This window comes from Devosia sp. (assembly GCF_017307495.1).
Taxonomy (GTDB): Bacteria; Pseudomonadota; Alphaproteobacteria; order Rhizobiales; family Devosiaceae; genus Devosia_A.
Genome location: NZ_JAFKHE010000022.1, coordinates 1 through 56,624, shown reverse-complemented (window position 1 = coordinate 56,624; position 56,624 = coordinate 1). Strand labels below are relative to the sequence as shown.

The following is a 56,624-nucleotide window of genomic DNA, read 5'->3' as shown; positions in this document are numbered from 1 at the left end:
ACGGGGTGCTGGAAAGCGTCGGGCTCGGCGCGGCCGACCCGGCCCGCAGCCTCGTCGTGCTGCGCGCCATCGACAAGCTCGATCGGCTGGGCACCGAGGGCGTGGCCGCCCTGCTCGGCGCCGGGCGCAAGGACGACAGTGGCGACTTCACCGAGGGCGCCCACCTCAACTCCGAGGAAATCGCCAAGGTGCTGCGCTACGTGCGCGCCGAAGATGCCGGCGACCCGCTGTTCGCGCGCCTGTCGGAACTGATCGAGGGCAATGCGCGCGGCACCGAGGGCGTGGCGGAGCTGCGCGCGATGGAGGCGCTGTTCATCGCCGCGGGCTACGGACCCGATCGTATTCGCATTGATTCCTCGGTCGTGCGCGGCCTCGAGTACTACACCGGGCCGGTGTTCGAGATCGAACTGACCTTCAGCGTCCAGAACGAGAAGGGGCAGGATGTGGTGTTCGGCTCGGTCGGCGGCGGGGGCCGCTACGACGGGCTGGTGTCGCGGTTCCGTTCGGAGCCGGTGCCGGCGACGGGGTTCTCGATCGGCGTTTCCCGCCTTGCCAATGCGCTGAAGCTGACGGGCAATCTGGGGGCGACGGAGCCGGTGGGACCGGTGGTTGTCCTCGTGATGGATAAGGAACAGGTCCCGCGCTACCAGGAGATCACTTCGCGACTTCGCAAGGCGGGTATCCGGGCCGAGATGTTCATGGGCAACACCAAGAATTTCGGCAAGCAGGTGGCCTATGCCGACAAGCGCAACGCCCCCGCCGTGATCATCGAAGGGTCGCAGGAGCGCGAGCAGGGCATCGTGCAGATCAAGGACCTGATCGCGGGCAAGGAAGCGGCCAAGGCGATCGCCGACAATGCCGAATACAAGGCGGCGCGGCCCGGCCAGTTCGAGTGCACCGACGCCGAGATCGTCGAGAAGATCTCGGCGCTGCCGGCGGTGGCCGCTTACCTCAGGGCGAATAAGTGAAGACAGCGTCGGAGCGATATGCCGCGCTGGTGCGGCTGGTCGAGTCGCGGACGGTGACCCGTGCGACGGTGCCGCTGCTGCTGCCGGCGGGCCCGTATTTCGACCTTGCGGGCGAGGAGTTCGGGCGCAACCTGCTGCTGACCACGACGAGCAACGGGCTGGAATACTGCCTGAGGCCGGATTTCACCCTGCCGATCGCGCAGCAGTACATCGAGGACGGCATGATCGGGGTGCCGTCGGCCTTCACCTATCTCGGCCCGATCTTCCGGCAGGAGCGCTCGACGCCGGTGGAGTTCGAACAGGCGGGGCTCGAACTGCTCGGCCAGCCGGACGCCGACAATGCGCTCGACCAGGTGCTGACCTTCGCGCGCTGGGCCCTCGCCATCTACGACATCACCTCGCCGAACGTGCGGCTCGGGGGCGTGGGGCTGTTCGAGGCCTTCCTCGAAGCGGCGGACGTGCCGCTGGCCTGGCGCAGCCGCATCCGGCACCGGTTCGGGCATCCGGAGGCGCTGGAGCGCCTGATGGAGCGCCTCGCCAATCCGGAAGAGAAGGTGGAGGGCCCTGCCCCGGACAGCCGCGACACGGTGATCGAGATCGTCACCGATGCCATGCTGTCGGGCGGCCTCAGCCTGATCGGCAGCCGCACGCCGGAAGAAATCGCCGACCGCTATCTCGAAAAGCAGGCGCTCGACGCCGCGCCCATCGCGCCCGAGACGGTGGCGCTGCTGCAGAACTACCTGTCGGTGGCCGAGAGCGCCGCGAGCGCGTTCGAGCGCATCTCGGACATGTGCCAGGAGGCCGGGTTCGACTTCGACGAACCGCTGTACCAGGTGCGCAACCATGCGGCGGCGCTGCAGGCGCTGTCGCCGGGCGCCGACGTGATCTTCGATGCGAGCTTCTCGCCGCGGCTCGACTACTATACCGGCATCGTGTTCGAGATGACCGGCACGGATGGCGAAGTGCTGGCTTCGGGCGGCGAATACGACCGCATGCTGGAGCGGCTGGGGGCGCCGGAGCCGGTGAAGGCGTCGGGCTGCGCGCTCTGGGTGGATCGGCTGGAGCGGGAGGCCTCGCAATGAACGGACTTCCGGGCGGACTGACCCTCGCGGTGCCCTCCAAGGGCCGCCTCGAGGAGCTGACGCGCAAGGCGTTCTCGACCTCGCGGCTCACCATTGCGCGGCCCGGCGGGGCGCGCAGCTATATCGGCTCGATCAAGAACCAGCCGCAGGTGACGGTGCGCTTCTATCCGGCGGCCGAGATCGCGCGCGAACTGATCCTGGGCGGCGTCGACATCGGCGTGACGGGATCGGACCTGATCCACGAGGCCTCCGAGAACGGCGAGGAGAACGTGCTGTTCGTGCGCGGGCTCGGGTTCGGCGAGGCCAATGTGGTGGTGGCGGTGCCGGACAGCTGGATCGACGTGCAGCAGATGAGCGACCTCGCCGACGTGGCCTCGGACTTCCGGGCCCGGCACGGGCGCTGGCTGCGGGTCGCGACAAAGTACGTGAACCTGACGCGCCGGCATTTCGCCAAGTACGGCATTGCCGAGTACCGGATCGTCGAGAGTGCCGGTTCCACCGAGGCCGCCCCGGCCGCCGGTTCGGCGGACCTGATCGTCGACATCACCTCGTCGGGCTCGACGCTTGCGGCCAACCAGCTGCGCGTGCTCGACGACGGGCTGATCATGCAGTCGGAAGCGAACCTGATCGTGTCGCGCACCGCCGACTGGACGCCGTTGCGCAAGGCGCAGCTGGAGGCGCTGCTGTCGATCATGGGCGGCGTGCCGCCGGGGATTTCCACCCTGCTTTGACGCTCGACCTGCTGACGCTTGTCGCCTTGGGCTTCGTCGGGTTGCTGGCGGGGTTCGTGGATGCCATTGCGGGCGGTGGCGGGCTGATCGCCCTGCCGGCGCTGCTGGCGGCGGGCATTCCGCCCGTCACCGCATTCGGCACCAACAAGGTGCAGTCGGTGGTGGGCACCGCCATCGCGGCGACCACGTACTGGCGCAAGGGCTTCGTCTCGCTCGAGGCGTTGAGCCTCGCCATCCCGCTCACATTCATCGGCGCCTTCCTCGGGGCGCTGTCGGTCAAGGCCGTGGATACGTCGTTGCTGTCGCTAGCCGTCCCGGTGGCGCTGATCGGCATCGCGCTCTATTTCGCCTTCGCGCCAAGGCTGACGGACGAGGACAGCCACGCGCGCCTCGCCTTCGCGACCTTCGCGCCGGTGATGGGGTTCGTCATCGGCTACTACGACGGCATTTTCGGTCCGGGCACCGGCTCGTTCCTGACGCTGGGCTTCGTCACCCTGTTCGGGCTGGGCGTCACGCGCGCCGCCGGACACACCAAGGTGCTGAACATGACCTCGAACCTGGGGGCGCTGGCGCTGTTCATCCCTTCGGGCGACGTGGTGTGGCCGGCGGCGGTCGCGATGATCGTCGGCCAGGTGGTCGGCGGCTATCTCGGGGCCCTGACCGGCATCCGGTTCGGGGCGAGGCTCATCCGCCCGCTGGTGGTGGTGGTGTCGATCCTGCTGGCGCTGCGCTTGCTGGTGTTCAGGTAGCGAGCGGCGGCAGCGATCACGGCCGCAGTTGCGGATGGGTCGCGAGGATGTTGCGGGCGATGGCGCGGAAGGCCTGCGCCTCGGGGCCGGCGGGCTCGGTGGCGACGACCGGACGGCCGGCGTCGGAGGTCTCGCGGATCGCCATGACCAGCGGGATTTCGCCGAGGAACGGGATGTCGAAGGTTTCCGCCGCGGCCCGGGCGCCGCCATGGCCGAAGATGTCGTAGCGCGTGCCGGTATCGGGGGCGACGAAGTAGCTCATGTTCTCGACGAGGCCGAGGATCGGCACGTCGGTGCGCAGCAGCATGTCCATTGCCTTCCTGGCGTCGATCAGTGCCAGGTCCTGCGGAGTCGAGACGATGACGGCGCCGAGCAGCGGCACCTGCTGGACCAGCGAGATCTGGATATCGCCGGTGCCGGGCGGCAGGTCGACGACGAGCACGTCGAGGCCGCCCCAGTCGCTTTCGCGCAAGAGCTGGCGGAGCGCGGACGTGGCCATGGGACCGCGCCAGACCACGGCCTGGTTGGGGGTCAGCATCGAGCCGATCGACATGGCCTTGAGGCCATAGGCCTCGTGCGGGGAAAAGATGCCGTCGTCGCGCACGGCCGGCTTGCCCTCGAGGCCGAGGAGCTTGGGGATCGAGGGGCCGTAGAGATCGGCATCGAGGATGCCGGTGCGCAGCCCTTCCGCGGCAAAACCGAGCGCGAGGTTCACCGCGACCGTCGACTTGCCGACGCCGCCCTTGCCCGAGCCGACCGCGATGATGTGGCGCACACCCGGAACCGCTTCACGCGGTGGCGGGCCGGGGCGGCCTTGCGCCTTGGCCTGGCCGGTCGCGGCCTGGGCGCGGTCGGAGGTGAGCGAGACCATGACCTTGCGGCCCTCGGCGACCCTGCTCGCGGCGGCCTGCGCAGCTTCGCGGGCCGGCCCGAACGCAGCCTCCATGCCGGGCGCGACGGAAATGGCGAAGGCCACGGCGCCGGTGGTGACGATGATCTCGCTCAGCCCTCCATAGCCCGAGAGCGAGCCGCCGCCGGGGATCTCGACGGCGCTCAGCGCGTTGCGGACGGCGGCGGCGATGAGTTCATTGGCCATGGGCTACTTGCGAATTGGGCCGAAGTCGTCGTCAGGATAGTGAATGGTCTCCTCACCGGGGCGACGAGCCCCAATGACGAGCAGTTCCACCGGCTCGGACGACATGTTCAGGATATGGTGGGCATTGGGTTCGCCGGCAACGAAGCCGACGAAATCCCAAGCCTTCATCGGGTGACTGCCATTATCATCGACCAGAGTTGCCTCCCCAGCGAGGACGACGACAAACTCATCCTCCGCCTGATGCCAATGGCGGGATGCTGTGCGCGCGCCCGGTGCAAGCGTTACGTGATTGACACCGAACTGGGTCAACCCCGCCGCCTTTGCCAGGCGTCTCTCGCCACGACCGCCGAACAAAGGCCCCTCGCCGAAGGTGAGGGGCAAATCCGCCAGGCGGCCGATGCGTGATTGCATCAGAGGATCGACTGTCCCGTGGCCTTCCAGTCCTTCACGAACTGCTCGAGGCCGGACTTGGTCAGCGGGTGGTCGGCGAGCTTGTAGATCACCGCCGGCGGGATGGTGGCGACGTCGGCGCCCGCGAGGGCGGCTTCGGTCACATGGTTGGCCGAGCGGATCGAGGCCGCGAGGATCTCGGTGGTGAAGGCGTAGTTGTCGTAGATCTGGCGGATGTCGCGGATGAGCTGCATGCCGTCGAGGTTGATGTCGTCGAGCCGGCCGATGAAGGGCGAGATGTAGGTCGCGCCGACCTTGGCGGCGAGCAGCGCCTGGTTGGGCGAGAAGCACAGCGTGACGTTGATCTTGATGCCTTCCTTGCTGAAGGTCTTGGTGGCCCGCAGGCCATCGATGGTCAGCGGCACCTTGACCACGACATTGTCGGCGATCTTGGCCAGCGTCCGGCCTTCGGCGATCATGCCCTCGTAGTCGGTCGCGGCCACTTCGGCAGAGACCGGGCCGGGCACGATCGAGCAGATTTCCTTGATCACTTCCTTGAAGTTCCGGCCCGACTTGGCGACGAGCGAGGGGTTCGTCGTCACCCCGTCCAGAAGGCCGGTTTCGTAGAGATCGCGGATATCCTTGATCTCGGCGGTATCGACGAAGAACTTCATTTTTCGTTCCCCTCCAAGAGGTCCTGTTTGTCTACTCAATAGGTAGTGGAAAATCGGCACGGAGCAAGGCCGCGCCGGGGTTCTTGATAGGCTTATCGCACGGCAGCGAGCAGTTTGTCGGCCAGCTCGCCGACCCGGTCCTCGGGGATGCCGGCGACGTTGATGCGGCTATCGTTGATCATATAGATCGCATCGTCGACCTTCAGTTTCGTGACGACGTCCTCAGGCAGGCCGAGCAGCGAGAACATGCCCGAGTGCTGGGCGATGAAGTCGAAATCCTTGGAATTCGAGCGCTGCCGGATGGCATCGGCGAGCTTGACGCGCAGGCGCTTCATGCGCTCGCGCATCTCTGTCAGCTCGGCTTCCCACTCGGCGCGCAGCTCCTTGTCCTCGAGGATGACGCGGACGACTTCGGCGCCATGGTCCGGGGTCTGGCTGATGGTGCCGCGGATGATGTTCTGCATCTGCGAGGAGACGACATCGGCGGTCTCGCTGTCCCTGGCGATGGCGATGGCGACGCCGGCGCGCTCGCGATAGAGGCCGAAGTTCTTGCTTGCCGAGAAGGCGACCATGCATTCGGGGAGGCTCGAGGCGACCTTGCGCACGCCATAGGCATCGGCCTCGAGCCCGTCGCCGAAGCCCAGATAGGCGAGATCGACCAGCGGGAAGGCACCGGTGCGCTTGAGGCTCTCGACTACCCTGTCCCACTGGACCGGCGTCAGGTTGGCGCCGGTCGGGTTGTGGCAGCAGCCGTGGAGCAGGACGATGTCGTTGCTGCCGAGGCCGTCGAGCACCTTCATCATGGCGTCGAAATCGACGCCGCGCGTGGTGGTGTCGAAGTACGGGTAATAGTGCACTTCCAGCCCGGCATTCTCGGCGAGCGGGATGTGGTTGGGCCAGGTCGGATCGGAAATGAAGATGCGCCCGCCCGGACGCGCCCGGCCGAGCACGTGCATGAGGATCATCAGCGCACCGGTGCCGCCGGCGCCGTTGACGGTGCGGATGCGCGACTTTTCGACGACGCCATCGAGCGCCAGATCGACGATGGCGGCGGAGAACTCCTTGTTGCCGACCACGCCCTTGTAGGTCTTGGTCTTGGCGGAATCGAGGATGCGCTGCTCGGCCTTCCTGACCGCCGACATGATCGGGGTATTGTTGCCCGGGTCTTTGTAGACGCCCACGCCCAGGTCGATCTTTCCGTTGCGGGGATCGGCGGCGTACTCGGCCATGAGCACGAAAATCTTGTCGAGCGTGGCCTTCTTGAGGGTCTCAAACATTCGCGGGGTTCCGGGGAGATTAGGCGGGGTGTTTATAGGCGGGATGAGCGGAATTGCAACGGGCGAAGCGCGGGGCTCTCGGTGGTCCTCCCCTGCGAAGCGGGGGAGGGGGACCAGCGAAGCTGGTGGAGGGGGCGAGGCTGGACTCGGTGCCCGGGGCCGCCCCCTCCACCGCCTTCGGCGGTCCCCCTCCCCAGTGCTCCGCACAGGGGAGGATCACCGAGAACTCAGCGTTTCAGCCCCTCGATCAATTGCGGCACGATCTCGAACAAATCCCCCACCAGCGCGATGTCGGCGATCTTCATCAGCGGGGCTTCGGGGTCCTTGTTGATGGCGATGATCTTCTTGGCGCCCTGGATGCCGGCGAGGTGCTGCAGGGCGCCGGAAATGCCGATGCCGATATAGAGGTCGGGGGCGATGATCTTGCCGGTCTGGCCGACCTGCCAGTCGTTCGGCGCGTAGCCGGCATCGACGGCGGCCCGGGTGGCACCGACGGCGGCGCCGAGGACGCGGGCGAGATCCTCGACCAGCGCGAACTTTTCGGCCGAGCCGAAGCTGACGCCGCCGGCGACGACGATCTGCGCGGTCGAGAGTTCAGGCAACTCGCTCTCGGTGCGGTGCGCGGCGATGAACTTTGCGACGGCGGCGACTGCGGGGTTCACCGCATGCACAGGGGCTTTGTTGCCACCGGCGGCCGGGCGGAAGGCCGAGGCGCGGATGGTGAGGAGGTGCTTGGCCTCGCCGGACGACACCGTCTCGATGGCGTTGCCGGCGTAGATCGGACGGTCGAAACGGGTGGGGCCATGGATGGCGATTACGTCGGTGACCGGCATCAGGTCGAGCTGGGCAGCGAGGCGCGGAATGGCGTCGCGGCCGGTCGAGGCAGAGGCCGCGACGATGTGGCTGTAGGGCTCGGCCAGTTCGGCGAGCAGCCTGGCCACGGCTTCGGCCGAGAGCGAGGCGAGCTCGGCGCTGTCGGCAACGAGAACCTTCTCGACGCCGGCAATCGTGGCGGCCTCGGCAGCGACGGCGGAGAGGCCCTGCCCGGCGACTAGCAGGTCGACCGGACCGAGCTTTTCGGCGGCGGCGACGATGCGTGCGGTGGACGCAGAGAGCTTGCCGAGATCATGCTCGGCGAGGACGAGGACAGCCATCAGCGCGCCTCCAGTTCGGAGAGTTCGGACCTGATGGCGCTTGCCAGCTCGGCCACCGAGGCGACGGTGCGGCCACCCGGCCGCTCGGCCGGCGGGCTGACCTTCTCGACCTTCAGGCGCGGCGTCACATCGACACCGAACGCGGCGACGGGGCGAACGGCGAGGGGCTTGCTCCGCGCCTTCATCACCATGGGCAGCGCAGCGTTGCGCGGGGTGTTGAGGCGCAGGTCGGCGGTGACGATGGCGGGGAGTGCTACGCCGATGGTCAAGCGCCCATAGTCCACTTCGCGAGTGACCTCGAGACCGCCGTCCACGACCTTGATCTCCGACGCGAAGGTCGCCTGCGGCCAGTCGAGCAGGCCGGCGAGCATCTGGCCGACCTGGTTGGAATCGTCGTCCACCGCCTGCTTGCCGAGCAGCACCAGGTCGGGCTTTTCCTCGGCCACGACGGCCTTCAGGAGCTTGGCGACAGCAAGGGTCTCCACGCGACCATCAGCCTCGATGAGCAGGCCGCGATGCGCGCCCATGGCGAGGGCAGTCAGGATCACGTCGGTCGACTGCTTGGGGCCGATCGAGACTACGACGATCTCGCTCGCGTGGCCGGCTTCGGCGAGCTGCACCGCGGCCTCGACGGCGTGCTTGTCGAACGGGTTCATCGACATGCGCACATTGTCGGTCTCGACGCCCGAACCATCCGGGCGGACCCGCACGCGCACGGCGTGGTCGACGACGCGCTTGACGGCAACGAGGATCTTCATCGGTTCCCTCCGCGATTGGCCGGTCTTTTGCAGATATGGCCGGGGCGAGCAAGTTCGGGCGGGGAATATCTGACTACGCCGAAGGCCTGAGGGAGAAAGGCGTGCCAACGGGTTGACGCCCCCTGCGCCGCCCCGGCACAGTGCGGCTTTACTGGACCCAGGTTACTCCATGCCCGTCATCAACCGCATCGCGGAATTCGCCGACGAAGTCGCCGAATGGCGCCGCGACTTCCATGCCCATCCCGAACTCGGCTACGACCTGCCGCGCACCTCCGGCCGGGTGGCCGAGCTGCTCAAGGGCTTCGGCGTCGACGAAATCCACACGGGCATCGCGCAGAGCGGCGTGGTCGGGGTGATCAACGGGCGCGGACCGGGCCGGACCATCGGGCTGCGCGCCGACATGGATGCGCTGCCGATCAACGAGCGCACCGGCGTGCCCTATGCCAGCCAGGTGGCGGGCCGCATGCATGCCTGCGGGCATGACGGCCACACGGCGATGCTGCTCGGCGCAGCCAGGTACCTCGCCGAGACGCGCAATTTCGACGGCAGGGCGATCCTGCTGTTCCAGCCGGCGGAGGAAGGCGGCGCCGGCGGCAAGGCCATGGTGGAGGCCGGCGTGATGGACACATTCGGCATCGAGGAAGTCTATGGCGTGCACAACATGCCGGGGCAGGCAGCCGGCAGCATTGCGCTGCGACCCGGTGCGCTGATGGCGGCGAGCGACGCGTTTGACATCGTGGTCGAGGGCAAGGGAGGTCACGCCGCCTGGCCGCAGAACACCATCGACCCGGTGATGATCAGCGCGCAACTGATCCTGGCGCTGCACACCATCGTGTCGCGCAATGTCGATCCGATCCAGTCGGCGGTGCTGAGCGTGACGATGCTGCACGGCGGCGAGGCGTTCAACATCATCCCGCGCTCGGTGAAGCTGACCGGGACGGTGCGCTCGCTCAACGACGAGGTGCGCGACCTGATGGAAACGCGACTGCGCACGGTGACCGAGGGCATCGTCGAGACGTTCGGCGGCAAGGCCGAGATCGACTACCGGCGCGGCTACCCGGTGACGATGAACGCCGAGGACCAGGCCGCCTATGCGGCGAGCGTGGCCGAGCAGGTGGCGGGCGCCGAGCGGGTGGACGCCAGTATCGACCCCAAGATGGGCGGCGAGGATTTCTCCTACATGCTGCAGGCCCGGCCGGGCGCCTATGCCTTCCTCGGCAACGGCAACAGCGGCGAGCTGCACTCGGACACCTACAACTTCAACGACGAAGTCATCCCGGTGGGGGTGAGCTACCTGGTGAAGCTGGTGGAGAACGCCCGGTAGGCTGGTGCGTGGGGCTCCCCTCACCCCAGCCCTCTCCCCGGAGGGGCGAGGGGGCGATGTGGCACTGCCGCTTAGTCTATCGTCCCCTCGCCCCTCCGGGGAGAGGGTCAGGGTGAGGGGCGCCAAGGGCACCATAACCTTCAAACCGCTTCCTTCCGCTGCCGCCCTGTCCGATAGTTGGCGTCCTGCCAATCGATTCCAGCCATGATTTCCTCCATCGCTGCCGGCACCATAGCCCGCCGCACCATCGTCACATTGCTGATCTCGGCGGCGGGCGGCGCGGTGGCGGCGCTGCTCGGGCTGCCGGCGGCGTGGCTGATGGGGGGCGCGCTGGCGGTGGCCGTGGCGGCGCTGGCGGGCGTGCCGGTCATGCTGCCCAACTGGCTGCGCGACACGGCGTTCGTGCTCACCGGCCTGTCGATGGGCGCGAGCGTCGCCCGCGATTCGCTGGCGCTGATGGTGCAGTGGCCGGTAACGCTGGCGGCGCTGGCGCTGGAGATGGTCCTGATCATCAGCCTCACCGGCCTGCTGCTGCGCAAGCTGTTCGGACTGGACCGCGGCACGGCCTACCTCAGCTCGTTCCCGGGACACCTGAGCTTCGTGATGTCGATCGCGGCGGCGGGGCTCGGTGACACGCGGCAGATCATCATCATCCAGGTGATCCGCATCCTGCTGCTCACCATCTGCGTGCCGATCGGCGCGATGTTCCTGCCGATCGGGCATTTCGAAGGCAGCGCGGGGCCGCCGATGGAACCGGCAACCCTGGTCTCGGTGGCGATCGCCTGCGGCGTCGTCGGCTTCATCTTCACGCGGCTGCGCATTCCGGCCGGCTATGCGCTCGGCGCCATGGCGACCTCGATCAGCGCCAAGTTCGCCGGGCTGTTCGAGGGGCAGATCCCGCCGCTGTTCCTCGTGGGGGTGTTCATCATGATCGGGGCGCTGATCGGCTCGCGCTTTTCCGGCATCACCATGGCCGAGTTCAGGAGGGCCGCGATCGGCGGGCTGGCCGGGACCGCCCTGACGGTGGCGATCGTGACCGTCATCGCCTTCGCCGTGCTGCCCTTCGTCGACATGCCGTTCGGGCAGATCTGGCTCGGGCTGTCGCCGGGGGCGCTCGAGGGCATGGGCGCGCTCGGCATCGCGCTCGGGTTCGACACGGCCTTCATCGCGGCGCACCATGTCGGCCGGCTGCTGCTGCTGACCTTCGCGATTCCCCTGGTGGCGATGCTGGTGCGCCAGAAGGAACTGCCGTAGCGCTGCCGCAATTGTCGAGGCAAGTGCCGGTACGGACACGGAGATTCCCCATGCTGCGCCCCCTGCCCCTGATTGCCATCCTTGTCGGCCTTGCGGCCACGCCGGCGCTGGCGCGGGAGAATTGCGAGCTCAACGACAACCGTCCGGGGCTGAAGATCGAGTTCGGCTTCTCGATCGGCGGCAAGCCGGGCGGCGACAGCTTCGATCCCGAGATCGCCAAGATCGAGCTGAGGAAGCGCGGCGTCGACGCCCGCTCGGTCAGCATGGCGTCGGACGGCTGCGTCGAGGCCTTCGTGCAGTACCCCGACGGCTCGTGGCACAGCGACTACTACGATCCGGATACCTGGCGGCGGGTGGATTAGCTCCCCTCCCCCTTGCGGGGAGGGACAGGGGTGGGGGTCCATCGGGGCTAGCCGCACCACCCCCTCCCTCAGTCCCTACTCTTAGGGGGAGGGAGGCGCAGAAGCCTCACCGCTTCCGCTTTCCCCCGAACGCCACCTTCATCTCGGCCGTGTCGAAGAACGCAAAGCCGTTGGCAGCGAGCCTCAGCTTGCTCTTCCGGCGCTCTGCACCGTGGGAGATTTCCAGCGGCTCCACCCCCTCACCCCCCGTCAGCGTCACGGTGACCGGCTCGGCCGAGAGGTTGAACAGGCAGGTCAGCGTCTCGTTGCTGGCTTTTGACGCAAGGCGACGGAAGGCGAGCAGCGGTTCGCCGACCTTGAGGAACTCGACGTCGCCGTCGGCCAGCACCGGGTGGGCGCGGCGGAAGGCCAGCGCCCTGCGGTAGAAGTTCAGCGTCGAGCCCGGGTCGGCATTCTGGGCGGCGACATTCAGCGCGGAATGGTTCGGCTTGACCGGCAGCCACGGCCTGGCGGTGGAGAAGCCGTTGGGCGCCTCGCCTTCCTCCCAGGGGATCGGGGTGCGGCAGCCGTCGCGGCCCTTGTATTCGGGCCAGAAGCGGATGCCGGGCGGATCGGTCAGTTCCTCGAACAGGATGTCGGCCTCGGGCAGGCCCAGTTCCTCGCCCTGGTAGAGGCAGACCGAGCCCTTGAAGCTCAGCAGCATCGCCGCCGCCTGGCGCGCAAGGTCGCCGGCATCGGCCGAGTACGGGGCCCAGCGCGACATATGGCGGATGACGTCATGGTTGGAGAAGGCCCAGCACGGCCAGCCGTTCGGCGCGCCGGCAAAGAACTTCTGCTGCCGCGAGCGGAAATGCTCAGCGGTGAACTCGGGGCCGAGCATGTCGAAGGTGTAGGCCATGTGCAGCTTGTCGCCGCCCGAGGTGTACTGCTCCATCAGCTGCAGGCCGCGATGGCTGTCGCCGATCTCGCCCACCGTGGTGGCGCCGGGATACTGGTCGAGCAGCTTTCGCACCCGCTTGAGGAACTCGAGGTTCTCGGGTTGGCTCTTGCTGAAGCGGTGCTCCTGCATGTCGTAGGGGTTGACGGCGTAGGGCAGGTGTTTCGGCCGCCTGGCCGGCGGATTGTTCCTGAGTTGTTTGTCGTGGAAGTAGTAGTTCACCGTGTCGAGGCGGAAGCCGTCAACGCCGCGCTCGAGCCAGAAGCGCATCACGTCGAGCAGCGCGTCCTGTACCTCCGGGTTGTGGAAGTTGAGGTCGGGCTGCTCGATCAGGAAATTGTGGAAGTAGTACTGGCCGCGCGACGGATTCCATTCCCAGGCGCGCCCGCCGAATACCGACGGCCAGTTGTTTGGGGGCGAGCCGTCCTTCTTGGGATCGGCCCAGACATACCAGTCGGCCTTGGCGTTGGTCCGGTTGAGCCGGCTCTCGCGGAACCAGGGATGCTGGTCGGACGAGTGCGACAGCACCTGGTCGATGATGACCTTGAGCCCCAGTGCATGGGCGCGCTTGATCAGGTCGTCGAAGTCCTCGAGGCTGCCGAACAGGCGGTCGACTTCCTTGTAGTCGGAAACGTCGTAGCCCATGTCCTTCTGCGGCGACTGGTTGATGGGGCTCAGCCAGATCGCGTCGACCCCGAGGCTGGCGATATGGTCGAGGCGCCGCATGATGCCGGCGAGATCGCCGACGCCATCGCCATTCGTGTCCTGAAACGAGCGCGGGTAGACCTGGTAGATCACCGCGCCACGCCACCAATCCGTCATCGAAGTCTCCGCCGAAGGGTTGGCCGCAGTGTCGCGACCGAAGCGCGGAAAGGCAATGGCGTTCGGGGCATGGCGGTTCCCCCGCCAATTGCGGCGCAGTCGGGTTCGGCGCTAACATTCCGCCCGGTGCGCGCACTGATGCTGGGGGAGCAGGATGCAGCAGATTGATATCAACTGGCTGGCCGTGATCGTCGCGGCCATCATCCGCATGGCGGTGGGCTTCGTCTGGTATTCTCCGCCCGTGCTGCTGAAGCCGTGGCAGGCGCTGACCGGCGTCACCCCCGAGACGATGCGGGCCGGGATGGGCAAGGCGATCGGCATCGACGTGATCGCGTCGCTGGTGATGGCCTTCATCCTGCTGCACGCGGTGACCTATGCCGGAGCGACCAACATCTTCACCGGCGCGGCGGTGGGCGCGCTCAACTGGCTCGGCTTCATGGCGACGCTGATGATCTCGCTGTGGGGCTACGAGAACCGCTCGCCCAAGCTGATCGCCATCAACCTGGGGAACAACCTCATCGCGCTGGTGCTGATGGGGGCGCTGCTGGCGGTGTGGAAGTAGAGAGCGGCATGTCCTTCATCCCGCCATCGGCGGTGGAGGCTTTCACCACACTCTCAGTCGTCATCCGCGGACTTGATCCGCGGACCCAGCGATATCGGCGGCATCGCATGGGTCCCCGGGTCAAGCCCGGGGATGACGACCGATGGGTTGGTTGGTACTGGCCCGAATAAGCACCGAAAGCTGGCGTTCAGCCCTCGTACGCCACCGAGGGGATCTGCGTGGCGAACTTGCCGCCCGAGCAGTCGATCGAGGCGCCGGTGATGTAGGCGGCAAGGTCCGAGGCGAGGAAGCAGATCAGGTTGGCGACGTCCTGCGGGTCACCCCAGCGGCGCAGCGTCAGGGTGTCGAGCAGGCGCTGCTGGCGGGCGTCGGGCAGGTTGGCGTAGCCGTTCATCTGGGTCGGGATCATGCCCGGCGAATAGGAGTTCACCGTGACGTTGAACGGTCCGAGTTCACCTGCGAGCACGCGGGTGAACTGCACCACGGCCGACTTGCTCGCGGCATAGGCGGCGCTGCCGATCGAGGGAATGATGGCAGCAAAGGACGCGGCGTTGATGATGCGGCCGGAGGCCTGGCGCTGCATGATCGGCGCCACCGCCTGGCACATCAGGAACAGGCCCTTGGTGTTGGTGTCGAAGTTCGCGTCCCACACCGCCTCGGGCAGCTTGTCGACGCGCGCGCCGGCCGCGACGCCGGCATTGTTGACGAGGATGTCGACGCGGCCGAACTGCTCTGCGATGGCGTTGACCGCCGCCGTGACCTGGGCCGCCTCGCGCACGTCGCAGAGCACGCGGGTGCCGGGCCAGCCGGCCTCGGTCCACTCGACCGCGGCATCGTCGAGCAGGTCCTGCTTGAAATCGAGGATGACGACCGTCGCGCCCTCGCGGGCCAGCGTACGGGCGATGACCCGGCCGATGCCGCGCCCGGCGCCGGTGACGATGGCCACCTTGTTGTTGAGATCGATCAGCACTGCAGTTCCTCCCCTACTACTGCCCCCTCCCCAGGGGGATCGTTCTTGTTCCACCAACGGTTCTGGCCGGTCTTACCCATCCATCACCGGGTCATCCCCGCGAAAGCGGGGACCTCCGTTCGCGATCGTGCCCCTTGCACCGAACAGAGGTTCCCGCTTGCGCGGGAATGACTCAGTGGGTGGGGCAAGCCAAGGCCGGTGCGCCGCCTCTCCTACGAGGCGCCGCCTTACCTAGACCACCGCGCTGAGCAGCGGTTCGCCGTCGAAATGGGCGACGAGGTTGGCGACGACGAGGTCGCCCATCTTGTCGCGCGTCTGGTGCGTGGCGCTGCCCTGATGGGGCGACAGCACGACGTTGTCGAGCTCCCAGAAGCCCGGATCCATCGCCGGCTCCTTCTCGAACACGTCGAGCGCCGCGCCACCGAGCTTCCAGCCCTTCAGCATCTCCAGCATTGCGGCCTCATCGACCAGCGTGCCACGCGCCACGTTGACGAGGTAGCCCTCGGGGCCCAGCGCCTCGAGCACTTCGCGATTGACGATCTGTTCGGTGCCCTTGCCGCCGGGGGCGATCAGCACCAGCCAGTCGCTGTCGCGCGCCATGTCGACGAGGTTGTCGTAGTAGATGTAGGGCTCGTCGGCCTGGCGCTTGCGGCCGTGATAGACGACGCGCATGCGCATGGCCTGGCAGCGCGTCGCGATCTCCTTGCCGATTCGGCCCAGCCCGAGGATGCCGACGGTCTTGCCGTTGAGCTCGGTCTGCAGGCGGTAGCCGACCTTGGCCCACTTGCCTTCGCGGACGAAACGGTCGGCCTGCGGGATGCGGCGGGCGAGCGCGATCATCAGCCCGATGGTCAGCTCGGCGACGGCGTCGTTGAGCACGTTGGGGGTGTTGGTGACGCGGATATTACGGTCCCTGGCGGCCTTGGTGTCGATCGAGTCGTAGCCGACGCCGAAATTGGCGATGATCTCGAGTTTGGGCAGCCGGTCCATCAGCGCCCCGTCGACGTTGCCGCCGGCGACGGCGCGCACCCGACCCTCGACTTCGGCGAGCAGCGCGTCCTTGTCCGCGGCCATGTGCAGCTTGTGCACGGTGAAGCGCTCGGCCAGCGCCTTCTCGCAGCGGTCGTGCAGCTTGTGTGTCTGGAGAATCTCTTCCGGCATGGGCCCCTTCCCTCGTTGGCGGGTGTTGTATGGTAGTTTGTCGCGAGGGTGAAGGCGACATTGGTGGGATGCAGCCGCCTCCCTCCCCCTTGAGGGGAGGGATCGAGGGAGGGGGTGGGGCGGTTGCGCCCGTAGTCCGCCGCACGACCCCCACCCCCAGCCCCTCCCCTCAGGGGGGAGGGGAGCCAGAAGAACCCCGCTTGTCGCCCTTCAACAAAAGTGTACCAATGGAAATCGAGTGGGATAGGCCGCAAGCCCTTGGGAGTTGATGTCCGCAACGCCGTTTGACGAGATGCACAATGCGGACGGTTCGATCCGCGACCCCTATCTCATTCTCGAGGAATGGCTGAAGGACCAGCCGCCGCAAGCCCTGGGGCTGATGTCGGCCGACGCCGAGAGCCTGTTCCGCCGGCTGGGCATCACCTTCGCGGTGTACGGCAGCAACGAGGGGACGGAAAAGCTCATCCCCTTCGACATCATCCCGCGCATCATCTCGGCGCTGGAGTGGCGCAGGCTCAGCAAAGGCATCGAACAGCGCGTGCGGGCGCTCAACGCCTTCCTCTACGACATCTACCACCGCCAGGAGATCCTGAAGGCCGGGCGGGTGCCGGAAAAGCTGATTCTCAACAACTCGGCGTTCTGCCCGGAAATGATGGGGCTCGATCCGGCGCGCGGGGTCTATTCGCACATCATCGGCGTCGACATCGTGCGCACCGGCCCGGACGACTTCTACGTGCTCGAGGACAACCTGCGCACGCCCTCGGGCGTCAGCTACATGCTCGAGAACCGCGAGGCCATGCTGCAGCTCGCGCCGGAACTGTTCCAGCGCTACAAGGTGGCGCCGGTCGAAACCTATCCCGAGACGCTCAGGCGCACGATGGAAAGCGTCGCGCCGGGCGGAATCCACGGCGCGCCCAATCTCGTGGTGCTGACGCCGGGCATCTACAACTCGGCCTATTTCGAGCACTCGTTCCTCGCCGACCAGATGGGCGCCATGCTGTGCGAGGGACAGGACCTGTTCGTCGAGGGCGGCAAGGTCTTCATGCGCACGACGACGGGGCCGGAACGGGTCGACGTGATCTACCGGCGCATCGACGACGACTTCCTCGACCCGCTGACCTTCCGGCCGGATTCGATGCTGGGCGTGCCCGGGCTGTTCGACGCCTACCGGGCCGGCAACGTGACGCTGGTCAATGCGCCCGGCACCGGCATCGCCGACGACAAGGCGGTCTATGTCTACGTGCCCGAGATCATCGAGTTCTACCTGGGCGAGAAGGCGCTGCTCAAGAACGTGCCGACCTACAACTGCACCAACGCCGACGAACGCGCCTATGTGCTCGAGCATCTCGAGGAGCTGGTGGTCAAGGAAGTGCACGGCTCGGGCGGCTACGGCATGCTGGTCGGCCCGGCCTCGACCAAGGCGCAGCGCGAGGAATTCCGGAAGAAGATCCTCGCCCGGCCCGACAACTACATCGTGCAGCCGACGCTGGCGCTTTCCACCTGCCCCACCTTCGTCGACCGCGGCATCGCGCCCCGCCACGTCGACCTCAGGCCCTACGTGCTGGTCGGCGACGACGTGCGCATCACCCCGGGCGGACTGACCCGCGTCGCCCTCAAGAAGGGCTCGCTGGTGGTGAACTCGTCGCAGGGCGGCGGCACCAAGGACACCTGGGTGCTGGAGGATTGAGGATGATGACCTTGCCCCGCCCCAGCGCCCGGAGTTCATCGCCTTCTCCCCTTGCGGGAGACGGTGCCCGAAGGGCGGATGAGGGGTCTGTCTCAGCCCTCGCCCTCGCTCGTCGTTTCACTCCGATCGCGCAGACTGCGTCTGCGAACCCCTCATCCGGCGCTGCGCGCCACCTTCTCCCGCAAGGGGAGAAGGGAGATCCGGTGGAGGTGGCGAGATGCTAGGCCGCACCGCGCAGAACCTCTTCTGGCTCAGCCGCTATATCGAGCGGGCCGAGAACATGGCGCGCATGTTCGAGGTCGGCTACCGGATGAGCCTCACCTCGCGGCGCGAGGGCGGCGCGTCCGAGCACCTGATCTCGATGATGCAGGCGGCCGAGGTCGATGAGGGCTTCGACGCCAAGTACAAGCTGGCCGACGTCAAGAGCGTCGCCGACTACATGATCTTCGACGAGGCCAACCCGTCGTCGGTGAAATCGTGCCTGCTGGCGGCGCGCACCAATGCGCGCTCGGTGCGCACCGCGCTCACCACCGAGATGTGGGAGTCGATCAACGCGGCCTGGCTCGAGTTCGCCGCCATCCGGCCGCGCGACATCTCCGGCGCCAAGCTCCAGGAACTGCTGTTCTGGATCAAGCAGGTGAGCCACCGCTATCGCGGCGCGCTGCTGTCGACGTTCCTGCGCGACGACGGCTATGCCTTCAGCCAGCTCGGCAACTTCGTCGAGCGGGCCGACAACACGGCCCGCATCCTCGACATGAAGTACTACGTGCTGCTGCCGCGGGCGACCATGGTTGGGGGCGAGGTCGACATCGCGCAATGGACGATGATCCTGCGCGCCGCCTCGGCGCATCGCAGCTACCGGCACGTCTATCACGACCGCTACAAGGCCTGGAACATCGCCGACTACCTGATCCTGAGGCCAGAAATGCCGCGCTCGCTGGCGTTCTGCGTCGACTGGATCAACCGGACGGTGCACATGCTCGAGGACATCTACGGCACGCGCACCGGGGCGCACGACGCCGTGGATGCAGTGGCCGAACTGCTCGAGGGCAACAGCGTCGACCGCATCTTCGAATACGGCCTGCACGAGTTCCTGACCGAGTTCATCAACTGCAACAACCGCATTACCGACGCCCTCGCCGAGAGCTACAACTTCTACTGATGCAGATCGCCATCCGACATCGACTGAGCCTCGCCATCGGCACCGGCATTGCCCGCGCCGTGCAGCACCTGCTGCTGACGCCGCGGACCGGGCCGACCCAGACGGTGCGCGAGTGGAGCATCGACATGCCCGGCTTCGAGGCGGCGGCGAGCTTCGTCGATGCGTTCGGCAACCGGGCCCACCTCGTCAGCCAGACGCGCCCCGAGGCGGAGCTGACGATCGCCGTCGCCGGCATCGTCGATACCATCGACCGCAACGGCGTCATCGGCCGGCTGCCGGGCGACATTCCCCCGGCCCTCTACCGGCGCCCGACGGCGCTGACCAAGCCGGTGGGCGCGATCACCGGCCGGTTCCGGACCGTGCCGAAGGACGGGCAGGACCGGATCGCGCTGCTGCACGCGCTGATGGCGCGGGTGTCCGAAGTCGTCGGCAATGGCGAGCAGGGCCAGGAGCAAGACGGACAGGGCCAGGCGAAGGCGGCGCGGCCGCCCGCGGCCGACTTCGCGCATGCCTTCATCGGCGCGGCGCGGGCGCTCGAGATTCCGGCGCGCTACGTGACCGGCTACGTGCTGGCCGATGACGGGCCGGCGACGTTCCACGCCTGGGCCGAGGCCTGGGACGACGGGCTCGGCTGGATCGGGTTCGACCCGGGCCTGGCGGTGTGTCCGACGGACCGGCACGTGCGGGTCGCGGTCGGGCTCGACGCGGTCTCGACCATCCCGGTACGCAGCGTGCCGGTGGTGGGCGAACCGCTGGTGCTGGCGATGAGCGTCGAGGCGGCGCAGTAGACCGCTCCCCTGCCCCCTGAGGGGAGGGGCTGGGGGTGGGGGTCCATCGGCGGCACACCGCACCACCCCCTCCCTCAATCCCTCCCCTCAAGGGGGAGGGAGGCGATGGCGTTACAGCCCCAGCAGGTACAGCCAGCCGCTCACGGTCAGCACGCTCAGCACGGTCGAGATCAGCACGGTATTGGTCGCCACGTTGACGCCGCGGTTGTAGTAGGTCGCGAACACATAGGCGTTGATGCCCGTCGGCATGGCGGCGAGCAGGATGCCGTAGCGGGCGAACTCATGGTCGACGTGCAGGACGTGGACCATCAGCACATAGGCGATGAGCGGCTGCACGATCAGCTTGAGCAGCGCCAGCGACAACGCCTGGGCCCAGTTCTCGCTGAGCCGGTAGTCGTTGAGCGCCCCGCCCAGGCCGAACAGGGCCGCCGGGGTCACGGCCGCCGCCATCATGGTGATGAAGGCCTCGACGGGCTCGACCAGCTCGAGCTTCATCAGGTTGGCCGCCGCGCCCAGCACGATGCCCCAGAGCAGCGGATTGGAGACGATGCGGACGGCGGCGACGCCCAGCGCCTTGTGCAGGGGCGCTCCGTCGCGGCGCACCAGCTCCATCACCAGCATGCCCAGCGTGATCAGCACCGAGGCGTGGAAGGCGATGATCGAGAACGCGGTGACCAGCGCATCGTGGCCATAGGCGCGCTGCATCACCGGGATGCCGATGAGCACGGTGTTGGTGAAGAATGCCGAAAAGCCCGAGGTAACGCTCTCGCCCGGCCGATTCCTGAACACCTTGGCGGCGATGAAGATGCCGAGCACGAACACCGTGAGCGCGCCGACATAGAACGGCCCGATGACGTTCCAGCGGAAGGCGGTGGAGAAGTCCGCCGTCGCCAGGGCGTTGAACAGCAGGCAGGGCGTGGCGAAGTTGTTGACGAACAGCACCAGGCCGCGCACGCCCTCGGACGGGAATAGGCGGAAGCGCACGGCCAGGTTGCCCAGCGCCATCAGCGCGAAGACGGGCAGCACGACGTTGAGGATGGCGAGCATGGGCGGGCCGGGCGGAGAGACTGACCTGCTAGTGCACGGCTTGGCCCGCATGGTCAATGACCGCGCGCCGCGGCTGGACGCAGCCCCTTGGTTCGCGCAAGCTTTCCGGCACAATATGACGTTGATCCGGGCGTGCTTTCTCTCCTAGATCGCGACCATGCACCAGCGCTTCAGGATTGCCTCATGACCTCCCCTGCCCCCGTGGATATCTTCGTCATCGGCGGCGGAGTGAACGGCACCGGCATCGCCCGCGATGCGGTGGGGCGCGGTCATTCGGTGATGCTGGCCGAAATGCACGACCTCGCCTCGGGCACGTCGTCGGCGGCGACCAAGCTGGTGCACGGGGGCCTGCGCTACCTCGAATACTACGAGTTCCGCCTGGTGCACGAAGCGCTGGCGGAGCGCGAGGTGCTGTGGGCATCGGCGCCGCATATCATCTGGCCGCTGCGCTTCGTCTTGCCCTACGAGAAGAACCTGCGGCCGGCCTGGCTGCTGCGGCTGGGCCTGTTCGTCTACGACCATCTCGGCGGCCGCAAGCTGCTGCCGGCGACGAAGACGCTGGACCTCGAAACGGACGAGGCCGGCAAGCCGCTGAAGCCGGGACACAAGATCGCGTTCGAATACTCGGACGGCTGGGTGGACGACGCGCGGCTCGTGGTGCTCAACGCCCGCGATGCGGCCAATCACGGCGCGACGGTGCTGGTGCGCACCAAGGTCGTGTCGGCGCGGCGCGAAGGCGGGCTCTGGACCATCGAGATGGAAGACGAAGCCGGGCGGCGCAGCACGGCGACGGCGCGGATGCTGGTGAATGCCGCCGGCCCGTGGGTCGACAAGGTGATCATCGAGGCAATGGGCCGGAACGATGCCCACCACGTCCGGCTGGTCAAGGGTAGCCACATCGTGGTCAGGAGGCTGTTCGACCACGACCGCTGCTACTTCTTCCAGAACAGCGACGGCCGCATCTTCTTCGCCATCCCGTACGAGGGCGATTTCACCCTGATCGGCACCACCGACAAGGACTTCGAGGGGGATCCGACCGGCGTCAGGATCAGCGACGAGGAGACCGACTATCTGCTCGCTGCCGCCAACGAGTACTTTGCCCGCCAGATCACGCGCGACGACATCGTGTGGACCTTTTCGGGCGTGCGACCGCTGTTCGACGATGGCGCCTCGGCGGCGCAGGAGGCGACCCGCGACTACGTGCTGAAGACCGAGGGCGAGGCCGGGGCGGCGCCGCTGCTCAATGTCTTCGGCGGCAAGCTGACGACGCATCGGCGGCTCAGCGAGCAGGCCGTGGACCGGATCGACGGGCTGATCGGGGCCAAGGGCCCGCGCTGGACGCGGACCGGCACGCTGCCCGGCGGGGATTTCGCGCCGACCACGTTCGAGGCCCTGTTGCGCAGCCACATGTCGAAGTACCCCCGGCTCGACCCGCGCATGCTGCGGCGCATGACGCGCGCCTACGGCACGCTGGTGCCGCAGATCCTGGGCAGCCGGCAGCAGGCGAGCGAGCTGGGCGCGCTGCTGGGCGGGACGCTGACCGAGGTCGAGGTGGACTACCTGATGGAGCACGAGTGGGCGCGCAGCGCCGACGATGTGCTGTGGCGGCGCAGCAAGCAGGGGCTCAGGTTCAACGAACAGGAGAAGGCGGCGCTGGCCGGCTACATGGCCAGGCGCATGGCGCAGGTTTGACGGGTTCTTCGTACCGGAAGAGCCTGCAGCTTTTCCCGAGAACGCTCTTGAGGGGGACGACGACGTGACGGGCAACATTCTGGCCATCGACCAGGGCACTACATCGAGCCGGGCCATCGTGTTCGACGGCGACCAGAAGATCGCTGGCCTGGGCAAGATGGAGTTCACCCAGCATTTCCCGCAGGACGGCTGGGTGGAGCACGTGCCGGAGGAGATCTGGGCGACGGTGCTGTGGAGCGTGAAGACGGCGCTGAAGCGCGCCAGCCTCCAGGCCGCCGACATCGCCGCCATCGGCATCACCAACCAGCGCGAGACCACCATCGTGTGGGACCGGGCGACCGGCAAGGCGATCCATAACGCCATCGTCTGGCAGGACCGCCGCACGGCGAAGCTGTGCGAGAAGCTGAAGAAGGCCGGCCACGAGCCGATGATCTCCAGGAAAACGGGGCTGCTGCTGGACCCCTACTTCACGGCGACCAAGCTGGCCTGGATCCTCGACAACGTGCCCGGGGCACGCAAGCGGGCCGAAAAGGGCGAGCTCGCCTTCGGCACGGTCGACAGCTACCTGATCTGGCGCCTGACCGGCGGCCGGAGCCACGCCACCGACATCACCAACGCCTCCCGCACACTGCTGCTCAACATCAGGACCGGGCAGTGGGACGACGAGCTCCTGAAGCTGTTCCGCATCCCGCGCGCCATCCTTCCCGAAGTGAAGGACAATGCCGACGATTTCGGCACCACCGATCCCGAGGTGCTGGGCGCCCCGATCCCGATCTACGGCGCGGCCGGCGACCAGCAGGCGGCCACGATCGGCCAGGCCTGCTTCACCCCGGGCATGCTGAAGTCGACCTACGGCACCGGATGCTTCGCCCTGCTCAACACCGGCAAGGACATGGTGCGGAGCAAGAACCGGCTGCTGACCACGATCGCCTACCGGATCGACGGCGAAACCACTTACGCGCTCGAGGGCGCGATCTTCATCGCCGGCGCCGCGGTGCAGTGGCTGCGCGACATGCTCAAGGCGTTCGAGAAATCCTCCGACGCGGGCGCGCTGGCGGCCAAGGCCGACCCGACGCAGAACGTCTACCTCGTGCCGGCCTTCGTGGGCCTGGGCGCACCGTGGTGGGACTCGGCGGCGCGCGGCTCGCTGACCGGGCTCACCCGCAATACCGGACCGGCGGAGCTGGCACGGGCAGCGCTCGAATCAGTGAGCTACCAGACGCGCGACCTGGTCGACGCCATGCGCAGGGACTGGAAGGGCGCGAGCGACACGGTGCTGCGCGTCGACGGCGGCATGGTTGCGTCGGACTGGACCATGCAGTTCCTCGCCGACATCCTCAACACGCCGGTCGACCGGCCGACCATCCTCGAGACGACCGCGCTCGGGGCGGCCTGGCTCGCCGGCTACAAGGCCGGAGTCTGGCCGGACCAGCAGGGCTTCGCCCGGCGCTGGGCCCTCGACCGGCAATTCACCCCGCGCATGGACGACGAGACGCGAAAGCGCAAGCTCAAGGGCTGGCGCGATGCGGTGCGGCGGACGCTGAGCACGGAGTAGGCGAGCCCCGGTACGGGAAGGATGCCCCTACCCCTGTCCCCTCCCCGCAAGGGGGAGGGAGACGCTGACAGATCACTCAGCGCCACTGGGACGAAGACGTGCGAGCGCAGGTCACCTCCCCCCTTGCGGGGGAGGGACAGGGTGGGGGGTATACTTCCAGCGCGAGCCGGGCCTCAGCGCCACGCATCGAAAGGCCCGCCGGCGATGAAGGCCCAGTAGGTGCGGTAGCGGCTGTCGCGGTTGGGCGGCACCGTGGCGACGGCGAGGCCGAACTCCTGGAACTTGGTGGAGAGCAGCGTGTCACGGTGGGCCGGCGAGGCGAGCCAGCCGGCGATGGCCTGGTCGAGGCTGGACTGGCCGCCGGCGACGTTCTCGCCCACCGCACCGTCGTAGCCGGCGGTGGTGACGCGCTGGCGCAGGGTCACGCCGAGATCATGCGACAGCGTGTCCTTGGCGGCCATCAGGTTGGCCTGCGAACGCGCCGCGTCCTCGAGCTTGACGTTGTAGCGCAGCGGCGGCTTGCCGTTGGCGGCGCGCGTATTGTTGATGGCGGAGAGGATGCCGCCCTGGGTCAGCTGCACCGGCGGGGTGGTGGCTGTCTTGCCCGGCCCTGGCGCGGGGGGAACGACCGAGGTACAGGCCGCGAGCAGGGTCGTCGTGGCGAGGATGATGAAACCGGTACGCAGGCGAGGCATCAGCGAGGCACTATCCAGTATTGCGGGCGGCGGCATCAGCGCGCCAATCGTGGCATCGACAAGGCCGCCGCGGCGGGCAGCCTACACGCTTGTGCGAGCGGTGCGAGACTACACGGCATTTGTCTCCAATTAAGCATGATTTTGCATTGCACTGGCCGGGTCGGGCAGGCGCGCGCACCCTCTGACCGTCACGCTTTGGCAGCGGGAGGGCCTGCAACCTCCCCTGCAAGCGATCCGGGGCAGCTGAGGGGCCTGCATCATGATCGACCACGAAATCGAGCAGTTCGACGTCCGGGCCCTGACCCGGCACGAGATGGCCCGGCAGTTGAGCTTCACCAAGAACATGCTGCTTGCGTCGGCCGCGGCGTCATTCGCCATTCTCGGCGCCGGGGCCTGGTTCCTCAGCCACTGGCTGTAGCGGGGCCCCTGCGCCGAAGCGCAGCGCCAGCAGCACCAGCACCGCCAGGATGCCCAGGGCGAAGGCGGGGGCCCAGCCCGGATAACGTCCCGCCAGCCAGGCGAGCGGCAGCAGCACCACCACATCGATCGCGAGGTAGAGCAGCGTCACCCGTCGATGCGACCCGAAGCGCCGCGCCAGGGCCTGGTAGGCGTGGCGCTTGTGCCCTTCCCAGAAGCGTTCGCGCGCGACGATGCGGCGACCGAGCGTGGCGAGGCTGTCGGCGAGGAAGAGCGCGGCGAGGATCAGCCACTGCCACAGGCTGAGCCAGAAGCTGGTGAGGGTGGTCAGGGCAAAGAAGGCGATCATCAGCCCGAGGTAGGTGCTGCCGGCATCGCCCATGAACAGGCGCGCCGGCGGCCAGTTGAGGGCGAGGAAGCCGAGGCAGGCGGCGGCGAGGCCGACCATCCACCACAGGCGCGGATCGTCGAGGACGGCGGGCTCGAAGGCGAGCGCGACCAGCGCGGCGCCGAGCAACAGGAAGATGGCCTCCGAGGCGGCGAGGCCATCGATGCCGTCCATGAAGTTGTAGAGGTTGATCCACAGGGCGCCGGCCAGCGTGACGAGGATCATCACCACCGATTCCGGCAGGCCGGTGAGGCCGACCAGCACCTCGAGCGGCAACACCGCGACCACCGCGCCCATCAGCAGCACCTGCGCGCCGAGGCGCCAGCGCGCCGAGAGCGGACGGCGGTCGTCGTAGTAGCCGATGAAGGCGATCAGTACGGAGGCCATGATCACCGGCACGGCGAGGAAGGGCAGCAGCAGCGCGCAGAGCAGCCCGGCGATGGTGCCGCCGGTGGCAATGCCGACGCCGCCGCCGCTGGGCGTGGGCATGGTGTGCGAGGAGCGGGCGTTCGGGGCCTGCACAAGCCCCAGTCGCCCGGCCCTGCGCATGACCAGCCAGGCGGTGACGAACGACGCGACGGCCGCGGTGGCCGCGAGGATCAGGCCAAGGGTGGGCATGGTGGCTCCGGGATGGGAGACACAGGGGTAACCGCAGGCTTTCGCGCGGACAAGTGATTGCCGAGAGGGACGGCCCACCGGCCCATCCTAATCCTCCCCCGCTGCGCAGGGGAGGATGAAGGGGCCCCCGTGCGAACTCACCCCGCGTAAAGCTGCAGGCCGCCGTCGACGCGGAGGAGCTGGCCGTGGATGAACTTGGCCTCCGGCGAGCACAGGAACACCACCGCATCGGCGATTTCCTCGGGCTCGGCGTAGCGGTCCATCGAGACCTTGTTGGAGTTCATCTTGTCGGGGTCGACCGTGCGGGTGGCCTGGAAGCGCGCGGTCTTGCTCGGCCCCGGGCTCACTGCGTTGACGCGCACGCCATGCTCGCGCACCTCGTCGGCGAGGCAGCGGGTGTAGTGCGTCACGGCGGCCTTCAGCGTCGCATAGATGCCGCCGTGCGAAACGCCGATATGGGCGGCGACCGAGGCGATGTTGACGACGATGCCGTGCTGGCGCTCGACCATCTGCGGCACGAACGCCTGGGTGACCAGCATGGTGCCGATCAGGTTGTTGTTGGTCAGCGTCGTCAGGTCCTCGTAGGTGATGCCGAGGATGTTGTTGGGCACCGGCTTGTTGCCCGAGGCGCCGATGTCGCCGCCGGCGCAGTTGACGAGGATTTCGACCGGGCCGAACTTCTCCTCGATCTGCGAGCGCATGGCGTCGACCGCATCGCGGTCGCCGATATTGCCGGTAACGCCCATCGAGCGCACGCCCATGCCCTCGATGGTCTTGATCATGACGCCGAGGTTCTCGCCCTCGCCGTACTTGGCGGAAGCATCCCAGGTCAGGTCATGCACGACGACGTCGGCGCCGCGGGCGGCGAGCTTCTTCGCCATCACGCTGCCCAGGCCGCGGCCGGAGCCGGTCACGAACGCGATTTTGCCAGATAGGTCCTTATTCGCCACTTGTGGCCTCCAATCACATAAGTCCAAGAGCCTTGAGGTTCGCGGCGCTCTTCCGGTACTGCCCAAGCTCGTATTCGATCAGTTCGTGGTCGGCGTTGCGCTCCCATGGGGTGCGCCAGTCGTCGCCCTCGGCAAAGCGGTTCTTCTGCGCGGCGAGCAGGCAGGCGGCCAGCGCCTCGGCTTCCTTGGGCGCGTAGCCGTGCCACCACTCGGGCGTATAGAGCTTCACATGCCGCGCCTCGAGCGCGCCGATCTCGATGCAGGCGACCATCTCGTCATTGTGCTTGGCCAGGATGTCGAACATTTCCTTGTGCGGCACGCAGCCGTCGCCCGACGGGCAGCGCACCAGGCGGAAGCCGTCCGGCTCGAAATGCACGCGGTAGTCCTTGACGTGGCAGTGGCGCACATAGGGCGCGATGACGCGGGTGAAGTCGAGCGGCGACTCGGCGACCGGGAAGGTGTTCGCCATGTCGAACACGATCCGCACATGCGGGCCGTATTCCTCGCACAGGCCGACCAGCTCGCGCGAGGTGAAGTCCTGGTGGTTCTCGATCAGCAGCACGACATCGGCGGCCTCGAGCTTGGGCACGGCGGCCTCGAGCTTCTCGTGCACCGAGCGGACCAGCTCGTGCCAGCGCTGCCCGGCGGCGGCGCGATCGCCGCACAGGATCGGGGTCAGCGCAACGCGGATGAACTTTGCGTCGAGCGCCCTGGCGACGCGGATCAGCATGTCCATGTCGCCCTGCTGCAGGCCGGAACTGACGACGCGCTTCCAGCCCAGGTCGTCGAGGCGCTGCCGGAGCGAGGCGAGCTCGGCGTCGGACTTGTCCCTGAGCCAGCCGTCCCACAGCTCGATGGCCTTGCCGCCCAGCTCCTGGGTCAGGCGGATGAAGCCCTCGAGGCCGACCCCGTTGGGGTTGTGCCGGGGCGTGCCCGCGCCCTGCAGGCCGAGATACCAGGTGAGGCCGTAGGGGTTCAGGCCGGTCGTGATCTTCATCGGGTCACCGCTTCTTCTTGCCACACGCTCGGTGTCGTTCCCGCGAACGCGGGAACCTCTGTTTTCTTCTCGCACCCCAAACGGAGATCCCCGCTTGCGCGGGGATGACCCGGTGGTGGGACGAGTCGGGGGCGCCTCATCTCAGTCCAGCATCTACAGTAATGGACTGCTTGGTGATCATGCGACTGTCGTCGGAGGCGAGGAACAGGACGGTGCGCGCAATCTCGTCGCCGAGCAGCATCTTCTGGATGGTCTGGCGGGCGACGAGGCTGTCGATGTCGGCCTGGTCCTTGAACCACAGGCGCTTCTGGCGCTCCGTGATCACCGCGCCGGGCTCGATGGCGTTGACGCGGATATTGTCGGTGCCGAAGCCGCGGCCGAGCGCCCGGGTGAGCCCGATGGTCGCCGATTTCGCCGTGGCATAGACCGGCATGTTGGAGGCCCCGCCGCGCCAGGCGATCGAGGAGAAGTTGATGATCGAGCCGCCGCCTTCGGCCTTCATCTGCTCGCGCACCGCCTGGGCGGCGAAGAACTGCGGGCGGAGGTTGAGGTCGAGCGAGGCGTCCCAGTATTCCTCGGTGACGGCGTCGATCTCGTGCCGGTCGTCGTTGGCGGCATTGTTGACGAGCACGGTGATGTTGCCGAGCCGGTTCCTGATCACGTCGATGGCGGCGCGCAGCCCGGCGACGTCGGTGACGTCGCAGTTGACGAACGCCGCGCCGGTTTCGGCGGCGATCGCCTCGCCCTCCTGATCGAGGATATCGACGAAGCCGACCTTGCAGCCCTGCCCGGCGAAGGCGCGGACGATCTCGGCGCCGATGCCGGTGGCGCCCCCGGTGACGAAGACGACCCGCCCCTCGAGACTGGGGTATTTTGCGAACTTGCTGATTTCGGAGCCTCTAGATCAGTCGGGTGGTTGCCGGATCGAACAGGCAGGCCCGGGTCATGTCGACGGCCAGCGGCATGTTCTCGCCCATCCTGGGCGCCTCGTCGGGGCTGAAGCGGCCGACGACCTCGAGTTCGCCGAACTTCATGACGGCCATCGTCTCGGCGCCGGTGGGCTCGACCACTTCGACCGGTGCGGACATGGTGGCGACGCCGGGCTTGCCGGCGTTGCCGGGGTCCTGGCGGCTCAGGTGCTCCGGACGGATGCCGAGGATCACCTTCTTGTCGGTGACCCGCTGCGCCACGCCGTCGTGGAGCGGCAGGCTGGCGACGCCGCCGTCGGCGAGCGGGAACGTCACGGCCGGCGCACCGCCCGCCGTGCTGATCTCGGCGTTGATGAAGTTCATCGACGGCGAGCCCATGAAGCCGGCGACGAAGATGTTGGCCGGCCGGTTGTAGATGGTGTCGGGATCGGCGAACTGCTGCACCTCGCCCTGGTGCATCACGGCGATGCGCGAGGCCAGCGTCATGGCTTCCACCTGGTCGTGCGTCACGTACACGGTGGTCTTGCCGACGCGCTGGTGCAGCTTCTTCATCTCGGTGCGCATGTCGACGCGCAGCTTGGCGTCGAGGTTCGACAGCGGTTCGTCGAACAGGAACAGCGCCGGGTCGCGCACCAGGGCGCGCCCCATGGCGACGCGCTGGCGCTGGCCTCCGGACAGCTGGCCCGGCTTGCGCTTGAGGAACGGCTCGATCTGCAGCAGCGCCGCGACGCGGGCGATCGTCTGCTCCTGCTCGGCCTTGGGCACACCCCGGCTCTCCATGCCGAAGGCCATGTTCTCCTTGACGGTCATGGTCGGATAGAGCGCGTAGGACTGGAACACCATGGCGATGTCGCGATCCTTGGGCGCCACCGAGTTCACCAGCCGGTCGCCGATGTAGATCTCGCCCGAGGTCACGGTCTCGAGGCCGGCGATCATGGCCAGCAGCGTGGACTTGCCGCAACCCGAGGGCCCGACCAGCGCGATGAACTCGCCTGTCCTGGCCTCGAGGTCGACCCCCTTCAGCACTTCGACGGCGCCGAAACTCTTGCGCAGGTTCCTGATAGTCAAGGACGCCATTTACTTGATTGCTCCCTGGGTGAGTCCGCGGACGAAGTACTTGCCGCCGAAGAAGTAGACGAGCAGCGGAGGCAGCGCGCCGATCAGCACGGCCGCACTCATCACGTCATAGGTGCGGACGGTGGTGCCGTTGAGCGACAGCGCCACGAGCGCCGAAGTGATGGGCTGGTTGGCACCCGAGTTCAGCACCACGCCGAACAGGTACTCGTTCCAGATGCCGGTGAACTGCCAGATGACCGTCACGATCAGGATCGGCGGCGAAATCGGCAGGATGATCTTGTAGAAGATGCGCCAGAAGCCGGCGCCATCGATGCGGGCCGCCTTCACCAGGTCGTCGGGGATGCCGACGAAGTAGTTGCGGCAGAACAGCGTGGTGAAGCTCAACCCCTGGATGCAGTGCACGAGGATCAGCCCGTAGACCGAGTTGGCGAGGCCGATCTTGCCCAGGATGAAGGCCCAGGGCAGCAGCGCGATCTGGCCGGGCATGAACACGCCGAGCAGCATCATGCCGAAGACGATGTCGGAGCCGGGGAACTTCCATTTCGACAGCACGTAGCCGTTGATGGCGCCCAGCGCGGTCGAGATGATGGTCGCCGGGACCACCATGGCCACCGAGTTCCAGAAGTAGCGCTGGATGCCTTCGCACTGGCCGCCGATGCAGAAGTCGCTCCAGGCCTGCGGCCAGGCGTCGAGCCGGAAGCTCTGCGGGAAGGCGATGAGGCCGTGCGCCGAGATTTCGGGCAAGGTCCGGAATGAGTTGAACACCACCACGCAGAGCGGGATGAGGTAGATCAGCGCAAAGCCGGACAGCAGGCCGTAGATGACGATCCGGCTGATCAGGCGGCGACGGCTGGCCACCGAGGCTTCGTGGTCGACGACGCCGCTGGAGTTGAGGGTTGCTTCAGCCACGGCCGCTCTCCCTTCTGCGGCGCCACGCCAGATACAGCGAATAGGGCACCAGGACCACGGCCAGGGCCGCAAGGATCATCATCGCGGCGGCGGCGCCCTCGCCGATCTGGCCGCGCTGGAACATCAGGTCGTAGACGTAGGTGGCGGGGAAGGTGGTCGAGATGCCGGGGCCGGAATTGGTCAGCGCCACGGCGAGGTCGAAGGTCTTGATGGCGGCCTGCAGCTGCACCACGGCAACGGCGAGGAAGATCGGGGTGATCGAGGGCAGGATCACCTTGCGGTAGATCCGGAAGGTCGAGGCGCCGTCGATCGAGGCAGCCTTGATGATGTCGCCGTCGACCGAGCGCAGGCCGGCGAGGAACAGCGCCATGGTGAAGCCTGCGCTTTGCCAGATGCCGGTCAGGATGATGGCCCAGATGGCGTTCTTGCGGTCGCTGGTCAGCGCGAACTGGAAGTCGGTCCAGCCCAGCGAGTTGACGAGGAACTGGATGCCGCCGGTGGGATTGTAGAGCCACTGCCACACCGTACCGGTGACGATGAAGCTCACCGCCAGGGGGTACATGTACATGGTGCGCCAGAAGCTCTCGGCCCGAATCTTCTGGTCGAGCAGCAGCGCCAGGACAAGCCCGACCGCCATCGCCGCGAGCACATAGAAGGTCGAGAAGAAGAACAGGTTGGAGTAGGCGACGCCCCAGCGCCGATTGGCCCACAGGCTGAAGTAGTTCTCGAGCCCCTTGAAGCCGTAGGTCGGCAACAGCGTCGAGTCGCTCAGCGAGATGTAGAGCGTCCAGCCCGCGAAGACGAAGACATAGACGAACGAGGCGATGATCGACGGCGTGATGACGAAGATCGGGACCCAGCGCTTGAGCTTTTCCCAAAGGCCCGTCCCGCCCGCCATGGCGGTATATCCGGCACTACTCACGGGCTCCCCCTCCGCATAAGTAGAAAAGAACCGGCCGCGGATGAAACGGCACCGCGGCCGGTCGCTTCGGAAGGAAGCTTACATCTGGGCTTCGACGGCGTCAGCCATGGCGTTGGCCGCGTCGGCCGACGACATTTCCGGCGTGTTCACGAACTCGGTGATCGTGTCCATCATGGCGCCGCGGTACTTTTGCAGCACGGTCATGTTGTGGGCCATCGAGCGGACCAGTTCGCCGTCCTCGATCGAGGCCTTCAGGTCGGCCTGGCTCTGGATCTGGCAGGCGTTGAAGCCGCTCGCGGCCAGGTCGATGTCCATGCGCGCCGGGATCGAACCCTTGGCGATGTTGAAGACCTTCTGGAAGTCAGGCGACAGGATGAGGTGGGCCAGCAGCTTCTGGCCTTCGACGTAGTCCGGGTTGGACTGCTTGAAGAACACCACGGAGTCGGAGTTCAGGATGAAGCCCGGCTTGCCCCAGTCGGTCGGCGCCTGGCCGCACAGGATGTCCTTGCCCGGCTCCTTGCCCACCGACTTGATGGTGCCCAGTTCCCAGTCGCCCATGATGAAGAACAGCGCGTCGCCGTTGACCATCATGTTGGAGGCGGTGTCGTAGTCACGGCCGGCGATGGCCGGATCCATGTACTTGGAAACCATCAGGCGCATCTGGTCGAAGGCCTTGATCATGCCGTCCGAACGCAGCGCATCGACGTCGCCGTCGACGAAGGCTTTCTTGAACAGCTCGGGATCCTGGCCGTAGACGACCACTTCGAAGGTGGTGGCGTCGGTCCAGTCGGCGCTGAGGTGGGCGAGGCAGATCTTGCCACCGGCAATGGCCTTCTCGCAGGCGGCGTTGAAGTCGGCCCAGGTCTTGGGCAGCTCGGTGACGCCGACGCCCTCCATGGCGGCCTTGTTGCCCCAGATCCAGTTGATGCGGTGGATGTTCATGGGCGCGGCGACCCACTTGCCATCGGGCTTCATCACCGGCAGCAGCTCGGGGGCGACGACCTTGTCCCAGCCTTCGGAGGTGGCAAGCTCATCCATGTCGGCGGTGCCGCCGGTGGCGTTCCACTCGGCGATTTCCGGGCCCTTCAGCTGCACGGCGGCCGGGGCGTTGCCGGCGACGACGTCGGCGCGCAGCTTGGCGAGGGTATTGGCCGTGTGACCGGCAATGGCGGTCTGTTCCCAGGTGCCGCCGGCGGCGGTGAACATCTCGCCGAGCTTGGCAATCGAGGCGGCGTCGTTGCCGGACGCCCACTGGTGCAGCATCAGCACCTTGGGGGCGGCCATCGCGGTGCTCGAAAGCAGCGCGGCAGCAAGCATAGTGGTCGCGGCAGCCGCGACCTTGGTCGTGAACTTCATAATTGTCTCTCTCCCTTGAAGCGCCCGCGCCCCACTCCGACTCTTACGGTCGGCCCCTGTGGCCACTTGCGCTTTTCCCGTGGCGGTGCTCATCCTCCTGCGCACCGTCGTATTAGTTCTATGGTGAACTTATTCGGCTTGTCAACGCGCCCCGGGGGAGCGCTGCGTGAACCAGATCGAACTCAAATCCCTGCTTGCCGACAGGTCGCCGGAGACCCCCGCCGGGCGCATCGTGCGTACCCTCAGCGAGCGCGGCAGCATGAGCGCGGCGCAGCTGGCGCGGCTTACCGGACTGGCCAAGTCGACGGTGTCGACGGCGCTCTCCGAACTCAAGCGTTCCAACATGGTGGTAGAGACCGGAAGCGAATCGGCGGGCAGCGTGGGGCGCCCGGCGACGACGCTGACGCTCAACCCCGAGGCGGGCACCTGCATCGGCATCCTGATCGGGCAATCGGAAATCCAGGTGATCGTCGCTGACGTGTCGCACCAGATCCTGTCCGACGCGACGGCGGTGATCGAGCCCGACTATTCGCCGGCGCGCGGCGTGGAGGTGGTGCGCGAGCTGATCGACGCTGCCTATGCCAACCAGTGGCGCTCGCCCGACGCGCTGCTGGGCGTCGGCATCGCCGTCGGCGGGCCCGTCAGTCCGATCACCGGCGAGGTCATGCGCGGCGGCATCCCGAACTGGGCCGGCGTCAACCTGCACGAGATGTTCGGGCCGATGTTCGATGCCCCGATCTTCGCCGACAACGAGAGCAACTGCTCGGCCATCGCCGAAATGACCTGGGGCGCGGCGCAGGGCTTCGAGGATTTTGTCCTCTACACCCTCGACCTAGGCGTGGGCGGCGCGATCGTGTCAGGCGGCCGTGTGCTGCGCGGCATCGCCGGCGGCGCCGGCGAATTCGGACATGTGGTGATCGATCCCGACGGTCCCCTGTGCCGCTGCGGCAATCGCGGCTGCCTCGAGGTCTATGCCAGTTTCCGCGAACCGCTCGCCGCGGCGGAGCGGCATGTCGGGCACGCGCTCCGCATCGCCGATGTCGTGCGGCTGGCGCTCGACGGCGACGAGACGTGCCGGCGGCTCATCCGGCAGGCGGGCGAGGCCGGCGGACGGGGCCTGGGCCTCATCGGCTCGGTGTTCAACCCGGCCCTGGTGGTCGTGAGCGGCCGCCTGGCCTCGGCCGGGGCGCTGCTGATGGACCCGCTGGCCGAGAGCTTCGAGCGCTTCAGCCTGGTCAAGGGCCGCGACATGCCCGACTTCGCCCGCACCCTGCTCAGGCCGAGTGCCTTCGTCGACAACGGCGCCTGCATGGGCGCGGTCGGGCTGGTGTTGCGTCACCACGGCCAGCCGCTCAACCTGCCGCACTGAGGCCGATTGTCCCGCCCCGGGCGATCCGGGGTTGAACCTGGCGGCGCCCTCCCCCAGTCTCCGGCCTTCGAAAAAAGGAGTCGGCGCCAATGACCATCGCGATCGTTTCGGGCACGGGATTTCTGGGCAGCGCCACGGCCCGGCGACTGCGGGAGCGCGGCGAGGACGTGCTGGTCATCGCCCGCGGCCAGAGCCCGGTGGTGCTGGCCGACGGGGTGAGGTTCGAGAAGGCCGACCGCATGGACGGGGCGCGGATCGCGGCACTGCTCAAGGCCAACGGCGTCAGCGCCGTCATCGACATCTTCGCCCTCAGCCTGCGCAATTCGGAGCCGGTGATCGAGGCGGCGGCCGAGGCCGGCGCCCGCTACGTGCTCGTCAGCTCGACCGACGTCTATTCCAACTATGGCGGGTTGCTGCGCAAGGAGAGCCCGGCGGTGCGGCCCGAGCCGGCGACCGAGGACTCGCCGTTGCGCATGCTGCGCTATCCCTATCGCGGCAATCCGCGCCGGCCGCAGGGGGTCGAGGACGACCTGTTCGAGAACTACGACAAGATCCCGATCGAGGAATTCGCGCTCGCCCACGGCGCGCCGGAAGCCACGGTGCTGCGGCTGCCGATGATCTTCGGGCCGGACGACAAGCAGCACCGCTTCGCCTGGGTCATCGGGGGCGTCAGGCCGGGCGCCCCGTTCAGGCTCGACAAGCGCGGCGCCGCCTGGCTCAACTCCTATGCCTATGTCGACGACGCGGCCGAAGCGCTGGCGCTCGCCGCCACCCTGCCCGAGGCGGCGGGGCGCATCTACAACGTGGCGCAGCCCTTCGTGCGCACGCAGGCCGACTGGGCGCGGACGATCCTGACCCTGATGGGGGTCGACAACGAGATCGTGCTGGTCGAGCCCGGCGAAGGCGGGGTGCTGGCCGACCGGGCCGAGGCGATGGACCTCGCCTACCCGCTGACGCTCGACTCCCAGCGCATCCGCGACGAACTGGGCTATCGCGAGATCGTGCCGGAGGAGCAGGCGCTGCGCCGCACCATCGAGTGGGAACTGGGTAGCTAGGACACAACGCCAACCCAGTACTCGGTGTCATCCCCGCGGAAGCGGGGATCTCCGTTTGGCCGCGCACTCCGAAAACCGAGGTTCCCGCTTTCGCGGGAATGACCCGGTGGGTGAGGAGAGTGCGAGGCCACCCCAAACCACCCCCCTGCCCCGCATGGAATCCGTTGACTCCGCCACCCGCTACTTTAGTGTGACTAAAATTACGGGGGCGCAGGTGCCGGTAGTGAAGTTCGAGAAGCGTTCCGAGCCGGGCGAGGCGATCGCGCCGATCGATCCCGGGCTGGGGTCGCGGCTCAAGGATCGGCGCAAGGTGCTCGGCAAGACGCAGCAGCAGGTGGCCGAGGAGGCGAGCCTGACGGTCGGCTTCATCTCTCAGATCGAGCGGGGCATTTCCACCCCGTCCCTCGCCTCCCTGTTCAACCTCGCCAAGGCGCTCGAGACCACTGTCGACCAGTTCGTGTCCGACTCGCCGGCGCACAAGCACAGCGTCGTCACCCATTCCGGACAGCGCCAGACCTACAAGGTGGGCGGCACCTCGCGCTTCTACGAGTTCCTCGAGCGCGGCTTCCCCGAGGCACAGCTCAACGCCTGCATCTCGCACGTGCCGCCCGGGCACGCCTCCGAGGTGATGCGGCACGAAGGCGAGGAGTTCGTCTATCTGGTGTCGGGGGAAATGCTGTACGAGGTCGACGGCGTCAAATACGAGCTCAGGGCCGGCGACACGCTGCACTTCGACAGCCGCAAGCCGCACCAGGGCACCAATGTCGGGCGTGATCCGGCGATCGAGTTGTGGGTTGGTACGATGAGGTTGTTCCCCGAATGAGCGTGATCGACGCGGCAATCGCGAAGAAGCTTGCGGATGCGCTGGCCGACGGCCCGTCGGCGCTGTTCGCGGTGCTGTCCGAGCTGTTCACGGCCGTGCCGGGGATCCGCACGGCGACGTTCATCGCCACGGCGCCCGACAGGACCGTCACGCACCGGATCGGCACCTCCAACCCCCGGGACTTTCCCATCGGCAATGTCGACCCCGTCGACGACAGTCCGTGGAACCGGCGCATCCTCGTCGAGAAGAAGCCGGTGATCGGCGACAGCGTCGAAGGCATGGCCGCGTTCATTCCCGAGACCGACGGGCTCGTCGCCATGGGCTACGGCGCCTGCTCGTGCTTCCCCATCGTGATCGCGGGCGAGACGCGAGGCGTGGTAGCCTTGCTCGGCAGCGCGGGCGTCTTCACGCCGGCCGCGCTGGCCCAGATCGACGCGCTTCTACCCATCGCTGCGCTGACCTTCACCTTCGCGGGGATCAGCGAGCGATGACGACCAAGACAGCCGGCGCACCAAGCCGGCCGAAGACTTCAACCAGGGAGACTGCCATGCGTTTTTACAAAGCGCTCGTCGCAGTGGCACTCGGCGCGGTAATGACCGCGACCGGCGCCATCGCGGAAACGCCCAAGAATACCCTCGTCATCGCCGACGCGATCGACGACGTCATCACCCTCGATCCGGGTGAAGTGTCGGAAGTCGCCGGCGTGCTGGTCAGCCAGCAGCTGTACCAGCCGCTCGTCACCTTCGACATCAACGACCCGACCAAGATCGTCGGCGTGCTCGCCAAGAGCTGGGAAGTGTCGGCCGACGGCAAGACCTTCACCTTCAAGATGAACCGCGACGCCAAGTTCTCGTCGGGCAATCCGGTGACGGCCTACGACGCCGAGTTCTCGCTGCAGCGCCCGCTGCTGATGGACACCCGCATCTCGTTCATCCTGAAGACCCTCGGCCTCTCCAAGGAGAACGCCAAGGACAACATCAAGGCGACCGACGACGACACGCTGGTGCTGACGGTCGGCGACACCTACGCCCCGAGCTTCGTGCTCTACGTGCTCTCGTCCTATACGGGCGGCATCGTGGACTCCAAGCTGGTCAAGGAGCATGAGGTCGACGGCGACTTCGGCAATGCCTGGCTCAAGACTGCCAACTCGGCCGGCTCGGGCCCGTACGTGCTGACCAAGTGGGATCCCAAGCAGTCGATCCTGCTGAGCAAGAACCCGAACTACTGGGGCACCGCCCCGGGCGTCGAGCGGCTGTTCTTCCAGCACATGCCGGAATCGGCGACCGAACGCCTGGCGCTCGAGAAGGGCGACATCGATGTCGCCAACAAGCTCTCGCCCGACGATTTCGATGCCATTGCCAACAACAAGGACATCACGGTCCAGCAGGGCACCGACACGACGATCTACTATTTCGGCCTGAACCTCAGAAACGAGAACCTCAAGAACCCCAAGGTCGTCGAGGCCATCAAGTATCTCGTCGACTACAAGGGCATCGCCGACACCATCGGTCGCGGCACCCTGAAGGTGCACCAGACCATGATCCCCGAGGGTTTCCTCGGCGGCAACTCGGGCTACGAGCCCTACAAGTTCGACCTCGAGAAGGCCAAGGCCCTACTCGCGGAATCGGGCGTGAAGCTGCCGTTCACCCTCGCCACGGTCGTGTGGAACGTGCCGCCCTATACCGAGTACTCGCAGGCGATCCAGGCGACGCTGGCCCAGGCCGGCATCAACCTCGACCTGCAGGTCGTTGACGGCCAGCAGTGGCTCGACCGCTACCGCTCGCACGACCTCGACATCTGGATGGGCCTGTGGGGTCCGGATTATCCCGATCCGAACAGCAACGCCGAGACCTTCACGGTCAACAAGCCGGGCGACCCGGAGAAGTCCTCGACCCTGGCCGACCGCTTCGGCTGGAACTCGGGCGCTCTGTCCGACCAGGTCCTCGCCGCGGTCAAGGAGCAGGACACGGCCAAGCGCGAGCAGATGTACTTCGACGCCGCCAAGGCCCAGGCCGACGCCTCGCCGTTCGTCTACATGTTCCAGGGCGCCCGCAAGGTCGCGACCCGCGCCAACGTGAAGGGCCTCGTGCTCGGCTACACCTACTCCGACGACCGCTACGGCGGGGTGTCGAAGGAGTAAGGTTCACCTGTCGGACCGGAGGCCTCGGCCTCCGGTTCCCATCGGAGCGGCATTTGACGAACGTCAGCGCACAAACCTACCCCCACTCCTGTCCCTCCCCGCAACGGGGAGGGAGACGCTCACAGCAAGCACCGATGCCACTGGAGCGATCGCTTGTGAGCGCCGGTCACCTCCCCCCGTGCGGGGGAGGGACAGGGTGGCGGGTATGTTTTCCTCACTGAGCACAACGCCATGAACCGCACCCTGCGCCTCTTCACCAATGTCGGTACCTGGCTGATCACGGTCGCCATCACCCTGCTGGGGCTGGCGGCGCTCACCTTCTTCATCGGCCGTGTCGTGCCCATCGACCCCGTCATCGCCATCGTGGGCGAGAAGGCGAGCCAGAGCGTCTACGACCGGGTCTATCTCGAGCTCGGCCTCGACAAGCCGCTCTGGATGCAGTTCTGGGAGTACGTGACCAAGCTGCTCCGGGGCGACTTCGGCACGTCCTACTCGACCTCGCGGCCGGTGCTGCAGGACCTGCTCGACTATTTCCCGGCGACGCTCGAGCTGTCCACGCTCGGACTGTTCATCGGCGTCGTGCTCGGCGTGCCCATGGGTGTCGCCTCGGCCTACTGGCATGAGAAGTGGCCCGACCACCTGATGCGGATCGTCGGCCTCATCGGCTATTCGGTGCCGATCTTCTGGCTGGCGCTGGTCGCCCTGTTCGTCTTCTACCGCCAGCTCGGCTGGGTCTCCGGACCGGGCCAGGTCGACGTGTTCTTCACCGGCATCGTCACCCACGTCACCGGCTCGATCCTGATCGACAGCGCCATGCAGGGACACTGGGACGTGTTCTGGAACGCGGTCAGCCACATGATCCTGCCGGCGCTGCTGCTCGGCTACTACAGCCTCGCCTACATTTCGCGCATGACGCGCTCGGTGATGCTCGACCAGTTGAGCCGCGAGTACGTGCTGACGGCGCGCCTCAAGGGGGCGAGCGAGTTCCGCGCCGTGGCCGGGCATGCGCTGCGCAATGCCGCGATCCCGCTCGTGACGGTGATCGCGCTCAGCTATGGCGGGCTGCTCGAAGGCTCGGTGCTGGTCGAGACGATCTTCTCGTGGCCTGGCATCGGCAACTACATCTATTCCTCGCTGTTCGCCGCCGACATGAACGCCGTCCTCGGCGGCACGTTGCTGGTCGGCGTCGTCTTCGTCTTCCTCAACATGCTCAGCGACGTGCTTTACCGCCTCCTTGATCCTCGTTCCCGGGAGCTCTCCCGATGAGCACCACCGACCTTGTCGACGATCCCCGCCGCGCCGTCCGCGCCGCGCGCTGGGCCGAGTTCAAGCGCTTCGCGCGCCGTTTCCTGCGCAACCCGCTGGGGGTCGTCGGGCTCGTCATCGTCATCCTGCTGCTGTTCGTGGCAGCATTCGCGCCCTGGCTGGCGACGCATGATCCGTACCTGCCGAACCTTGCGGCGCGCCTGTCGGCGCCGAGCGCCGAATTCTGGCTCGGCGCAGACGAGCTCGGCCGCGACATCTACTCGCGCCTCGTCCACGGCTCGCGCCTGACGCTGCTGATCGTGGCGCTGGTCATCGTGACTTCGGCCCCGGTCGGGCTGATCGTCGGTGCGGTGTCGGGCACCGTCGGGGGATGGGTGGACGTGGTGTTCATGCGCATCACCGACGTGTTCCTCGCGGTGCCCAAGCTCCTGCTGGCGCTGGCCTTCGTCGCAGCGCTCGGGCCCGGCATCGTCAACGCCGCGCTCGCCATCACGCTCACCGCCTGGCCACCCTACGCGCGCCTGGCGCGCGCCGAGGCGCTGGTGGTGCGCAACTCCGACTATGTGAACGCGGTGCGCCTTGCCGGCGCCAGCGAGTTCCGCATCATCGTCTTCCACGTGATCCCGATGTGCCTGAGCTCGGTGATCGTGCGCATGACCTTCGACATGGCCGGCATCATCCTCACCGCGGCCGGGCTGGGCTTCATTGGGCTCGGGGCGCAGCCGCCGCTGCCCGAGTGGGGCGCGATGATCTCGACGGGTCGCAAGTTCATCTTCGATCAGTGGTGGATCGCCACGGTTCCGGGCGCCGCCATCTTCATCGTGTCGCTCGGCTTCAACCTGCTCGGCGACGCGCTGCGCGACCTGCTCGACCCGCACCTGAGGCAGCGCAATTGAGCAACCTCGTCGAAATCGAGAACCTGCGCGTCTCCTTCCGCAATGACGAGGGCGGCTACAACGACGCCGTGCGCGGCGTTTCCCTGACGCTTGGCCGCGAGAAGCTCGGCATCGTGGGAGAGAGCGGCTCGGGCAAGAGCCTCACCGGCCGCGCCCTGCTCGGCGTGCTGCCGCCCTACGCCCGCGTCAGCGTCGATCGCATGAGCTTTGACGGCATCGACCTGAAGTCCGCCTCCCCCCGGCTCCGCCGCTCGCTGCGCGGCGGCCGCATGGGCATGATCCTGCAGGATCCGAAGTTCTCGCTGAACCCGGTGATGACGGTGGGCAAGCAGATCGTCGAGGCGATCCGCATCGGCGACCGCAAGGTCGGCGCCGCCGAGGCGCGCACGCGCGCCATCGCCGTGCTCGAGTCGGTCCACATCCGCGACCCCGAGCGCGTGCTCGACCTCTACCCGCACGAACTCTCGGGCGGCATGGGCCAGCGCGTGATGATCGGCATGATGGTGGTGCGCGAGCCGGACCTGCTGATCGCCGACGAGCCGACCTCGGCGCTCGACGTCACGGTCCGCACGCAGGTGCTAAGCATCCTCGATGAGCTGGTGACGCGGCGCGGCATGGGGCTGATCTTCATCAGCCATGACCTGCACCTGGTGTCGCGCTTCTGCGATCGCGTCATCGTCATGTATGCCGGCCGGATCGTGGAGAGCATCGAAGCGAGCCGACTGAGCGAGGCGCAGCACCCCTACACGCAGGGATTGCTGTCGTGCCTGCCCCAGATCGATGGTTCACTCGAGCCGCTGCCGGTGCTGAACCGGCAGGCCAGCTGGGCGGAGGCGTAAAGCGTGCTGGAAGTTCATGACCTGAGCGTAGACTTTTCGGGCAAGATCGCCGTTCGAAACACCGGACTTACAGTGCAGTCCGGCGAGAGTTTCGGCCTCGTGGGCGAGTCCGGATCGGGCAAATCCACCATCCTCAGGACGATCATGGGCCTCAACCGCTCATGGTCGGGGACCATCAGGATCGACGGCCTCGACATCCGAAAGACGCCGCGCAAGCAGCTGGCACGCCTCGTGCAGATGGTGTTCCAGGACCCCTACTCCTCGCTCCACCCGCGCTACGTGATCGGGCAGCAGGTCGCGGAACCTATGCGAATCAACGGGTTACCAAACCCCGAGAAGCGTACCGCGGAGCTGCTGGAGTTCGTCGGGCTCGGCGGACCGAGGTTCCAGTTCCGCTTCCCGCACGAGCTGTCGGGCGGCCAGCGCCAGCGCGTCGCCATCGCCCGCGCCCTCGCGCTCAGCCCCAAGCTGCTGCTGCTCGACGAGCCGACATCGGCGCTCGACGTCTCGATCCAGGCCGAAATCCTCAACCTTCTCAATCGTTTACGCAAAGAACTCGGCCTCACCTTCGTGATCGTCAGCCACGACCTGGCGGTGATCAGCTACATGTGCGAGCGACTGATGGTGATGCGCAACGCCGAGCCGGTCGAGACGCTGACGCGCGAGCAACTGCGCGCCCGCGAGATTGCCGACGACTACACCCGCGCCCTCATCGCCGCAGCCTGACCTCGGGCGCCGCCCAAGGTTTGCCAATGACGCGCATAGGCTCCTATGGGGCGGACAAGACGCCACAGGTCAGTATAGTACACCCTTGTAAACCTCGCGGCGAGGTGAGGCGGGACAGTACGACGGCGTACTTCCCGCTATAAGGAGGACATATTTTGACACGGCAGAACATCGTTCTGGCGGGTGTTGCTACGGCAGCCCTGCTGGCAGGGCTTGGTATTGCCCAGGCGGCAGACGTTACTTACGAACGTCTGTTGAATCCGGAGGCGGGCAACTGGCTCACCAATAACCGCACCTACGACTCCAACCGCTATTCACCGCTCGACGAGATCACCAAGGCCAATGTCGGCGACCTGAAGGTGGCATTCACGGTGCCGCTGACGCCGTCCTCGAAGGGCGCCGGTGCGTTCTGGAGCTCGCTGCAGGGCACCCCGCTGGTCGAAGACGGCGTCATGTACATGTCGGACGGCTGGGGTCGCATCTACGCGATCGATCTCTCGAAGGGCGACCGCGGTCTCATCAAGTGGATCATGGATCCGCAGACCAGCCCCGAACTCGCCACCGGCATCCTGAACAACCGCGGCGTCGCGCTCTATGGCGACTCGATCTATTCGATCACGCCCGACTGCGGCTTCCTGCGGGTGAACAAGGAGACCGGCGAGGTCATCTGGCGGGTCGAAACCCAGCAGAACCCCGTCGAGTACTGCACGATGGCACCGCTCGCCATCAAGGACAAGATCATCATCGGCCCTGCCGGCGGCGACGGCCCGATGCGCGGCCGGCTCGAGGCCCGCAACCCCGACAATGGCGACGTCATCTGGACGTTCGAAACCATCCTCGACAGCTCATTCGACGAGGGCGGCGAGACGGGCGGCGGCGCGACGTGGGTCACCGGTGCCTATGACGCCGAAAAGAACGAACTGATCTGGGGTATCGGCAACCCCTACCCCGACTGGGAGCCGAAGAAGCGCCCGGGCGACAACCTGTACACGAACTCGACCGTGGCGATCGATGCCGACACCGGTGAGGTGAAGTGGCACTTCCAGTATACGCCGAACGACAGCTGGGACTTCGACGAAGTCGGCACCCAGCAGTTGTACAAGGCCAACATCAACGGCACCGATACGAACGTGCTCGGCCACTTCGGCCGCAACGGCTTCTTCTATAGCGTCGACGGCAGCAACGGCTCGTACCTCAACGGCTCGCAGTATGCCGAGAAGGTGACCTGGACGAAGGGCATCGATCCCAAGACCGGCAAGCCGCTCGAGTACGATCCGGCCGCGAAGGTGCAGAAGTACCTGGCCGAAACGCGCATGGACTTCGACCTGATGGACATGCCGGCCGACTTCGAGTTCTGCCCGTACTGGGAAGGCGGCGTGAACATGTTCCCGACCACCTACAGCCACGACACCAAGCTGGTGTACGGCCTGCTGATGGAAGGCTGCACGTACAACCCCAAGAGCCGCCCCACCGATGAGAAGGGCTACCTGACCGGCGCAGTGGTCGCGATCGACACCGCCACCGGCCAGATCGCCAAGCGTACCGACTTCAGCTCCACCGGTCGCGGCGGCCTGCTGTCGACCGCTGGCGGCATCGTGATCGGCACGAGTTCCAACGGCGACATCTTCGCGCTCGATGATACCAGCCTCGAGCGGCTGTGGAACTTCAACGTCGGCACCATGATCGATGCCCCGCCGATCACCTTCGCGGTGAACGGCAAGCAGTATATCGGTCTGGCTGTCGGCCCCGGCGGCGTGGGTCTCGGGTTCCACAACTATCCGGGCAAGAACTCCAACGCCGACGAAGCCGCGGCGGCACAGAAGTTCCAGCCCGCAACGACGATGTACTTCTTCTCCCTCTAGTCCAGAGGTATGGGCGGCGGCCAAAGGGTCGCCGCCTCTTCTCCAGTTTCAAGGATTGCCCCCATGCCGGCCCGCCTGCCTTCGCTTGGCCCCCTGCTTCGCCGCATGTCGCTGTTCGGCGCCATTGCGGTTCCGCTTCTTGCCTTTCCCGGTCTCGCAAGCGCCCAGGACGCGACGCCGACCATCGATGCGGCGCAGATCGAGCGCGGCTATGCGGTCTGGAAAGGGCAGGATTGCATCGGCTGCCATGGCTGGGCCGGCAATGGCGAGCGCATCGGCGAGAACCCCAAGGGACCGAACCTGCGTGCCATCGAACTCGATGCGGAAACGATCAAGGAAGTCGTCCTCTGTGGCCGGCCGGGGACGCAGATGCCGTATCATGACCCAGCCGCATATTCGGACGATCGCTGCTACGGCATGACCAAGGCGGACACTGCCGGCATGGAACTGATCAGGGGCAAGGACATGACGGCGAACGAGGCCACGGACCTTGCCGCCTACATTGTCGCCAAGCTGATCGGGCATCCCGAGCAGCCCAACCAGGAAGAATGCCAGGCCTACTACGGCAAGCGCCCCTTCTGCGCCAAGCTGCCGACGGCAGCCGAGCAGGGATACTGAGCCGATGCGGGCAGCCGCGATCCTGCGAGGCGGCGGGGTCGCGACGCTGATTGCGGTCGCGGCGCCGGCATCTGCCCAGGAACTTGATCGGCCTGACGTTCAGGACCTCGTGCTGGGCGCAGGAGCCGACGCCCAGCCGGGGCCGTTTCGCGAGTATGCGTGCGGCACCGATGGCGGCCCCGCCTCGATCGCCGTCGCCGGCTTCGACGAGTTCGCCCGGTGTCCCAAGGAATCGGGGACGGGGCTGCACGAGATCGCTTTCCGCTATGACGACGAGATCGAGTACTACGCGCTGGCCATGAACCTGAAGCCGGTGGCCGACCGCTATGGCGGCACGCGGTTCGGCTCATTTCCGGTGATCGTATCGGCGTTGTTCGACGATAGCGGCATCCTGCGCGGCTATCGCGTGGTCACCGATGATCGCGGCACGGTGCGGGAGCGGCGCATCGCCTACGCGATGGGCGTGTTTGCCAAGGCCCAGTTCAAGAGCGGCCAATGGACCTGCAGCAGCGAGCCGCTCGGCGAGGGCGAGACCCCGCTCGGCAATCAGTTCGTCAAGGAGGACTGTTCGACCACGATGCCCGGCGGACAGACGGCGAAGCTGCGCGTGCGACTGCTGCATCGTCCCGGCCAGGCAGCCGTGGACCCGTTTACCGGCGAGAAGCGCGTGGGCCAGTACGAGAGCACGGCCCGACTGGAAGTGTTCGATGCCGGCTGGGGGAGCGAGCGATGAGGCGCGCGCTCATCGTCATTGCCATGCTGTTTCTGGCGGCATCGGCGCCGCTCGCCGAGGACGGCACCGCCAGGGCCGCGTTCCTTGCCGGCACGAGCAACGACTGCCCGGGCTGCGATCTCAGCCGCGCCAACCTCACCTATCGCGATCTGAGCGGCGCGAACCTGGAAGGCGCCAACCTGACGAAAGCGCGGTTGCATCGCGCCGTGCTGGCGAAGGCCAACCTCCGCCATGCCGTGCTCGCGGGGGCAAACCTCAACCTGACGGACCTGCGATTCGCCGACCTGAGCAACGCGGACCTTTCAGGCGCACTGCTTTACGGGGCCAACCTGTCCGCAGCGGTGTTGCCGCATGCAAGGCTGATCGACGCACGCACGCAGCACGCCACGCTGGCGCGCGCGGACATGAGCGGCGTCGACTGGTCGGGTGGCGACGCGACCGAGGCGCGCTTGCCCGGGGCGATTCTCACCGGCGCAACGCTGACCAACATACATGCTCCACAGGCCGATTTCCGACGGGTGGAGTTCAGCGGCGCAGACCTGACAGGCGGGACTTTCTTCGAGACGGTCTTTTCGGGGGCCGATTTCAGCGGAGCCAGGCTGCGCGATGCCGATTTCCGCCAAGCCCGCTTCGAGAACGCCGACCTCACCAATGCCGACCTCAGCAACTCGCAGTTCCAGCAGGCCTGGACGCAGGGCATCGTGCTCGACGGCAGCATCCGCGACAATGTCGTCGGGCTGCGAATTCCGACAAAGTAGGCTGGTCGCAGGTTTCGACCGCGGTCATGAGCGCCGCGGGGGGCCTCGCAGAGGCCTGATCATGCGGCTCGGGCGGAGGAAGATGGGCCCGCGCGGCACATCCCGGACGACCTCTGGCGTCGCGCGACGACGCGGGCGCTGCATCACACAGTTCCGGCCAGGTGGTCGCGCCCCTCAAAGCGCCTCGAAGGTCGGCCGGGCGACGGCTGGTCTTCATGCGCGAGGGGGCGATAGCGATGCTCGCGTTAGTCGCCGATCGGCTGCATCGGGCCGCCGCCGGCCTCCAACGTGTTCAGGCTCTGCCGTACGCGGCGGAGCAGCTCAAGGACGCGTGGACCGATGGCTTCGGCGGCGGCCATGGCCAGGATATCCACAACCGCGAGCATGGCGAAGCGCGAGGCCGATGGCTTGTAGAGGAGGTTCTGGTCTTCCTCGAAGACAAAGGGCACCACGTGCTGCACGGCCGTGGCGAGCGGCGAGCCGGGCTTGGTGACGGCGATGCAGCTCGCGCCGTATTGCCGCGCCACCGCCACCGCATCGAGGACCGAGCGGGCGCGGCCGGAGGTGGAGAAGGCGACGATGACGGTGTGCTTGTCGGAGACGGACGCACTCATCGACTGCAGATGCGGATCGGCGTAGGCGGTGCTGTTGAGGCCGAGCCGGAACAGCCGGTTCTGCAGTTCGGTTGCCGCCATCGAAGAGTTCCCGCCGGAGCCATAGATGACGACGCGGCTCGAGCCGGCGATCAACTGGCCGAGGCCGGTGAGGTCGGATTGGGCCAGCGCAACGCTGATCAGATCGAGCGCGGCATGGGCGCGGCTGCAGATGGTCGCGACGACCTGATTCGACGTGTGCTGGCCTTCGACGCTCGCCTCATAGGCCCGGAGATAGGCGCCGCCGAGCGCGAGTGCCTGGGCGATGTGCACCTTCATGTCGCGGGTAGACGCGAAGCCGAGGGAACGAGCCAGACGGGTGACGGTTGGCTCGCTGACGCCGGCGCGCGCCGCGATATCGGCGATCGGTGCCGCCATGGCAAAGTGCAGGTCGCCCAGGATCGTCTCAATGAGCTGGACCTCGGCGCGGTGGCCACCCTCGAGGCGCGCCTTCAGCCGGGCGATGATATCGATGCGCGGTCCGGCATCGGCCTCGGCGGGACCGGCCATCACTGAACCCTGGCGGTCTCGGCGAGGCGGACGCCGGAGGCAGCGTCGAACAAGTGGATGTGCTCACGCTCGGCGGTCAGGCGGAGGATGCTGCCCGGTTCGGGGTCGAGGCGGATACGGAAGACGCAGCGCACCTCCTCGTTGGCGATCGTGCCGAAGACATGGGTTTCCGGCCCGGTGGGCTCGACAACCTCGACCTTGAACTGAAGCGCCCCGTCGTCGGCGAACACATAGTTCTCCGGTCGGATGCCGACATCGACGCGCGTGCCGTCCGGGGCATCGACGGGATTGACCGGCAGGGTGCCGCCACCCGTCAGGTCGACGACAGCGTCCGTGCCGCGACGGTGGTAGGTACCGGAGATGAAACTCATGGCCGGCGAGCCGATGAAGCTCGCGACGAACCGGTTGGCCGGCCGGTCATACAGTTCGAGCGGCGTGCCGATCTGCTCGATGCGACCCGCGTTCATCACCACGATGCGGTCAGCCATGGTCATGGCCTCGATCTGGTCGTGGGTGACGTAGACGATGGTGGTGCCGAGCTTCTGGTGCAGAGCCTTGATCTCGGTCCGCATCTGCACGCGCAGCTTGGCATCGAGGTTGGAGAGCGGCTCGTCGAACAGGAAGACCTTGGGGTTGCGCACGATGGACCGCCCCATGGCGACGCGCTGGCGCTGGCCGCCCGAGAGCTGGCCCGGCGTGCGGCCGAGATAGCCCTTGAGGTTGAGAATCGAGGCGGCGCGCCCGAGGGCCTGCTCGGTGGCGTCCGCCGGCTCGCGTCGCATGCGCGGGCCGAAGGTGATGTTGTTCCTGACGTTCATGTGCGGGAACAGCGCGTAGGACTGGAACACCATGGAGATGTCGCGCTTCTGGGGCGGGATCTCGTTGGTCCGCACCCCGCCGATATCGAGGTCGCCGCCGCTGATCTCCTCGAGCCCCGCGATCATGCGCAGGAGTGTCGATTTTCCGCAGCCCGAGGGGCCGACGAGCACGATGAACTCGCCGTCTGCGACATCGAGCGAAACGCTCTCGAGCACGGTGGTGGCGCCATAGCGCTTCTGGATATTGCGCAGGCTGAGCTCGGCCATTCCGACCATCTCCTCGTCCGGTATTCCGACCAGCAGGCTAACGCGACCATGTAATAAAGCAACACGTTTGTCACATTTCGCTTGAAAAATACCAGAATATGAAAAAACCTATCACGCAGGCGGAGGGAGAGCGCATGCGTGCCCAGCTCCCTCCAAAGCCTGCATTGAGGAAGGGAAAAATCATGTCGTTGCATTGGTTGAAAATCGCGGCCGCAAGCAGCGTGGCTGCCATTGCGCTCGCGAGCGCTGCCTATGCCCAGACGGTTCGTGTCACCGTCGCCGAGTACAGCTCCAAGACCGGGCCGTATTTCGAGAAGGCCGCCAGCGAGTTCGAAGCGGCCAACCCCGGGACCGACATCCAGATCGAAGTCGTGCCGTGGGATGTGCTGCAGCAGAAGCTAACCACCGACATTTCGGGTGGCGCCAACGCCGATCTCGCCATTATCGGCACCCGCTGGCTGATCGACTACGTTTCGCAGGGCGTTGCCGCCCCGCTCGACAGCTACCTCACCGACGAGGTGAAGGGCCGTTTCATCGACACGTTCCTCAGCCCCTCGGTCATGGACGGCAAGACCTACGGCCTGCCGATCGCGGCCTCGGCCCGCGCGCTCTACTACAACAAGGCGCTGTTCGAGAAGGCCGGCATTGCCGCCCCGCCCGCTACCTGGGACGAGCTCAAGGCTGACGCCGAAAAGATCAAGGCTCTCGGTGGCGATGTCTACGGCTACGGCCTTCAGGGCAAGGAAATCGAGACCGACGTCTACTGGTATTACGCGCTCTGGTCGCAGGGCGGGAACATCCTCGACGCCGACGGCACCTCGGGCCTCGACAGCGAGGCGGCCTACAAGGCAGCCGAGATCTACAAGGGCCTGATCGACGGTGGCCTCACCGAGCCCGGCGTCACCTCGCTCAGCCGCGAAGACGTGCAGAACCTGTTCAAGCAGGGTCGCGTCGGCATGATGATCACGGCGCCGTTCCTGGCCAACCAGATCAAGGAAGAAGCCCCGGACCTCAAGTACGGCGTCGCCGCCATTCCGGCCGGCCCGAACGGCGATCGCGGCACCTATGGCGTGACCGACTCGATCATCATGTTCGAGAACAGCCAGAACAAGGACACCGCCTGGAAGTTCCTCGACTTCATCTTCACCACCGACAAGCGCGCCGAGTTCGATGCCAATGAAGGCTTCCTGCCGGTCAATGCCGAAGAGTCGAAGATGCCGATGTTCGCCGACAACGCGGACCTCAAGGAGTTCGCCGCGCTGCTGCCCGACGCCCGCTTTGCTCCGGTCATCCCGGGCTGGGAAGAGATCGCTTCGGTGACCTCGAACGCGCTGCAGAAGATCTACCTCGGCGAAGGTGAGATCAAGGCGACCCTCGATGCGGCCGCCAAGGAGATCGACGGCATCATCGCCGCCAACAAGTAAGTGAACTTGGTGGCCGGGCCCCCGGGTCCGGCCACTCCCCCCTGGCCCAGCAAAAGGTCCGTTGCGCGCATGAACCGGTCGATCTTCACCAACCCCTATGTGCTGATCGCGCCTGCGTTCCTGCTTGCCGCCTTCATCATCCTGTGGCCGCTGTCGCAGATCGGCGAGATCTCGATCAGCAACGTCAACCGCTTCGGCCAGCTCAAGGGCTTTGCCGGGCTCGAGAACTTCGCGGCGGTGGTCGGCGATCCGCAGTTCCTCGCGGCGGCCTGGCGGACCGTCATCTGGACCCTCGGCATCGTCGCCGGCACCATCTTGCTGTCCGTTCCCGTCGCCCTGGTCCTCAATGAGGATTTCCACGGTCGCGGCATCGCGCGCATCATCGTCATGCTGCCCTGGGCGGTATCGCTGACCATGACGGCGATCGTCTGGCGCTGGGCACTGAGCGGGGAGAGCGGCATGCTCAACTCCGCGCTGAAGGGCCTCGGGCTCGTCGACCAGAACATCCAGTGGCTGGCGGCCGCCGGAACGGCCTTCCCGATGCAGATCGCGATCGGCATCCTGGTCTCGATCCCGTTCACGACCACCATCTTCCTCGGCGGGCTGTCGTCCATCCCCGACGATCTCTACGAGGCGGCCAGGCTCGAGGGCGCGAGCAGTTGGCAGATCTTCTTCTCGATCACCCTGCCCCTGCTCCGCCCCTTCATCAACATCGCCGTGGTGATGAACACGATCGGCGTGTTCAACTCCTTCCCGATCATCTGGGTGACGACGCAGGGCGGGCCGGCCAACTCGACCGACATCCTCGTGACATACCTGTACAAGCTCGGCTTCTCGTTCGGAAAGCTGGGCGAGGCTTCGGCGCTGTCGCTGATGATGTTCGCCCTGCTGCTCTTTTTCACCATCATCTACGTACGGCTCGCCATGCGGGGAGAACGGGCATGAAGCTCTCGCGCAGGATGAAGCGGACGATCTTTTCGTGGCTGGTGCTGTCGCCCCTGGTGGTGGCGGTGCTGTTCCCGTTCGCCGTGATGTTCATCACCGCGATCAAGCCGGCGACCGAAGTGCTGCAGCCGACCTGGTGGCCGAGCGCGCCGCAATGGCAGAACTTCATCACCATGTGGCAGGCGACCAATTTCGGCGCGGCGCTGTGGAACTCGGTCTATGTCGCGGTGCTTTCGACGCTGCTCTCGCTCGTCGTATCCATTCCCGCAGCCTATGCGCTGAGCCGCTTCCGCTTCGTCGGCAAGGGCTTCGTGCAGCAGTTCCTGCTGGTCAGCCAGATGCTTTCGCCGATCGTCTTGGTGATCGGGCTGTTCCGGCTGCTGGTCGCCCTGAAGCTGCTCGACAGCCTCAATGCCGTGGTGTTCGTCTACGCCACGTTCAACATCGCCTTCTCGGTATGGATGTTGCAGAGCTATTTCTCGACCATCCCCAAGGACCTCGAGGAGGCCGCCTGGATGGAGGGCGCAACGCCCTGGCAGGCGCTGCGCAAGGTGTTCCTGCCCCTGGCGCTGCCGGCGATGACCGTGACGGCGATCTTCTCGTTCATCAACGCCTGGAACGAGTTCGTCATCGCGCTCACCATGCTGCGCAACCAGGGCAGCTATACGCTGCCGATCCAGGTGTTCTCGCTGGTGGCCGGCCGCTACACGGTGGAGTGGCACCACGTGATGGCGGCGGCCTTTGCCGCGACCATCCCGGTCGCCATCGTGTTCGCCTGGCTGCAGCGCTACCTGGTGCGCGGCCTCGCCCTCGGGGCGGTGAAATAGGACCAGCACACCGGTTCGAATGCTCGTGGCTGCGGCGGCCACGTCCAATGACAATGAGGAGACTCAAATGGCAACCGCAGGCGACACGCCTAGCTATGATCTCGTCCTGAAGGGCGGTCGCGTCATCGACGAACGCAACGGCGTGGACGGACATCTCGACGTGGCGATCAAGGGCGGCAAGATCGCCGCGGTCGGCGCATCGATCGACCCCAACGGCGCCAAGGTGAGCGACGTGAGCGGCGCGATCGTCGCGCCCGGGCTCATCGACATCCACACCCACGTCTACCACAAGGCGACTTCGCTGAGCGTCGACCCGGGCTTCATCGCCCGGCGCTCGGCGTGCACGACGCTGATCGACGCGGGCAGCGCCGGCGCGGGCAACTATGACGGCTTCCGCGACTACGTCATGGCGCATTCGCCCTACCGCATCCTCGCCTTCCTCAACATCTCGTTCCCCGGCATCTTCGGCTTCGACAGGGACGTCTCGATCGGCGAGGCCACGGCGCGGGCCATGCTGCCGGTGCACCGGTGCGTCGACAAGATCGAAGAGAACCGCGACCGCATCATCGGGGTGAAGGTGCGCATCGGCGGCATCGTCACCGGCGACCTCGGGCTCGGCGCACTGGAACTGGCCCTCGAGGCGGCCAATGAAGTCGACCTGCCGCTGATGACCCATATCGGCCATCCGCCGCCGAGCTATTCGGACGTGGTCGACATGCTGCGGCCCGGCGACATCCTCACCCACTGCTACCGCCCGGAGCCGAATTCGGCGATCGGCCCGGACGGCAAGGTGCTCGACGCGGTGTGGAAGGCGCGCGAGCGCGGCGTGCTGTTCGACATCGCGCACGGCATGGGCGCCTTCGGCTACGACACGGCCGAGGCAGCGCTCAGGGACGGGTTCAAGCCCGACCTGATCTCGTCGGACGTGCACGTGATCGCGGTCGAAGGCCCGGGCTACGACCTGCTGCACACGATGAGCAAGCTGCTCAACTGCGGGCTGTCGGTGGCTGAAGTGATCGGCATGTCGACCAGCCGCCCGGCGCTCGCCATCCGCCGGCCGGATCTCGGTCATCTCGGCGTCGGCGCACCGGCCGATATCGCCGTGCTGCGCGAGTACAAGAGCGACTACGTGTTCACCGACGTGGTGGGCACGCAGCGCCAGGGCTCGACCCTGCTGCAGCCGGAGGCAGTGTACCTCGACGGCAAGAGCATGGAAGTCAGCCGCCGGCCGTTCGAGGAAAGCTTCCTCGTCGGCGGCCATCACGCGCACTAGGAGCAGACCATGGCTGGACAATTCGCCGGCAAGACCATCGCGATCACCGGCGCGGCCGGCGGCATCGGCCAGTGGCTGTGCCGCTTCTTCGGCGACGAAGGCGCGACAATCGCGGCCATCGACCGGGTCGAGAAGGTCAACGACCTTGTCGACCGGCTGGGCAAGGACGGCATCACCGTGAAGCCGGCGGTGGTCGAGATCACCGACGCCTCGGCCGTCCAGGCTGCCTTCGCGGGCTTTGGCGACGTGCATGTGCTGATCAACAATGCCGGCGTCTCGCGCTACAAGACGCTGCAGCAGACGGCGCCGGCCGACTGGCAGGCCGACGTGGATGCCAACCTCAACGGCGCCTACAGCTGCGCGCATGCAGTACTGCCGCAAATGGTCGAGCGCCGCTCGGGCAACATCGTCAATGTCGGTTCGGTCAACGGACTGAGCGCGCTGGGCGACCCGGCCTACAGCGCCGGCAAGGCCGGCATGATCGCCATGACCAAGGCGATCGCGCAGGAATACGGCCGCTACGGCATCCGCAGCAACATCGTGCTGCCAGGCACGGTGCGGACGCCGATCTGGGACGAGCGCAAGGCCAAGGACCCGAACGTGCTGAAGACGCTCGAGCGCTGGTACCCGCTGGGCCGCATCGTCGAGCCGGAGGAAGTGGCGCGCGTCATCGCCTTCCTCGCCTCGGACATGGCGAGCGCCGTGACCGGCGCAGCGATCCCCGTGGATTGCGGCCTGACATCCGGCAACATCGTGATGGCGCGCGAGCTGACGCTCGAGGACTTCTAGCGAGGCGGGCCGGCCCGGCGAGGGGCGCTAGAAGCCTGATTCGGCGTTTCCATTGCAGAGCACGGGCGGTGCCGGCATAGTGATGCCGACACCCCCTGGGCAATGGATCCGACCGATGGCCACCAGCAAGACCGCCAAGGCTCCCGTGAAGAAGGCCGAGACCAAGCAGGTCTTTTCCGACGTCGAACTGGAGGCCATGCAGGCCGCGAGGAATGAACGCCGGAAAGGCAGCAAGGCAGACGGCGAGGCCGACCTGAAGGCCGCAATCGAGAAGCTGGAAGGCCTCGACCGGACCATCGCCGAAGGGCTGCATCGAATCGTGACGGCGAACGCGCCATCCCTGTTGCCCAAGACCTGGTACGGCATGCCTGCCTGGGCGAATGCCGACGGCAAGGCCGTGTGCTTCTTCCAAGCTGCGAGCAAGTTCAAGGCCCGGTACGGGACGTTCGGCTTCAACCCGGAAGCCAGGCTCGACGACGGCAATATCTGGGCCACGTCGTTCGCGCTCCTCAAGCTTGGCGCGGACGAAGAAGCGCAGATCACCGCCCTGCTCCGAAAGGCAGTCGGCTGAGTCACGACGGTCAGATCGATGGGAAGGAATGGTGCTGCAAGAGAGGATTGAACTCTCGACCTCTCCCTTACCAAGGGAGTGCTCTACCACTGAGCTACTGCAGCGTACGCTTGGGGCTCGGGCGGGGGCGCCCGGCGGCGTGGCGCGGTTACTGCCACAGGGTTTTGCCCCACGCAAGGTAAAAAAGCTTGCAAAAGGGACACAGGCGGCAGCGCCCTGCCCTGCTACACAGATCCGGGGCCGCGCCGGGTTGGGCGCAAGCTTGGAACGGGTGCCGCTGAACCGATGGCGCAGGAAACGCGCGAGCAAAGATTAGCCGCAAAGCTCCGTGAGAACCTCAAGCGGCGCAAGCAACAGGCGCGCGCCAGGTCGGCGACCCAGCCGGCAACGGGCGGTAAACCACAATCTGATACGGAACGACCGGGTGACGACGGCGGGCAGGCCGCGTTGAAGCCGGGACGTGACTCGGATAGCTAGGACACGGGGCGCCTCGCCCCCATAGTCGGGAAACACACATGGATCGCATTCGGCTGGTCGGCGGCAACGAACTGGTGGGCGAGATCCCGATTTCGGGCGCCAAGAACGCGGCGCTGCCGCTGATGATCGCCTCGCTGCTCACCAAGGAGCCGCTGATCCTCGAGAACGTGCCGCGCCTCGCGGACGTGAACCAGCTCGAGAAGATCCTCGAGAATCACGGCGTGGACATCGCCGTGCACGGGCGCCGCGCGGCGACGCTCGACGGGCAGCGCATGACGCTCGAGGCGGCCGAGATCGTCGACACCACGGCGCCCTACGAGCTGGTCTCGACCATGCGGGCGAGCTTCTGGGTGATCGGGCCGCTGCTGGCGCGGGCGCACGAGGCCCGGGTGTCGCTGCCGGGCGGCTGCGCCATCGGCACGCGGCCGGTGGACCTGTTCCTCTACGGCCTCAAGGAGCTTGGCGCCGAGATCGAGATCGACGAGGGCTATGTCGTCGCCAAGGCGCCCAAGGGCGGGCTGCGCGGCGGGCACGTGGTGTTCCCCAAGGTCACGGTCGGCGCGACGCATGTGCTGATGATGGCGGCAACGCTTGCCAGGGGCACGACGGTGATCGAGAACGCGGCGATGGAGCCGGAGATCACCGACGTCGCCGAGTGCCTGGTGAAGATGGGCGCCAGGATTTCCGGCATCGGCACGCGCACCCTCACCATCGAGGGCGTGGACGAGTTGCATGGCGCGACGCATACAGTGGTTGCCGACCGCATCGAGACCGGCACCTATGCCATGGCCACGGCGATGGCAGGTGGCAACGTGCTGCTGAAGAACGCCCACCCCAGGCACCTGCAGGCGGCTCTGGATACGCTCAGCGCGGCCGGCGTGCGGATCACGCCCGAGGCGGACGGCATCCGCGTCTATCGCAACGGTAACGGCATCCAGGCCGTCGACGTCGAAACCCAGCCCTTCCCGGGCTTCCCGACCGACCTGCAGGCGCAGTTCATGGCGCTGATGACCATGGCCGACGGCACCTCGACGATCCGCGAGACGATCTTCGAGAACCGCTACATGCATGTGGCCGAGCTCGCCCGCTTCGGCGCCGACATCAAGGTCGACGGCCAGGTGGCGACGGTCGCCGGCGTCGGGCAGTTGAAGGGCGCGCAGGTGATGGCGACCGACCTCCGTGCCTCGGTGTCGCTGGTCATCGCCGGTCTTGCCGCCAGGGGCGAGACGGTGGTCAACCGCATCTACCACCTCGATCGCGGCTTCGAGCGGCTCGAGGACAAGCTGAGTGCGGTGGGCGCCGAGATCGAGCGCGTCACGGGCTGACGCGCTTCGATGGCCAGCCAGCACCGGGCGTGCTGATTTGTCCGACAGCCGTGCGGCTTCGGAGTTTGTCAAAGAGCCATCCCCTTTGCGGGGGATGAAGCGAACGGGCCGGCGGGGCCTTTGCCCCTCGCGGTAGTCCGCAGAATGAATGAGGCTCACGCCTCGCCGGCCGATCGGGGTTTTGGGCCTATGGCACGCGG

The 56,624-nt window shown here is 66.8% G+C and carries 55 protein-coding genes and 1 tRNA gene (1 of these 56 running past the window's edge); 34 read left to right on the top strand and 22 right to left on the bottom strand.

Annotated features, from left to right (window positions below; translation table 11 throughout):
* The 4 genes in view from hisS to J0I99_RS14205 are tightly spaced (each overlapping or abutting the next) and all read left to right on the top strand, a layout consistent with a single transcriptional unit that may run on beyond the window.
* Positions 1-968, top strand: partial view of a histidine--tRNA ligase gene (hisS, locus tag J0I99_RS14220; RefSeq protein ID WP_291398356.1) — the 3' portion only. 526 nt of this gene lie to the left of the window's left edge; 968 of the gene's 1,494 nt are visible here — the last part of the coding sequence; the start codon falls outside the window, past its left edge; the stop codon is at positions 966-968.
* Complete coding sequence (locus J0I99_RS14215) at positions 965-2,050, top strand: ATP phosphoribosyltransferase regulatory subunit (protein ID WP_291389519.1); 1,086 nt, start codon at positions 965-967, stop codon at positions 2,048-2,050. Before hisS ends, J0I99_RS14215 begins: the two co-directional genes overlap by 4 nt.
* Complete coding sequence (hisG, locus tag J0I99_RS14210; RefSeq protein WP_291389518.1) at positions 2,047-2,781, top strand: ATP phosphoribosyltransferase; 735 nt, start codon at positions 2,047-2,049, stop codon at positions 2,779-2,781. Before J0I99_RS14215 ends, hisG begins: the two co-directional genes overlap by 4 nt.
* Positions 2,778-3,530: a TSUP family transporter gene (locus J0I99_RS14205; RefSeq protein WP_291398355.1), complete on the top strand. Its 753-nt coding sequence runs from the start codon at positions 2,778-2,780 to the stop codon at positions 3,528-3,530. The genes hisG and J0I99_RS14205 overlap by 4 nt, the downstream gene beginning before the upstream one ends.
* A gap of 16 nt (positions 3,531-3,546) precedes the next feature.
* Here J0I99_RS14205 and J0I99_RS14200 read toward each other — a convergent pair whose 3' ends face one another.
* The 6 genes from J0I99_RS14200 to J0I99_RS14175 form a co-directional block, all read right to left on the bottom strand.
* Complete coding sequence (locus tag J0I99_RS14200; protein ID WP_291398354.1) at positions 3,547-4,626, bottom strand: Mrp/NBP35 family ATP-binding protein; 1,080 nt, start codon at positions 4,624-4,626, stop codon at positions 3,547-3,549.
* Between the two features lie 3 nt (positions 4,627-4,629).
* Positions 4,630-5,037, bottom strand: a complete 408-nt coding sequence (locus tag J0I99_RS14195) for a cupin domain-containing protein (RefSeq protein ID WP_291398353.1) — start codon at positions 5,035-5,037, stop codon at positions 4,630-4,632.
* Positions 5,037-5,690: a fructose-6-phosphate aldolase gene (fsa, locus tag J0I99_RS14190; RefSeq protein WP_291398352.1), complete on the bottom strand. Its 654-nt coding sequence runs from the start codon at positions 5,688-5,690 to the stop codon at positions 5,037-5,039. The genes J0I99_RS14195 and fsa overlap by 1 nt, the downstream gene beginning before the upstream one ends.
* Positions 5,691-5,782: 92 nt before the next feature.
* On the bottom strand, positions 5,783-6,967 hold the full coding sequence (locus J0I99_RS14185) for an amino acid aminotransferase (protein ID WP_291398351.1): 1,185 nt from the start codon (positions 6,965-6,967) through the stop codon (positions 5,783-5,785).
* A 227-nt stretch (positions 6,968-7,194) separates the two neighbouring features.
* Positions 7,195-8,121 carry an FAD-binding protein gene (locus J0I99_RS14180; protein ID WP_291398350.1) on the bottom strand — a complete coding sequence of 309 codons (927 nt, stop codon included), beginning with the start codon at positions 8,119-8,121 and terminating at the stop codon, positions 7,195-7,197.
* Entirely contained in the window at positions 8,121-8,879 is a 759-nt protein-coding gene (locus J0I99_RS14175; protein WP_291398349.1) for an electron transfer flavoprotein subunit beta/FixA family protein, read from the bottom strand. The genes J0I99_RS14180 and J0I99_RS14175 overlap by 1 nt, the downstream gene beginning before the upstream one ends.
* A gap of 169 nt (positions 8,880-9,048) precedes the next feature.
* On the opposite strand from J0I99_RS14175, the gene J0I99_RS14170 reads away from it, so the two are divergent.
* The 3 genes from J0I99_RS14170 (at position 9,049) to J0I99_RS14160 (ending at position 11,819) form a co-directional block, all read left to right on the top strand.
* Entirely contained in the window at positions 9,049-10,203 is a 1,155-nt protein-coding gene (locus tag J0I99_RS14170) for a M20 aminoacylase family protein (RefSeq protein WP_291398348.1), read from the top strand.
* A 204-nt stretch (positions 10,204-10,407) separates the two neighbouring features.
* The gene (locus tag J0I99_RS14165; RefSeq protein WP_291398347.1) at positions 10,408-11,457 is read left to right on the top strand and encodes an AbrB family transcriptional regulator; all 1,050 of its coding nucleotides are present in this window, start codon (positions 10,408-10,410) and stop codon (positions 11,455-11,457) included.
* 50 nt (positions 11,458-11,507) lie between these two features.
* Positions 11,508-11,819, top strand: coding sequence for a hypothetical protein (locus J0I99_RS14160; RefSeq protein WP_291391896.1), 312 nt, complete (start codon positions 11,508-11,510; stop codon positions 11,817-11,819).
* A 106-nt stretch (positions 11,820-11,925) separates the two neighbouring features.
* On the opposite strand, the gene J0I99_RS14155 is transcribed toward J0I99_RS14160, so the two are convergent.
* Complete coding sequence (locus J0I99_RS14155; RefSeq protein ID WP_291398346.1) at positions 11,926-13,578, bottom strand: alpha-amylase family glycosyl hydrolase; 1,653 nt, start codon at positions 13,576-13,578, stop codon at positions 11,926-11,928.
* A 154-nt stretch (positions 13,579-13,732) separates the two neighbouring features.
* Here J0I99_RS14155 and J0I99_RS14150 point away from each other — a divergent pair, with 154 nt between their 5' ends.
* Positions 13,733-14,140 (top strand): DUF1761 domain-containing protein, encoded by a 408-nt coding sequence (locus tag J0I99_RS14150; protein WP_291398345.1) that lies wholly within the window; start codon positions 13,733-13,735, stop codon positions 14,138-14,140.
* A gap of 187 nt (positions 14,141-14,327) precedes the next feature.
* Here J0I99_RS14150 and J0I99_RS14145 read toward each other — a convergent pair whose 3' ends face one another.
* Together J0I99_RS14145 and J0I99_RS14140 are read right to left on the bottom strand one after the other, a co-directional pair.
* A complete protein-coding gene (locus tag J0I99_RS14145) occupies positions 14,328-15,110 on the bottom strand; it encodes an SDR family NAD(P)-dependent oxidoreductase (RefSeq protein WP_291391893.1) in 783 nt (260 codons plus the stop codon).
* 231 nt (positions 15,111-15,341) lie between these two features.
* On the bottom strand, positions 15,342-16,271 hold the full coding sequence (locus J0I99_RS14140; protein ID WP_291398344.1) for a 2-hydroxyacid dehydrogenase: 930 nt from the start codon (positions 16,269-16,271) through the stop codon (positions 15,342-15,344).
* Positions 16,272-16,539: 268 nt separating this feature from the next.
* Here J0I99_RS14140 and J0I99_RS14135 point away from each other — a divergent pair, with 268 nt between their 5' ends.
* The 3 genes from J0I99_RS14135 (at position 16,540) to J0I99_RS14125 (ending at position 19,908) form a co-directional block, all read left to right on the top strand.
* Positions 16,540-17,958 carry a circularly permuted type 2 ATP-grasp protein gene (locus J0I99_RS14135; protein WP_291391891.1) on the top strand — a complete coding sequence of 473 codons (1,419 nt, stop codon included), beginning with the start codon at positions 16,540-16,542 and terminating at the stop codon, positions 17,956-17,958.
* Between the two features lie 217 nt (positions 17,959-18,175).
* Positions 18,176-19,120, top strand: coding sequence for an alpha-E domain-containing protein (locus J0I99_RS14130; RefSeq protein WP_291398343.1), 945 nt, complete (start codon positions 18,176-18,178; stop codon positions 19,118-19,120).
* Positions 19,120-19,908: a transglutaminase family protein gene (locus J0I99_RS14125; RefSeq protein ID WP_291398342.1), complete on the top strand. Its 789-nt coding sequence runs from the start codon at positions 19,120-19,122 to the stop codon at positions 19,906-19,908. Before J0I99_RS14130 ends, J0I99_RS14125 begins: the two co-directional genes overlap by 1 nt.
* A gap of 111 nt (positions 19,909-20,019) precedes the next feature.
* Here the strand turns inward: J0I99_RS14125 and J0I99_RS14120 are convergent, their stop codons facing one another.
* Positions 20,020-20,955 (bottom strand): AEC family transporter, encoded by a 936-nt coding sequence (locus J0I99_RS14120; RefSeq protein WP_291398341.1) that lies wholly within the window; start codon positions 20,953-20,955, stop codon positions 20,020-20,022.
* Between the two features lie 183 nt (positions 20,956-21,138).
* On the opposite strand from J0I99_RS14120, the gene glpD reads away from it, so the two are divergent.
* Both glpD and glpK read left to right on the top strand, forming a co-directional pair.
* The gene (gene glpD / locus J0I99_RS14115; protein WP_291398340.1) at positions 21,139-22,647 is read left to right on the top strand and encodes a glycerol-3-phosphate dehydrogenase; all 1,509 of its coding nucleotides are present in this window, start codon (positions 21,139-21,141) and stop codon (positions 22,645-22,647) included.
* A gap of 64 nt (positions 22,648-22,711) precedes the next feature.
* A complete protein-coding gene (glpK, locus tag J0I99_RS14110) occupies positions 22,712-24,202 on the top strand; it encodes a glycerol kinase GlpK (RefSeq protein WP_291398339.1) in 1,491 nt (496 codons plus the stop codon).
* Between the two features lie 173 nt (positions 24,203-24,375).
* Here glpK and J0I99_RS14105 read toward each other — a convergent pair whose 3' ends face one another.
* Positions 24,376-24,897: a CAP domain-containing protein gene (locus J0I99_RS14105; RefSeq protein ID WP_291398338.1), complete on the bottom strand. Its 522-nt coding sequence runs from the start codon at positions 24,895-24,897 to the stop codon at positions 24,376-24,378.
* Positions 24,898-25,156: 259 nt separating this feature from the next.
* Between J0I99_RS14105 and J0I99_RS14100 the strand changes: the two genes are divergently transcribed.
* Complete coding sequence (locus J0I99_RS14100; RefSeq protein WP_291392263.1) at positions 25,157-25,315, top strand: hypothetical protein; 159 nt, start codon at positions 25,157-25,159, stop codon at positions 25,313-25,315.
* On the opposite strand, the gene J0I99_RS14095 is transcribed toward J0I99_RS14100, so the two are convergent.
* The 8 genes from J0I99_RS14095 to J0I99_RS14060 all read right to left on the bottom strand — a co-directional run bounded on the left by J0I99_RS14095 (position 25,265) and on the right by J0I99_RS14060 (position 33,460).
* The gene (locus J0I99_RS14095) at positions 25,265-26,320 is read right to left on the bottom strand and encodes a glycosyltransferase family 4 protein (protein ID WP_291398337.1); all 1,056 of its coding nucleotides are present in this window, start codon (positions 26,318-26,320) and stop codon (positions 25,265-25,267) included. The two genes, J0I99_RS14100 and J0I99_RS14095, sit on opposite strands and share 51 nt — an antisense overlap.
* A 137-nt stretch (positions 26,321-26,457) precedes the next feature.
* On the bottom strand, positions 26,458-27,270 hold the full coding sequence (locus tag J0I99_RS14090) for an SDR family NAD(P)-dependent oxidoreductase (protein WP_291392267.1): 813 nt from the start codon (positions 27,268-27,270) through the stop codon (positions 26,458-26,460).
* 13 nt (positions 27,271-27,283) lie between these two features.
* Positions 27,284-28,267, bottom strand: coding sequence for a sugar phosphate isomerase/epimerase family protein (locus tag J0I99_RS14085; RefSeq protein WP_291398336.1), 984 nt, complete (start codon positions 28,265-28,267; stop codon positions 27,284-27,286).
* 136 nt (positions 28,268-28,403) lie between these two features.
* Positions 28,404-29,156: an SDR family NAD(P)-dependent oxidoreductase gene (locus tag J0I99_RS14080; protein ID WP_291398404.1), complete on the bottom strand. Its 753-nt coding sequence runs from the start codon at positions 29,154-29,156 to the stop codon at positions 28,404-28,406.
* Between the two features lie 10 nt (positions 29,157-29,166).
* Positions 29,167-30,273: an ABC transporter ATP-binding protein gene (locus tag J0I99_RS14075; protein ID WP_291398335.1), complete on the bottom strand. Its 1,107-nt coding sequence runs from the start codon at positions 30,271-30,273 to the stop codon at positions 29,167-29,169.
* Positions 30,274-31,182, bottom strand: coding sequence for a carbohydrate ABC transporter permease (locus tag J0I99_RS14070; RefSeq protein ID WP_291392273.1), 909 nt, complete (start codon positions 31,180-31,182; stop codon positions 30,274-30,276).
* Positions 31,175-32,104 (bottom strand): carbohydrate ABC transporter permease, encoded by a 930-nt coding sequence (locus J0I99_RS14065; RefSeq protein WP_291392275.1) that lies wholly within the window; start codon positions 32,102-32,104, stop codon positions 31,175-31,177. Before J0I99_RS14065 ends, J0I99_RS14070 begins: the two co-directional genes overlap by 8 nt.
* A 78-nt stretch (positions 32,105-32,182) precedes the next feature.
* Positions 32,183-33,460, bottom strand: coding sequence for an ABC transporter substrate-binding protein (locus J0I99_RS14060; protein WP_291392277.1), 1,278 nt, complete (start codon positions 33,458-33,460; stop codon positions 32,183-32,185).
* Positions 33,461-33,626: 166 nt separating this feature from the next.
* Here J0I99_RS14060 and J0I99_RS14055 point away from each other — a divergent pair, with 166 nt between their 5' ends.
* The 13 genes from J0I99_RS14055 (at position 33,627) to J0I99_RS13995 (ending at position 46,545) form a co-directional block, all read left to right on the top strand.
* Complete coding sequence (locus J0I99_RS14055) at positions 33,627-34,829, top strand: ROK family transcriptional regulator (protein WP_291392279.1); 1,203 nt, start codon at positions 33,627-33,629, stop codon at positions 34,827-34,829.
* 89 nt (positions 34,830-34,918) lie between these two features.
* Complete coding sequence (locus J0I99_RS14050; RefSeq protein WP_291398334.1) at positions 34,919-35,884, top strand: NAD-dependent epimerase/dehydratase family protein; 966 nt, start codon at positions 34,919-34,921, stop codon at positions 35,882-35,884.
* 223 nt (positions 35,885-36,107) lie between these two features.
* Positions 36,108-36,707: a cupin domain-containing protein gene (locus J0I99_RS14045; protein ID WP_291398333.1), complete on the top strand. Its 600-nt coding sequence runs from the start codon at positions 36,108-36,110 to the stop codon at positions 36,705-36,707.
* Complete coding sequence (locus tag J0I99_RS14040; RefSeq protein ID WP_291398332.1) at positions 36,704-37,198, top strand: GAF domain-containing protein; 495 nt, start codon at positions 36,704-36,706, stop codon at positions 37,196-37,198. The genes J0I99_RS14045 and J0I99_RS14040 overlap by 4 nt, the downstream gene beginning before the upstream one ends.
* Positions 37,199-37,254: 56 nt before the next feature.
* Entirely contained in the window at positions 37,255-38,847 is a 1,593-nt protein-coding gene (locus tag J0I99_RS14035) for an ABC transporter substrate-binding protein (RefSeq protein WP_291392283.1), read from the top strand.
* 231 nt (positions 38,848-39,078) lie between these two features.
* Complete coding sequence (locus tag J0I99_RS14030) at positions 39,079-40,113, top strand: ABC transporter permease (RefSeq protein ID WP_291398331.1); 1,035 nt, start codon at positions 39,079-39,081, stop codon at positions 40,111-40,113.
* Positions 40,110-41,009: an ABC transporter permease gene (locus J0I99_RS14025; RefSeq protein ID WP_291392286.1), complete on the top strand. Its 900-nt coding sequence runs from the start codon at positions 40,110-40,112 to the stop codon at positions 41,007-41,009. The genes J0I99_RS14030 and J0I99_RS14025 overlap by 4 nt, the downstream gene beginning before the upstream one ends.
* Positions 41,006-41,848 carry an ABC transporter ATP-binding protein gene (locus J0I99_RS14020; RefSeq protein WP_291398330.1) on the top strand — a complete coding sequence of 281 codons (843 nt, stop codon included), beginning with the start codon at positions 41,006-41,008 and terminating at the stop codon, positions 41,846-41,848. Before J0I99_RS14025 ends, J0I99_RS14020 begins: the two co-directional genes overlap by 4 nt.
* A 3-nt stretch (positions 41,849-41,851) precedes the next feature.
* On the top strand, positions 41,852-42,574 hold the full coding sequence (locus J0I99_RS14015; protein WP_291391088.1) for an ABC transporter ATP-binding protein: 723 nt from the start codon (positions 41,852-41,854) through the stop codon (positions 42,572-42,574).
* Positions 42,575-42,729: 155 nt separating this feature from the next.
* On the top strand, positions 42,730-44,436 hold the full coding sequence (locus J0I99_RS14010) for a PQQ-binding-like beta-propeller repeat protein (RefSeq protein WP_291398329.1): 1,707 nt from the start codon (positions 42,730-42,732) through the stop codon (positions 44,434-44,436).
* Between the two features lie 63 nt (positions 44,437-44,499).
* On the top strand, positions 44,500-45,054 hold the full coding sequence (locus tag J0I99_RS14005) for a cytochrome c (protein WP_291394034.1): 555 nt from the start codon (positions 44,500-44,502) through the stop codon (positions 45,052-45,054).
* Positions 45,055-45,058: 4 nt separating this feature from the next.
* Positions 45,059-45,787 carry a hypothetical protein gene (locus J0I99_RS14000; RefSeq protein ID WP_291394032.1) on the top strand — a complete coding sequence of 243 codons (729 nt, stop codon included), beginning with the start codon at positions 45,059-45,061 and terminating at the stop codon, positions 45,785-45,787.
* 23 nt (positions 45,788-45,810) lie between these two features.
* Entirely contained in the window at positions 45,811-46,545 is a 735-nt protein-coding gene (locus J0I99_RS13995) for a pentapeptide repeat-containing protein (RefSeq protein ID WP_291398328.1), read from the top strand.
* 245 nt (positions 46,546-46,790) lie between these two features.
* Here J0I99_RS13995 and J0I99_RS13990 read toward each other — a convergent pair whose 3' ends face one another.
* Both J0I99_RS13990 and J0I99_RS13985 read right to left on the bottom strand, forming a co-directional pair.
* Positions 46,791-47,708: a MurR/RpiR family transcriptional regulator gene (locus tag J0I99_RS13990; RefSeq protein ID WP_291394028.1), complete on the bottom strand. Its 918-nt coding sequence runs from the start codon at positions 47,706-47,708 to the stop codon at positions 46,791-46,793.
* On the bottom strand, positions 47,708-48,793 hold the full coding sequence (locus J0I99_RS13985) for an ABC transporter ATP-binding protein (RefSeq protein WP_291398327.1): 1,086 nt from the start codon (positions 48,791-48,793) through the stop codon (positions 47,708-47,710). The genes J0I99_RS13990 and J0I99_RS13985 overlap by 1 nt, the downstream gene beginning before the upstream one ends.
* 182 nt (positions 48,794-48,975) lie before the next feature.
* Here J0I99_RS13985 and J0I99_RS13980 point away from each other — a divergent pair, with 182 nt between their 5' ends.
* From J0I99_RS13980 to J0I99_RS13955, 6 genes are all read left to right on the top strand, one after another.
* Positions 48,976-50,217: a sugar ABC transporter substrate-binding protein gene (locus J0I99_RS13980; protein ID WP_291398326.1), complete on the top strand. Its 1,242-nt coding sequence runs from the start codon at positions 48,976-48,978 to the stop codon at positions 50,215-50,217.
* Positions 50,218-50,286: 69 nt separating this feature from the next.
* A complete protein-coding gene (locus J0I99_RS13975; protein WP_291398325.1) occupies positions 50,287-51,162 on the top strand; it encodes a carbohydrate ABC transporter permease in 876 nt (291 codons plus the stop codon).
* Positions 51,159-51,989, top strand: a complete 831-nt coding sequence (locus J0I99_RS13970) for a carbohydrate ABC transporter permease (protein WP_291398324.1) — start codon at positions 51,159-51,161, stop codon at positions 51,987-51,989. Before J0I99_RS13975 ends, J0I99_RS13970 begins: the two co-directional genes overlap by 4 nt.
* Before the next feature lie 67 nt (positions 51,990-52,056).
* Positions 52,057-53,262 carry an amidohydrolase/deacetylase family metallohydrolase gene (locus J0I99_RS13965; protein ID WP_291398323.1) on the top strand — a complete coding sequence of 402 codons (1,206 nt, stop codon included), beginning with the start codon at positions 52,057-52,059 and terminating at the stop codon, positions 53,260-53,262.
* A gap of 9 nt (positions 53,263-53,271) precedes the next feature.
* Positions 53,272-54,051 (top strand): SDR family oxidoreductase, encoded by a 780-nt coding sequence (locus J0I99_RS13960; protein WP_291398322.1) that lies wholly within the window; start codon positions 53,272-53,274, stop codon positions 54,049-54,051.
* 115 nt (positions 54,052-54,166) lie between these two features.
* The gene (locus J0I99_RS13955; protein ID WP_291398321.1) at positions 54,167-54,622 is read left to right on the top strand and encodes a hypothetical protein; all 456 of its coding nucleotides are present in this window, start codon (positions 54,167-54,169) and stop codon (positions 54,620-54,622) included.
* 29 nt (positions 54,623-54,651) lie between these two features.
* Here the strand turns inward: J0I99_RS13955 and J0I99_RS13950 are convergent.
* A tRNA-Thr gene (locus J0I99_RS13950) sits at positions 54,652-54,726 on the bottom strand.
* A gap of 411 nt (positions 54,727-55,137) precedes the next feature.
* On the opposite strand from J0I99_RS13950, the gene murA reads away from it, so the two are divergent.
* Positions 55,138-56,424 carry a UDP-N-acetylglucosamine 1-carboxyvinyltransferase gene (gene murA / locus J0I99_RS13945; protein ID WP_291398320.1) on the top strand — a complete coding sequence of 429 codons (1,287 nt, stop codon included), beginning with the start codon at positions 55,138-55,140 and terminating at the stop codon, positions 56,422-56,424.
* Positions 56,425-56,624: the final 200 nt, after the last annotated feature.

Coding starts and splice junctions, on each gene's coding strand:
- J0I99_RS14005 (WP_291394034.1), top strand. CDS start 44,500: ATGCCGGCCCGCCTGCCTTCGCTTGGCCCCCTGCTTCGCCGCATGTCG.
- J0I99_RS13995 (WP_291398328.1), top strand. CDS start 45,811: ATGCTGTTTCTGGCGGCATCGGCGCCGCTCGCCGAGGACGGCACCGCC.
- murA (WP_291398320.1), top strand. CDS start 55,138: ATGGATCGCATTCGGCTGGTCGGCGGCAACGAACTGGTGGGCGAGATC.
- J0I99_RS14075 (WP_291398335.1), bottom strand. CDS start 30,273: ATGGCGTCCTTGACTATCAGGAACCTGCGCAAGAGTTTCGGCGCCGTC.
- fsa (WP_291398352.1), bottom strand. CDS start 5,690: ATGAAGTTCTTCGTCGATACCGCCGAGATCAAGGATATCCGCGATCTC.
- J0I99_RS14095 (WP_291398337.1), bottom strand. CDS start 26,320: ATGCCCACCCTTGGCCTGATCCTCGCGGCCACCGCGGCCGTCGCGTCG.
- J0I99_RS14150 (WP_291398345.1), top strand. CDS start 13,733: ATGCAGCAGATTGATATCAACTGGCTGGCCGTGATCGTCGCGGCCATC.
- J0I99_RS14085 (WP_291398336.1), bottom strand. CDS start 28,267: ATGAAGATCACGACCGGCCTGAACCCCTACGGCCTCACCTGGTATCTC.
- J0I99_RS14050 (WP_291398334.1), top strand. CDS start 34,919: ATGACCATCGCGATCGTTTCGGGCACGGGATTTCTGGGCAGCGCCACG.
- J0I99_RS14160 (WP_291391896.1), top strand. CDS start 11,508: ATGCTGCGCCCCCTGCCCCTGATTGCCATCCTTGTCGGCCTTGCGGCC.
- J0I99_RS14100 (WP_291392263.1), top strand. CDS start 25,157: ATGATCGACCACGAAATCGAGCAGTTCGACGTCCGGGCCCTGACCCGG.
- J0I99_RS13965 (WP_291398323.1), top strand. CDS start 52,057: ATGGCAACCGCAGGCGACACGCCTAGCTATGATCTCGTCCTGAAGGGC.
- J0I99_RS14180 (WP_291398350.1), bottom strand. CDS start 8,121: ATGGCTGTCCTCGTCCTCGCCGAGCATGATCTCGGCAAGCTCTCTGCG.
- J0I99_RS14195 (WP_291398353.1), bottom strand. CDS start 5,037: ATGCAATCACGCATCGGCCGCCTGGCGGATTTGCCCCTCACCTTCGGC.
- J0I99_RS14025 (WP_291392286.1), top strand. CDS start 40,110: ATGAGCACCACCGACCTTGTCGACGATCCCCGCCGCGCCGTCCGCGCC.
- J0I99_RS14040 (WP_291398332.1), top strand. CDS start 36,704: ATGAGCGTGATCGACGCGGCAATCGCGAAGAAGCTTGCGGATGCGCTG.
- J0I99_RS14185 (WP_291398351.1), bottom strand. CDS start 6,967: ATGTTTGAGACCCTCAAGAAGGCCACGCTCGACAAGATTTTCGTGCTC.
- J0I99_RS13960 (WP_291398322.1), top strand. CDS start 53,272: ATGGCTGGACAATTCGCCGGCAAGACCATCGCGATCACCGGCGCGGCC.
- J0I99_RS13970 (WP_291398324.1), top strand. CDS start 51,159: ATGAAGCTCTCGCGCAGGATGAAGCGGACGATCTTTTCGTGGCTGGTG.
- J0I99_RS14135 (WP_291391891.1), top strand. CDS start 16,540: ATGTCCGCAACGCCGTTTGACGAGATGCACAATGCGGACGGTTCGATC.
- J0I99_RS14035 (WP_291392283.1), top strand. CDS start 37,255: ATGCGTTTTTACAAAGCGCTCGTCGCAGTGGCACTCGGCGCGGTAATG.
- J0I99_RS14060 (WP_291392277.1), bottom strand. CDS start 33,460: ATGAAGTTCACGACCAAGGTCGCGGCTGCCGCGACCACTATGCTTGCT.
- J0I99_RS14200 (WP_291398354.1), bottom strand. CDS start 4,626: ATGGCCAATGAACTCATCGCCGCCGCCGTCCGCAACGCGCTGAGCGCC.
- J0I99_RS14030 (WP_291398331.1), top strand. CDS start 39,079: ATGAACCGCACCCTGCGCCTCTTCACCAATGTCGGTACCTGGCTGATC.
- J0I99_RS14105 (WP_291398338.1), bottom strand. CDS start 24,897: ATGCCTCGCCTGCGTACCGGTTTCATCATCCTCGCCACGACGACCCTG.
- J0I99_RS14155 (WP_291398346.1), bottom strand. CDS start 13,578: ATGACGGATTGGTGGCGTGGCGCGGTGATCTACCAGGTCTACCCGCGC.
- J0I99_RS13990 (WP_291394028.1), bottom strand. CDS start 47,708: ATGGCCGGTCCCGCCGAGGCCGATGCCGGACCGCGCATCGATATCATC.
- glpD (WP_291398340.1), top strand. CDS start 21,139: ATGACCTCCCCTGCCCCCGTGGATATCTTCGTCATCGGCGGCGGAGTG.
- J0I99_RS14165 (WP_291398347.1), top strand. CDS start 10,408: ATGATTTCCTCCATCGCTGCCGGCACCATAGCCCGCCGCACCATCGTC.
- J0I99_RS14140 (WP_291398344.1), bottom strand. CDS start 16,271: ATGCCGGAAGAGATTCTCCAGACACACAAGCTGCACGACCGCTGCGAG.
- J0I99_RS14170 (WP_291398348.1), top strand. CDS start 9,049: ATGCCCGTCATCAACCGCATCGCGGAATTCGCCGACGAAGTCGCCGAA.
- J0I99_RS14125 (WP_291398342.1), top strand. CDS start 19,120: ATGCAGATCGCCATCCGACATCGACTGAGCCTCGCCATCGGCACCGGC.
- J0I99_RS14000 (WP_291394032.1), top strand. CDS start 45,059: ATGCGGGCAGCCGCGATCCTGCGAGGCGGCGGGGTCGCGACGCTGATT.
- J0I99_RS13985 (WP_291398327.1), bottom strand. CDS start 48,793: ATGGCCGAGCTCAGCCTGCGCAATATCCAGAAGCGCTATGGCGCCACC.
- J0I99_RS13955 (WP_291398321.1), top strand. CDS start 54,167: ATGGCCACCAGCAAGACCGCCAAGGCTCCCGTGAAGAAGGCCGAGACC.
- hisG (WP_291389518.1), top strand. CDS start 2,047: ATGAACGGACTTCCGGGCGGACTGACCCTCGCGGTGCCCTCCAAGGGC.
- J0I99_RS14130 (WP_291398343.1), top strand. CDS start 18,176: ATGCTAGGCCGCACCGCGCAGAACCTCTTCTGGCTCAGCCGCTATATC.
- J0I99_RS14120 (WP_291398341.1), bottom strand. CDS start 20,955: ATGCTCGCCATCCTCAACGTCGTGCTGCCCGTCTTCGCGCTGATGGCG.
- J0I99_RS13975 (WP_291398325.1), top strand. CDS start 50,287: ATGAACCGGTCGATCTTCACCAACCCCTATGTGCTGATCGCGCCTGCG.
- J0I99_RS14175 (WP_291398349.1), bottom strand. CDS start 8,879: ATGAAGATCCTCGTTGCCGTCAAGCGCGTCGTCGACCACGCCGTGCGC.
- J0I99_RS13980 (WP_291398326.1), top strand. CDS start 48,976: ATGTCGTTGCATTGGTTGAAAATCGCGGCCGCAAGCAGCGTGGCTGCC.